Origin of the sequence: Streptomyces sp. NPDC051020, assembly GCF_040683105.1 — a bacterium.
Taxonomy (GTDB): Bacteria; Actinomycetota; Actinomycetes; order Streptomycetales; family Streptomycetaceae; genus Streptomyces.
The window spans coordinates 55,701-106,439 of sequence record NZ_JBFBCG010000019.1 but is presented as its reverse complement, the minus strand read 5'-3'; the positions used below and the strand labels follow the sequence as shown (position 1 = coordinate 106,439).

42 protein-coding genes, 3 tRNA genes and 2 pseudogenes are annotated in these 50,739 nt (G+C 70.1%); 28 read left to right on the top strand and 19 right to left on the bottom strand.

Features of this window, described 5'->3' with window-relative positions; genetic code table 11:
- Positions 1-160 precede the first annotated feature (160 nt).
- The 4 genes from AB0N06_RS13335 to AB0N06_RS13320 form a co-directional block, all read right to left on the bottom strand.
- A complete protein-coding gene (locus AB0N06_RS13335; RefSeq protein ID WP_366134791.1) occupies positions 161-4,915 on the bottom strand; it encodes an aminotransferase class I/II-fold pyridoxal phosphate-dependent enzyme in 4,755 nt (1,584 codons plus the stop codon).
- 198 nt (positions 4,916-5,113) lie between these two features.
- On the bottom strand, positions 5,114-5,452 hold the full coding sequence (locus AB0N06_RS13330; protein ID WP_366134790.1) for a hypothetical protein: 339 nt from the start codon (positions 5,450-5,452) through the stop codon (positions 5,114-5,116).
- Positions 5,449-5,604 (bottom strand): hypothetical protein, encoded by a 156-nt coding sequence (locus AB0N06_RS13325; protein WP_366134797.1) that lies wholly within the window; start codon positions 5,602-5,604, stop codon positions 5,449-5,451. The genes AB0N06_RS13330 and AB0N06_RS13325 overlap by 4 nt, the downstream gene beginning before the upstream one ends.
- Positions 5,605-5,664: 60 nt before the next feature.
- Positions 5,665-5,943 carry a TetR family transcriptional regulator gene (locus AB0N06_RS13320; RefSeq protein WP_366134789.1) on the bottom strand — a complete coding sequence of 93 codons (279 nt, stop codon included), beginning with the start codon at positions 5,941-5,943 and terminating at the stop codon, positions 5,665-5,667.
- 301 nt (positions 5,944-6,244) lie between these two features.
- On the opposite strand from AB0N06_RS13320, the gene AB0N06_RS13315 reads away from it, so the two are divergent.
- From AB0N06_RS13315 to AB0N06_RS13300, 4 genes are all read left to right on the top strand, one after another.
- The gene (locus AB0N06_RS13315; RefSeq protein WP_366134788.1) at positions 6,245-8,533 is read left to right on the top strand and encodes an MMPL family transporter; all 2,289 of its coding nucleotides are present in this window, start codon (positions 6,245-6,247) and stop codon (positions 8,531-8,533) included.
- Positions 8,530-9,540, top strand: coding sequence for a hypothetical protein (locus AB0N06_RS13310; protein WP_366134787.1), 1,011 nt, complete (start codon positions 8,530-8,532; stop codon positions 9,538-9,540). Before AB0N06_RS13315 ends, AB0N06_RS13310 begins: the two co-directional genes overlap by 4 nt.
- Before the next feature lie 287 nt (positions 9,541-9,827).
- Positions 9,828-10,733 (top strand): IclR family transcriptional regulator, encoded by a 906-nt coding sequence (locus tag AB0N06_RS13305; RefSeq protein WP_366134786.1) that lies wholly within the window; start codon positions 9,828-9,830, stop codon positions 10,731-10,733.
- Positions 10,726-11,994, top strand: coding sequence for a beta-ketoacyl-[acyl-carrier-protein] synthase family protein (locus AB0N06_RS13300; RefSeq protein ID WP_366134785.1), 1,269 nt, complete (start codon positions 10,726-10,728; stop codon positions 11,992-11,994). The genes AB0N06_RS13305 and AB0N06_RS13300 overlap by 8 nt, the downstream gene beginning before the upstream one ends.
- 108 nt (positions 11,995-12,102) lie before the next feature.
- Here the strand turns inward: AB0N06_RS13300 and AB0N06_RS13295 are convergent, their stop codons facing one another.
- The 4 genes from AB0N06_RS13295 to AB0N06_RS13280 form a co-directional block, all read right to left on the bottom strand.
- Positions 12,103-12,540 (bottom strand): transcriptional repressor, encoded by a 438-nt coding sequence (locus AB0N06_RS13295; RefSeq protein WP_366134784.1) that lies wholly within the window; start codon positions 12,538-12,540, stop codon positions 12,103-12,105.
- A 65-nt stretch (positions 12,541-12,605) separates the two neighbouring features.
- A complete protein-coding gene (locus AB0N06_RS13290) occupies positions 12,606-13,514 on the bottom strand; it encodes a metal ABC transporter permease (RefSeq protein WP_366134783.1) in 909 nt (302 codons plus the stop codon).
- 2 nt (positions 13,515-13,516) lie between these two features.
- Positions 13,517-14,299, bottom strand: coding sequence for a metal ABC transporter ATP-binding protein (locus AB0N06_RS13285; RefSeq protein WP_366134782.1), 783 nt, complete (start codon positions 14,297-14,299; stop codon positions 13,517-13,519).
- Between the two features lie 38 nt (positions 14,300-14,337).
- Positions 14,338-15,291, bottom strand: coding sequence for a metal ABC transporter substrate-binding protein (locus tag AB0N06_RS13280; RefSeq protein WP_366134781.1), 954 nt, complete (start codon positions 15,289-15,291; stop codon positions 14,338-14,340).
- A 208-nt stretch (positions 15,292-15,499) separates the two neighbouring features.
- Here AB0N06_RS13280 and AB0N06_RS13275 point away from each other — a divergent pair, with 208 nt between their 5' ends.
- From AB0N06_RS13275 to AB0N06_RS13255, 5 genes are all read left to right on the top strand, one after another.
- Positions 15,500-16,882, top strand: coding sequence for a glycine--tRNA ligase (locus AB0N06_RS13275; protein WP_366134780.1), 1,383 nt, complete (start codon positions 15,500-15,502; stop codon positions 16,880-16,882).
- Positions 16,883-17,182: 300 nt separating this feature from the next.
- Positions 17,183-17,413 (top strand): DUF6243 family protein, encoded by a 231-nt coding sequence (locus tag AB0N06_RS13270; RefSeq protein ID WP_366134779.1) that lies wholly within the window; start codon positions 17,183-17,185, stop codon positions 17,411-17,413.
- 118 nt (positions 17,414-17,531) lie between these two features.
- Entirely contained in the window at positions 17,532-18,680 is a 1,149-nt protein-coding gene (gene dusB, locus AB0N06_RS13265; RefSeq protein WP_366134778.1) for a tRNA dihydrouridine synthase DusB, read from the top strand.
- 555 nt (positions 18,681-19,235) lie between these two features.
- Positions 19,236-21,974: a pyruvate, phosphate dikinase gene (ppdK, locus tag AB0N06_RS13260; protein ID WP_366134777.1), complete on the top strand. Its 2,739-nt coding sequence runs from the start codon at positions 19,236-19,238 to the stop codon at positions 21,972-21,974.
- 518 nt (positions 21,975-22,492) lie between these two features.
- Positions 22,493-22,903, top strand: coding sequence for a VOC family protein (locus tag AB0N06_RS13255; RefSeq protein WP_366134796.1), 411 nt, complete (start codon positions 22,493-22,495; stop codon positions 22,901-22,903).
- Positions 22,904-22,924: 21 nt separating this feature from the next.
- Here the strand turns inward: AB0N06_RS13255 and AB0N06_RS13250 are convergent, their stop codons facing one another.
- Positions 22,925-23,854, bottom strand: coding sequence for an oxidoreductase (locus AB0N06_RS13250; protein WP_366134776.1), 930 nt, complete (start codon positions 23,852-23,854; stop codon positions 22,925-22,927).
- A 162-nt stretch (positions 23,855-24,016) separates the two neighbouring features.
- On the opposite strand from AB0N06_RS13250, the gene AB0N06_RS13245 reads away from it, so the two are divergent.
- Positions 24,017-24,802 (top strand): TSUP family transporter, encoded by a 786-nt coding sequence (locus tag AB0N06_RS13245; RefSeq protein WP_037698199.1) that lies wholly within the window; start codon positions 24,017-24,019, stop codon positions 24,800-24,802.
- Positions 24,803-24,842: 40 nt separating this feature from the next.
- On the opposite strand, the gene AB0N06_RS13240 is transcribed toward AB0N06_RS13245, so the two are convergent.
- The 3 genes from AB0N06_RS13240 to AB0N06_RS13230 all read right to left on the bottom strand — a co-directional run bounded on the left by AB0N06_RS13240 (position 24,843) and on the right by AB0N06_RS13230 (position 27,770).
- Complete coding sequence (locus AB0N06_RS13240) at positions 24,843-25,466, bottom strand: class F sortase (RefSeq protein WP_366134775.1); 624 nt, start codon at positions 25,464-25,466, stop codon at positions 24,843-24,845.
- A 127-nt stretch (positions 25,467-25,593) separates the two neighbouring features.
- A complete protein-coding gene (locus AB0N06_RS13235; protein WP_366134798.1) occupies positions 25,594-26,463 on the bottom strand; it encodes a hypothetical protein in 870 nt (289 codons plus the stop codon).
- Between the two features lie 515 nt (positions 26,464-26,978).
- Complete coding sequence (locus AB0N06_RS13230) at positions 26,979-27,770, bottom strand: aminotransferase class IV family protein (protein WP_366134774.1); 792 nt, start codon at positions 27,768-27,770, stop codon at positions 26,979-26,981.
- Between the two features lie 74 nt (positions 27,771-27,844).
- Between AB0N06_RS13230 and AB0N06_RS13225 the strand changes: the two genes are divergently transcribed.
- On the top strand, positions 27,845-28,435 hold the full coding sequence (locus tag AB0N06_RS13225; RefSeq protein WP_366134773.1) for an NAD(P)H-dependent oxidoreductase: 591 nt from the start codon (positions 27,845-27,847) through the stop codon (positions 28,433-28,435).
- 56 nt (positions 28,436-28,491) lie between these two features.
- Here AB0N06_RS13225 and AB0N06_RS13220 read toward each other — a convergent pair whose 3' ends face one another.
- Complete coding sequence (locus tag AB0N06_RS13220; protein ID WP_366134772.1) at positions 28,492-30,141, bottom strand: M4 family metallopeptidase; 1,650 nt, start codon at positions 30,139-30,141, stop codon at positions 28,492-28,494.
- A 183-nt stretch (positions 30,142-30,324) separates the two neighbouring features.
- On the opposite strand from AB0N06_RS13220, the gene cutA reads away from it, so the two are divergent.
- On the top strand, positions 30,325-30,663 hold the full coding sequence (cutA, locus tag AB0N06_RS13215; protein WP_366134771.1) for a divalent-cation tolerance protein CutA: 339 nt from the start codon (positions 30,325-30,327) through the stop codon (positions 30,661-30,663).
- Between the two features lie 2 nt (positions 30,664-30,665).
- Complete coding sequence (locus AB0N06_RS13210) at positions 30,666-31,133, top strand: gamma-glutamylcyclotransferase family protein (RefSeq protein WP_366134770.1); 468 nt, start codon at positions 30,666-30,668, stop codon at positions 31,131-31,133.
- Here the strand turns inward: AB0N06_RS13210 and AB0N06_RS13205 are convergent.
- Both AB0N06_RS13205 and AB0N06_RS13200 read right to left on the bottom strand, forming a co-directional pair.
- Positions 31,093-31,281 (bottom strand): annotated as a pseudogene (locus tag AB0N06_RS13205) (molybdopterin dinucleotide binding domain-containing protein); the annotation flags it as partial. The gene AB0N06_RS13210 and the pseudogene AB0N06_RS13205 overlap by 41 nt on opposite strands.
- A gap of 34 nt (positions 31,282-31,315) precedes the next feature.
- Positions 31,316-32,020, bottom strand: a complete 705-nt coding sequence (locus AB0N06_RS13200; protein WP_366134769.1) for an ElyC/SanA/YdcF family protein — start codon at positions 32,018-32,020, stop codon at positions 31,316-31,318.
- Between the two features lie 282 nt (positions 32,021-32,302).
- Between AB0N06_RS13200 and AB0N06_RS13195 the strand changes: the two genes are divergently transcribed.
- The 7 genes and pseudogenes from AB0N06_RS13195 to AB0N06_RS13165 all read left to right on the top strand — a co-directional run bounded on the left by AB0N06_RS13195 (position 32,303) and on the right by AB0N06_RS13165 (position 40,163).
- Entirely contained in the window at positions 32,303-32,443 is a 141-nt protein-coding gene (locus AB0N06_RS13195; protein ID WP_366134768.1) for a hypothetical protein, read from the top strand.
- Between the two features lie 165 nt (positions 32,444-32,608).
- Positions 32,609-33,421: a Cof-type HAD-IIB family hydrolase gene (locus AB0N06_RS13190; protein ID WP_366134795.1), complete on the top strand. Its 813-nt coding sequence runs from the start codon at positions 32,609-32,611 to the stop codon at positions 33,419-33,421.
- A gap of 66 nt (positions 33,422-33,487) precedes the next feature.
- Positions 33,488-33,694 (top strand): annotated as a pseudogene (locus tag AB0N06_RS13185) (sirohydrochlorin chelatase); the annotation flags it as partial.
- A 143-nt stretch (positions 33,695-33,837) separates the two neighbouring features.
- A complete protein-coding gene (locus tag AB0N06_RS13180; RefSeq protein WP_366134767.1) occupies positions 33,838-35,163 on the top strand; it encodes a deoxyguanosinetriphosphate triphosphohydrolase in 1,326 nt (441 codons plus the stop codon).
- A 409-nt stretch (positions 35,164-35,572) separates the two neighbouring features.
- A complete protein-coding gene (locus tag AB0N06_RS13175; protein ID WP_366134766.1) occupies positions 35,573-36,832 on the top strand; it encodes an FAD-dependent oxidoreductase in 1,260 nt (419 codons plus the stop codon).
- A gap of 114 nt (positions 36,833-36,946) precedes the next feature.
- On the top strand, positions 36,947-38,851 hold the full coding sequence (gene dnaG / locus AB0N06_RS13170) for a DNA primase (protein ID WP_366134765.1): 1,905 nt from the start codon (positions 36,947-36,949) through the stop codon (positions 38,849-38,851).
- A 196-nt stretch (positions 38,852-39,047) separates the two neighbouring features.
- Positions 39,048-40,163 carry an RNA polymerase sigma factor gene (locus AB0N06_RS13165; protein ID WP_366134764.1) on the top strand — a complete coding sequence of 372 codons (1,116 nt, stop codon included), beginning with the start codon at positions 39,048-39,050 and terminating at the stop codon, positions 40,161-40,163.
- Positions 40,164-40,566: 403 nt separating this feature from the next.
- Here AB0N06_RS13165 and AB0N06_RS13160 read toward each other — a convergent pair whose 3' ends face one another.
- The 4 genes from AB0N06_RS13160 to AB0N06_RS13145 form a co-directional block, all read right to left on the bottom strand.
- On the bottom strand, positions 40,567-42,492 hold the full coding sequence (locus tag AB0N06_RS13160; protein WP_366134763.1) for an ABC transporter ATP-binding protein: 1,926 nt from the start codon (positions 42,490-42,492) through the stop codon (positions 40,567-40,569).
- A complete protein-coding gene (locus tag AB0N06_RS13155) occupies positions 42,492-44,225 on the bottom strand; it encodes an ABC transporter ATP-binding protein (protein ID WP_366134762.1) in 1,734 nt (577 codons plus the stop codon). The genes AB0N06_RS13160 and AB0N06_RS13155 overlap by 1 nt, the downstream gene beginning before the upstream one ends.
- Before the next feature lie 169 nt (positions 44,226-44,394).
- A complete protein-coding gene (locus AB0N06_RS13150; RefSeq protein ID WP_366134761.1) occupies positions 44,395-45,840 on the bottom strand; it encodes an FGGY family carbohydrate kinase in 1,446 nt (481 codons plus the stop codon).
- Positions 45,841-45,900: 60 nt separating this feature from the next.
- Positions 45,901-46,206 carry a YtxH domain-containing protein gene (locus AB0N06_RS13145; protein ID WP_366134794.1) on the bottom strand — a complete coding sequence of 102 codons (306 nt, stop codon included), beginning with the start codon at positions 46,204-46,206 and terminating at the stop codon, positions 45,901-45,903.
- A gap of 182 nt (positions 46,207-46,388) precedes the next feature.
- Here AB0N06_RS13145 and AB0N06_RS13140 point away from each other — a divergent pair.
- From AB0N06_RS13140 to AB0N06_RS13105, 8 genes are all read left to right on the top strand, one after another.
- A tRNA-Asn gene (locus AB0N06_RS13140) sits at positions 46,389-46,461 on the top strand.
- A gap of 5 nt (positions 46,462-46,466) precedes the next feature.
- Positions 46,467-46,539: transfer RNA gene (locus AB0N06_RS13135), tRNA-Asn, on the top strand.
- Positions 46,540-46,762: 223 nt separating this feature from the next.
- Positions 46,763-46,836, top strand: a tRNA-Ile gene (locus tag AB0N06_RS13130).
- Positions 46,837-47,065: 229 nt separating this feature from the next.
- Positions 47,066-47,383, top strand: coding sequence for a hypothetical protein (locus AB0N06_RS13125; RefSeq protein ID WP_366134760.1), 318 nt, complete (start codon positions 47,066-47,068; stop codon positions 47,381-47,383).
- A 126-nt stretch (positions 47,384-47,509) separates the two neighbouring features.
- A complete protein-coding gene (locus AB0N06_RS13120; RefSeq protein WP_366134759.1) occupies positions 47,510-47,698 on the top strand; it encodes a hypothetical protein in 189 nt (62 codons plus the stop codon).
- Between the two features lie 184 nt (positions 47,699-47,882).
- A complete protein-coding gene (locus AB0N06_RS13115; protein ID WP_366134758.1) occupies positions 47,883-48,260 on the top strand; it encodes a BlaI/MecI/CopY family transcriptional regulator in 378 nt (125 codons plus the stop codon).
- A gap of 3 nt (positions 48,261-48,263) precedes the next feature.
- Positions 48,264-49,229 carry a M56 family metallopeptidase gene (locus AB0N06_RS13110; RefSeq protein WP_366134757.1) on the top strand — a complete coding sequence of 322 codons (966 nt, stop codon included), beginning with the start codon at positions 48,264-48,266 and terminating at the stop codon, positions 49,227-49,229.
- Positions 49,230-49,278: 49 nt separating this feature from the next.
- Positions 49,279-49,932, top strand: coding sequence for a DedA family protein (locus AB0N06_RS13105; RefSeq protein WP_366134756.1), 654 nt, complete (start codon positions 49,279-49,281; stop codon positions 49,930-49,932).
- Positions 49,933-50,739 lie beyond the last annotated feature (807 nt).

The window sequence follows — 50,739 nt, the reverse complement described above, 5'->3', positions numbered from 1 at the left end:
GTCGCCTTCAGTTGCCGGTCCCGGTGAAGCATCGCGTTGTGTGGTGTGTGACGGGTGGCTGGTCGTTGTTTGGGCACCCGGGTGCCTCGGTCCGACCGCTCCGCGCGCCGACGAGGGCGCCGGCGGTTCAGGATGCCGACGGGGTCAGGATGCCGACGGGTCAGGCCAGCTTCGCCAGCTCCTCGGCCATGACCTTCACCGTGTACTCGATCTGCTCCTCGGTGTGCTCGGAGGTGATGAAGAACCGGAGCCGGGCCAGCCGCTCCTCGACCGCCGGGTGCAGGATCGGGTTGGCGCTGATGCCACGCTGGTAGAGCCGGTCGGCGAGCTTGAGGGCCTTCTCCGAGTCGCCCGTGATGCACGGCACGACCGGCGTGCCCTCGCTGGTACCGACGTCGATCCCGGCCGCCGCGGAGAGCCGCAGGAACAGGGCCGAGCGCTGGTGGAGCCGGTCGAGCCGCTCGGGCTCCTCCTGGATCACCCGCAGCGCGGCCAGGGAGGCGGCGGTGTTCGGCGGGGTGAGGCCGGCGCTGTAGATGAAGCCGGGGAGGGTGTAGCGGAAGTGCTCGATCAGCTCGTGCCGGCCGGCCACGTAACCGCCGCAGCTCGCCAGTGACTTGGACAGGGTGCCCATCCACACGTCGACGTCGTCGGCGTCGACGCCCCAGTGCTGGCCGATGCCGCCACCGGTCTTGCCCAGCACGCCGATGCTGTGGGCCTCGTCCACCATCAACAGCGCCGCGTGCCGCTGCTTGACGGCGATCAGGGCGGGCAGGTCGGCGATGTCGCCGTCCATGCTGTACACGCCCTCGACCACGATCAGCACCCGGCGGTAGCGGTCGCGCACCTGGTGCAGGATCCGGTCCAGGGCGGTGATGTCGTTGTGCGGGAACGGCTGGCGGCTCGCCCCCGACAGACGGCAGCCCTGGATGATGCTGTCGTGCGCGAGCGCGTCGTGCAGGATCAGGTCCTCGGGGCCCACCAGGTGGCCGATGACGGTGACGTTGGTGGCATGGCCGCTGACCAGCGTGACCGCGTCCTGGGCGCCGACGAGGCGGGCGAGGCCCCGGTCGAGTTCCTCGTGCAGCGGACGGTTGCCGGACAGTATGCGGGCGGCCGAGACCGAGCTGCCGTACTGCTTGACCGCCTTGGTCACGGCCTTGACGACGGTCGGGTGGCCCGACAGGCCCAGGTAGTTGTAGCTGGAGAACGAGATCAGCTCGGTGCCCTCGACCCGGGTGACGTCCCGGATCGTTCCCTCGTGCGGAAGGTAGTAGGGGTTGCGGACGCCGAAGCGCTCGTACATGCGTGAGCGTTCGAGCGTGGCGACGACTTCGGGCAGGGCCCTGACATCACCGGTCGCGGTGCGGTCCGGCGCGGGGACGGCCTCGGTGCGGGGCGCGGGCACGGAGGGTACGGCGGGGGCCTCGGTGGCTACCGGCACCGGCACCGGGGCGGGGTTGGCGGCGGCGGTGCCGAGGAGTTCCTGGACCGTCGTGATCAGCTCGCCGACGGTGCTGATCCTCACCACGTCCGAGGCCCGCACCTCGATGTCCGGCCACTGCCTGCGCAGGCCCGCGGCGAGCTCGGCGAGCATGATCGAGTCGAAGCCGAGGTCGGTGGCGAACACGTGCTCCGGCTGCAGGAAGTCCTCGGAGTACGCGCTGACCTTGGCTATCGCGGAGAGCACACGGGACGTCACCACGTCCGCCGGGTCAGCGGTCGCGACCGCCGGGGCGTCGGCCGTGAGGACGTCGGCCGGTGGCACCAGGACGGGGATCGGACGCGCAGCTGCGGTCACGGTCGCCGGCGCACCGTTCGGTACCGGGCCGTCGACCGCGGCGGCGCCGACCGACTGCAGCAGATTGACCTGGGCGTGGAGGAACGAGATAAGGCTGCTCATGCTCGATTCACCGTTCGAGTGGGTGGAGGCGGCGGACGTGTGGTCGATTGTGGCGCCGTACGGCACGGCGGCCGTGGATGCGACGACCACCGGAGCCGGGGCCGTGACGGCGGCCGCGGAGGCCACGGGGGCGGCAGGGGCGACAGGGGCGACAGGGGCAGCCTGGGCGGCAGGGGCCGGGGTGCCGGGGCGCCGGGTGTCGGCGGTCCGCTTCCGGCCCGTCCCCTTGAGGATCGTGAAGGACGAGGTCTCCAGGGGTGACGCCGGAAGCGACAACAGCGGTGGGGCGTCCGCCGGGAAGAGCGGGGCGGGATCCACCGGCACACCCGCCACGGCGAGCCTGCCCAGCGCAGTCAGGAAGGCCCGCGCGCCGTCCGGTCGGCTCGTGGTGAGCGGTACGACGTCCAGCGCCTTGGCGCCGGGGGTGCGCCGAGCCATCCGCAGCAGCGAGTCGCCGCCGTAGATCTGCACCAGGAAACGGGCCCCGGCGTCTGCCACCGACGTGACGGCCTCGCTGAAGCGCACGGGGACGGTGTTGTGCCGGCTCCACAGGTCCCGGATCTCCTGTGGCCGGTCGCACACCCGGCCGCCGACGCCGGAGACGAAGGTACGGGTGGGCGCCACGAGCGGCAGGGCCGCGACGCGATGGGTCACCGCCTCGTCGGCCGCGGCCACCAGCGGCGAGTGGAAGGCGTGCGACACCCGCAGCCGCACCGCGGCCACGCCGCGTTCCGCGCAGTGTTCGCGCAGCCGCTCCACGGCCGCCTCGCCGCCGCTGAACACCACCTGGTGCTCGTGGTTGTAGCAGGCGGGCCAGACCCCGTCCACGTCGGCGGCGAGCTTCTCCGCCTTCTCGTGCGTCGCCTGGACGGCGAGCATCACGCCGGTTCCGGCCGGTACGGCGGCGGCGAGTGCCGCGCCCCGCCGGGCCATGAACCGGACCGTCTCGTCCGCCGCGATCGCGCCGGCCGCGGCCGCCGCCGGGAACTCGCCGACGCTGTGCCCGACGGTGAGGGAAGGGACGACGCCGCAGGCGGCCAGCAGCTCGGTGGTGGCGACTGCGGTGATGCCGAGCGCGGGCTGGCACAGGTCCGTGACCGTGAGCGTCGCCATCGCCTCGGCGTCGTCGGGCCCGTGCTGCCCCCAGAGCAGGTCGGGCAGTCGCGCGGGGAGCTCCGCCGACTCCTCGGCGGTCAGGGCGGTCAGTTCCTCGGCGCGCCGGGCCGACGCCGGGAAGCGCCGGACCAGGTCGGCGAGCATTCCCGGCTGCTGCGCCCCCTGCCCGGGGAAGGCGAAGGCGATCTTCCGCTCCGCCTCGGGCAGCGGCTTGGCCGCGGCGTGGACGCCGGGGGCCAGTTCGCCGATGGCGCCCTCGTCCAGCCGCTGGGCGGCCAGGTCGAGCCGGTCGAGGAGCTCCTGGCGCGTGGCGGCGGCGAACGCCAGTCGGGCGGTGAGCAGCTCGCGGCCGGCCAGGGTGCGGGCCACCGCGGCGGGCGGCGCGGCGGACGCGGTGACGGCGTCCCGGATCTTCCGGGCGTGCCGGGCCAGTTGGGGCATCGAACCGGCGGACAGGAGGAACAGCCACGGCTCGTCCTCCCGTTCGGGCCGCTCCGGGGCGGGATCGGCTCCGGACTCCGGGAGCGGCGCGCCTTCGAGGACGGCGTGGACGTTCGTGCCGCCGAAGCCGAACGAGCTGACCCCCGCCCGGGGCAGCTCGCCCCGCGGCCACTCCTGCGGCGCAGTGGCAAGGCGCAGCCCCGACTCGTCGAGCCGCAGCTCGGGGCTGGCGCGGTGCTCGGCGGGCTGCGGCGGTACGACGCCGTGGTGCAGGGCCAGGGCGGCCCGTACGAGACCCGCCGCGCCGGCCGCGGAGAGGGTGTGGCCGATGAGGGCCTTGGACGAGGAGACGTAGCAGGGCCGGGTCTGGCCCGCCTCGTCGCGCAGCAGGCGCATCGCCTCCATCTCGGTGCGGTCGCCGACCGGCGTGCCGGTGCCGTGGGCCTCCAACAGGTCGATCGCCCCGGGGGCCACTCCGGCGTCCCGGTAGGCGGCGCGCAGCGCGGCCAGCTGCCCTTGGGCCTGCGGCGTCATCGGGCCGCCGCCGCGCCCGTCGTTGGCGGTGCCGACGCCGCTCACGACGGCGTAGACGCGGTCGCCGGCCGCCAGGGCGTCCGCCAGAGGACGGAGCACCAGCACACCGCCGCCCTCGCCGAGCACGAAGCCGTCCGCCCGCTCGTCGAACGGCCGGCACACGCCGTCCCGGGAGAGCGCGCCGGCCCGGGAGAAGCCGATCAGCGCGTTGGGTGTGAGGTTGACGAAGACCCCGCCGACGAGAGCCACCGAGCACCCGCCCGACCGCAGGCTCCGTACCGCCGTGTCCAGTGCCACCAGCGCCGACGAGCAGGCCGCGTCGACGGCGTACGAGGGACCGCCGAGGTCGAACACCTCGCTCACGGCGGCCGGCACCATGTTGCCGATGACACCGGCGATGGAGAACGGTCCCACGGGCATGACCGCCGACCCGGCGGCCTCTTCCAGGCCGGCCAGGAGTTCGGGGTCGTCCTCGCCGACGTGAAACGAGCCGTCCGCGAGGAGCCTGGCGTTGATCCGTGCGAAGGCCGCGTCGCGGTAGTCGATCGAGGACACCCCGGCGAACACGCCGGTCGTCGCGCGGTCGAAGGAGTTCCGCTCCCAGCCGGCGTCCTGCAGGGCCTCCCGGGCGAGGTCGACGAAGAGGCGTTGCTGGGGGTCCATGGCCCTCGCCCGGCGCGGTGGTACGCCGTAGTGGGACGGGGCGAACTGGTCGATGGCGGGGAGGAAGGCCACCCGGTCGGTGTACGTACTGTGCGACTCCCGGAAATCGCCTGGTCTGTGGTACTTGGAGTGATCCCAGCGCGATTCGGGCACCCCTGCGAACTGCGGCTCGGCGTTGATGGTCATCTGCCAGAACTCGTTGAGGTTCCCGGCGCCGGGAAAGCGGCACGACATGCCGACGATGGCTATACCAGTCACAGCTGCTGATACCCCGATCCGATATTGACGGACATGACACGGCGTCAGAAGTGGACGAAATGACAGGTCGTGCGAAGGAGCCCGGGTAATGGGCAACCCACAAGGCCATGGTGATGGAGTGTCTCGATCTGGTTATGCGTCAACTTCTCGCCGTGTGTTCAGAGTTCTGCAAGCGGCAAGGGTGGGCGGCGCGCCTTTTCACTCAGCGGAATGAACATGACTTGAAAGGGCGGATGTCGATCTGCCGTCGCGTGTGTCCCGCGGATGTCCGTACGGTATCGCCGGCCCGGCGACCCGGCCCGCCGCCCCGGCGGCGGATACGGTGCCGGTGGGGCGCAGCCCGGCCTGGTGCGCCAGGTCGAGCGCCGCCTGGTCGAACACGTCGTCACGGGCGTCGATGGTCCGGTCGAATCGCCCGAACGCCTCGAAGCTGATCAGCCCGAAGAGCTGCGCCCGGACGGCGGCCGGCCGGATCGCGGCCGTCGGCGCAATCGCGCGGCCGGACTCCTCGAAGAGTGGTTGGGCGTCGGCGCTCATCCCCTCGTGTCGCCGCCCGCTCCCGGGGAACGAGGCGAGCGCCCCGCCGCGTCGGCCGCCTTCACGACGTCGACCAGGGCGAGAACGGCACGCGAGGCGGGACCGACGGTGTCCGGCGGGGCGTCCTGCCCAAGGACGGGCGAGCCGTAGATCAGGGCGTACTCGTGGGGCTGGGTGAGCGCCCAGCCCCGGATCGCCCGGCAGGCCGCGGTTCAGCTCCGCAGCGGATCCGCCGTCCCGGCTTCCGTGGGCGCGGCCCCGGCGGCGGCGCCGAGGGCGTCGTACGCGTCGACGATGAGGGCCGTGAGGAGATCGTCGCGATTCGGGAAGCAGCGGTGGACGGCCGACGGTGCCATGCCCGGCTCACGGGCCACCGCTCGCAGGGGCAGCCGCGCCGCCCCCTCCGCCGCAAGCTGGCGCCTGGCCTCCTCCTTGATGGCCGCGCCGACCTCGGCGCGGGCCCTTTCTTTGGCTCCTCGGACCACGCTCATGGCCTGAAGTTTGCCCCCTGGTCGCCGATTGGATCACTGGTCCACGATCAGAGCATTGCTCTTGGACCAGTGTTCACTGAATGGCAACACTGATTCATATTCAGATCGGTGCTCTCGAATGGGAGCATCACTCTGACTCGGGTCGGTCCATCGACAGGCGTGTCCTGTAGAGGACGAGCCGTGCTCCTCGACGCAACGCCCAGTACCTCCGCATCCCCCAGTACCGATGAGGCCCGACAGCGCTCGGCAGAGCCCGGACAGGCATCGGACGAACCGTCAGAGAAGAACGAAAGGACCTCCCATGGTGACCACTTCGGTGCCACCCCAAAGCGGTCGGCAGAGCCGGCGCGGCCCGTGGTTCACCCTGCTCGCAGGGCTGCTGTTCCTGATCATCACCGGCGCGGCCGGCGCAGGCGTACTCGAAAACCTCAAGTCCGGCGGGTTCGACGACCCCGCCTCCGACTCCGTGGCCGCCACCTCGGCGCTGGAGCACTCCTTCCCGGAGAGCCAGCCCAACATGGTGGTCATGATCAAGGACACCAAGGGTGGGGTCGACAGCGCCGAAGCGCGCGCCGCCGCCGACCGGGTCACCAAGACGATCGGCGACGCCTCCGGAGCCCGGATCGTGTCCTCGTACTTCGCCACTGCCGACCCGTCGCTGCGCTCCGACGACGCGGGGCTGGTCCTGGTCCGGGTCAACGGTGACGAGAACGAGAGCCTCAAGACCACCAAGAAGCTCCACGAGGACCTGTCCGACCCGGACGGCGACGTGGCGGTTTCTTTCGGCGGCATCAACGCCGTCAACAACGACATGAACACACAGATCGAGAAGGACATCGTCGCCGCGGAGACCATCGCGATCCCGCTGACGCTGCTGCTGCTCGTTCTCGTGTTTCGTGGCCTGATCGCAGCGCTGCTCCCGCTGCTGCTCGCGCTGCTCACCGTGGTCGGCTCGATGGGCATCCTCAACGTTCTCTCCCGGTTCACCGACGTCTCGGTCTTCGGGGTGAACCTCGTCACCGCACTCGGGCTCGGTCTCGCGGTCGACTACAGCCTGCTGATCGTCACCCGCTACCGCGAGGAACGCGCCGCCGGCCGCAGCAACGCCGACGCCCTCCGCGTCACCCGCGCGACCGCGGGCCGCACCGTGTTCGTCAGCGGTGGCGTCGTCGGTGCCGCCCTCGCCACCCTGCTGGTCTTCGACCAGTACTTCCTGCGCTCCTTCGCCTTCGCCGGTATCTCGGTGGTCCTGCTGTCCGTCGGCGGCGCCCTCCTGCTGCTGCCCCCGGCCCTCATCCTGCTCGGCGACAAGATCGACGCCCTGGGCTGGGCCCGGCGGACCGCGCCCCGCCCCGCCGCGAACACCACCTGGGGCCGCATCGCCGGTCTCGCGTTCCGCCGGCCGTTGCTGTTCGCCACGCCCGTCGTCATCCTGCTGATCGGCATGGCACTGCCCTTCGGTCACTCGCAGTTCGGCGTCCCCGACGAGCGGGTGCTGCCGAAGGGCAGCGAGAGCCGGGTCGTGGCCGAGGCGCTGCGCAAGGACTTCGGCACCGGCGACGAGCACGCGCTCAACGTGGTCGCCCGGAACTGGAAGGGCACCGACGCCGACCTCGCGGCGTACGCCACCGCCCTGTCGCGGACGGACGAGGTGACCAAGGTCGTCAGCGCCGCAGGCGTCTTCGAGAAGGGCGCCAAGGCCGCTCCCATGCCGGCGGCCCAGGCGACCCGTTACGACAACGGCACCGCGACCTGGCTCCAGGTCCAGACGGACGTGGCCCCGTACTCCTCCGAGGGTTCCCAACTCGCCCGCGACGTACGGGACATCGCCCCCCCGGCCGGCAACAGCGTGCTCGTCGGCGGCCAGGCGGCCCAGGTCACCGACATCAACCAGTCCATCGCCGACAAGCTGCCGATCGCCCTCGTCCTGATCGTGGTCTTCAGCCTCCTTTTCCTGTTCCTGCTCACCGGCAGCGTGGTCCAGCCGATCAGGGCACTGCTGCTCAACCTGCTCAGCCTGGTCTCGATCCTCGGCGTGACGGTCTGGATCTTCCAGGACGGCAACCTCTCCGACGCCCTCGGCTTCACCCCCTCGCCGCTGGCGGTCTCCATGCCGGTCCTGGTCTTCTGCATCGCCTTCGGACTGTCGATGGACTACGAAGTCTTCCTGATCTCCCGGATCAAGGAGCACTACGAGCGCACCGGCGACCTGGCCACCGCCGTCCGCGACGGCCTCGGCGCGAGCGGGCCGGTGATCACCGCGGCCGCGGCCATCCTCGCGGTCTCCTTCTTCGCGATGCTCACCTCCGGCGTCTCCCTGATCAAGCTTTACGGTGCCGCCACCGGCCTGGCGATCCTCATCGACGCCGTCCTGGTGCGCGGCGCGCTCGTACCGGCGTCGCTCCGGGCCACCGGCCGCATCAGCTGGTGGGCCCCCTCCTGGCTGCGGAGTGTCCACGGCCGCTTCGGCATCCGGGAGTCGGCCGGGGAAGGAGCCCCCGCCACCACCGGCCCGACCACCGGCCCGACCACCGGCGCGGACACCGCCCCGGCCGAGGAGCGGCGTCACAAGGACGGAGTCAGAGCATGACGAGTCCCGAGAAGACGACCACGTCCCTGGACCGGCTGAGCGAGGTCGCCACCCAGGCCTCCCGGGCGGCGAACGCGCACAACACGCAGCCCTGGGAGCTCCGCCACGGCACCGACCACATCGAGGTCGGCTGGCGCGCCGAGGACGCGCTGGGGCCGAGCGACCCGGCCCACCGCGACCTGCGGCTGTCGCTGGGCACGTACGTGGAGAGCCTGCTCATTGCCGCGGCCGAGCAGGGCATCGCCGTCGACTTCGAGCTCGACCTCGACACCGCGGCCCGGCGCGTGGGCCGGCTACGGCAAGCCGAGCGCCCCTACGACACCGGCTTCCGGGCGTCCGACATCGCCGTCCGCCGAGTCTGGCGCGGCGCCTGGGCCCCGCGACAGATCGCCCCGGAGGCGATCGAGGCCGCGCGGGAAACCGCCCGCACGGCGGGCTTCCGGGTGGCCGCGATCAGCACGGCCGCGGCCAGGCCGCTGCTCGTCCGCGCCTACCACTGGTTCTTCGGCGACCCCGGAATCGCCGCCGAACTCATGGCATGGACCCGGCTGAGCCCCCGTCACCCCAAGTACCACCGCGACGGTCTGAACGACGTCATGCTGGTACTGAACCGGGTGGAGCGCTTCCTCATGGGGCTGCTCTTCTCCCCGGCCGTCTACCGGGCGCTGCGCCCGCTGGGGCTGCCGCGCCTTCTCACCCCGCTCTCCTCCGGCGCGACCGCCGGTGACGGCGTCGTCCTGGTGATCCTGGGCAAGGGCGAGGACCTGGCCCAGGAGGTGACGGCCGGACGTCTGGTCACCCGCCTCTGGCTGGACCTCTTCCGGCAGGGGATCTACGTCCACCCCCAGAGCCACGTCATCGACTGCCCGCACACGGTCGGGGACCTGGCCGCCCTGTGCGGGGCCGAGGACGGCGAACGCCCGCTGGTCTTCTTCAGAGTGGGCATCCCCGCGGTCGACCCCTCCCTGCGCCCCCGGCACCCGCGCCGCGACCTGCCGCCGCAGTGACCCGGCGCGGCCGCGTGGCCGGGCTCCGACGCCCCGTCACGCGGCCCGCAGGGCAACCGGGGTGACGGCCGGTCAGGAGACCCCGACCCCTGGCGATCACCCGCTCGTCGGTCGACGGCGCTCGTGCTGTCGCCGCCGACGGGCGGGTGACGTGGCTGTTCGGGCACTGGCTCCCTCTGCGTCATCGAAGCAACCTTTGCAATTACTCCATACCTGTGAGGATCTTGCTCGTCTCACCGGGGGATCGCAGTGCATCAAGGTGCACCAGGCGAAAGCGAGGCCTACGGATGGAAATCCGCAACACCACGGAAAACCGCTCGGTCGTCGAGCGCGCCTTCAGTGTTCTCGGTGTCTTCAGCGGTCGGGACCACTCGCTGTCGGTGAGCGATATCAGCCGCCTCTCCGGCCTTCCTGTGGCGACGGCACACCGCATGGCGACCAAGCTTGTCTCCCTGGGGGTGCTGGAGCGGGGGGAAGGGGGCAGATACACCATCGGGCTGAGGCTGTGGGAACTGGCCGCGCACGCGCCGCGGCACCGCGCGCTGCGCGCCGCGGCGCTGCCGCACATGCTGCGACTCCACGAGAAGACGAAAGCAACAGTGAATCTCTCGGTCCGCGACGGCGCCGAGGGGATCTGGCTGGAGAGTCTCGGCTGGGGCGATCCGGTGCGCGTGGCACCGATGACCGTCGGCGACCGGTTCCCCCTGCACACCACCGCCTCGGGAAACGTCCTGCTCGCCTACGCGAGCCCCGAGGCGCAGGAGGACATCCTGGCCCGCACGCTGACCCGGCACACGGCAGGGGAAGTGCCCGACCCCCTGGTCCTGCGCAGGATCGTCAGTCAGGTCAGGCGCTCGGGCTACGCCGCGGGCGAATTCCGGACGGAGCGGCGCACCTTCGCGGTCGCCGCCCCGCTGCGGGACCGCGGCGGAGCCGTCGTCGCGTCCCTGTCCCTGGTGACGGGTCTCGCCGGGGCCGGCGGACCCCAATGCGTCAGCCCCTTGCTGGCGACGGCCGTCCGCATATCCCGGAAAATCGCCACCGCCCAGGACCGGGAGGGCGGAATTCCGCACCAACGGGCACACGCCCAGGGGGGACGCCCCATTCCGCTCCACACGAAACAGAGCGAGCCGGAGCGGACCCGAGGCCGCGCAATTCCAGTTCAGACGTTGGAGAAAGATTTCTGTGGATAAGAAGAACCGCACTGTAGTGGTCACCGGCATGGGCGCGACCACGCCGCTCGGTGGCGACACCATCGCGACCTGGGACGCGCTGCTCGCCGGGCGCTCCGGCGCCCGACGGCTACCGCACGCATGGGCCGAGGAACTCCCGGTGCGCATCGCCGCCGAGATCGCGGTGGAGCCCGCGGAGATCTTCCCGCCCGCCCAGGCGCGCAGGCTCGACCGCGTCGCCCAGTTCGCCCTCGTCGCCGCCCGCGAGGCGTGGGAGGACGCCGGGTTCAAGGGCCGGGCGGGAGACGACGAGCCGGTCGACCCCGACCGCCTCGGCGTCGTGGTCGCCACCGCGGTCGGCGGGGTGACGTCCATGCTCCAGCAGTACGACATCCTCAAGACGCGGGGAGCCCGGAGGGTCTCCCCGCACACGATCCCGATGATGATGCCCAACAGCCCGTCGGCCCACATCAGCCTCGAAGTCGGTGCCCGCGCCGGGGCCCACGCCCTCGGGAGTGCCTGCGCCTCCGGCGCCGAGGCCATCGGCTACGCCATCACCATGATCCGCAGCGGCCGCGCCGACGTCGTCATCGCCGGTGGCACCGAGGCGCCGGTGCACCCGCTGAACTTCGCCGCCTTCGGCAACATGATGGCGATGTCCACGAACAATGACGATCCGACCGGCGCCTCGCGCCCCTTCGACACCGGGCGCGACGGTTTCGTCCTGGGTGAGGGCGCGGGCCTCGTCGTCCTGGAGTCCGCCGAGCACGCAGCCCGGCGCGGTGCCAGGGTCTACGCCGAGGCCCTCGGCGAAGGCGTCTCCTTCGACAGCCACCACATCACCCAGCCGGAGCCGACGGGCCGCGGAATATCCGCCGCGCTGCGGTCCCTGACGGACTCCACCGGCCTCGAACCGGCCGAGATCGCGCACATCAACGCGCACGCCGCCTCGACCCCGCTCGGCGACATCGCCGAGATCAGGGCGCTGCGTCAGTTCTTCGGCGACCACACCGACCACTTCGCGATATCGGCCACCAAGTCCATGACCGGACACCTGATCGGCGGTGCGGGCGGCGTGGAGACGATCGCCACCGTGCTCGCCCTGCACCACAGGCTCGCCCCGCCGACCATCAACGTCGACGACCCCGACCCGGCGATCGACACGGACGCCGACATCGTCCGCGGCGAGCCCCGCCCCCTGCCCGACGGACGGATCGCGGCGCTCAACAACTCCTTCGGCTTCGGCGGCCACAACGTGGTGCTGGCGTTCCGTACCGTGTGACGCTCCGGCGGCCACCGCCTGACGCACCGGCGGCCGTCACCATGACGCACCGGCGGGCGGCGCTCCTTCGAGCACCGCCCGCCGGTCCCGCGTGCCGCCGGTCCCGCTTCAGCTCCCCGTCGCCGTCGCGCACTCCGCACACGTACCGAAGACCTCCACCGTGTGCGCCACATTCACGAACCCGTGCTGCGAGGCGATCGTCTCCGCCCACTGTTCCACCGCGGGACCCTCGACCTCGACCGCCTTGCCGCAGACCCGGCACACCAGGTGGTGGTGGTGCTCGCCGGTCGAGCAGCGCCGGTAGACGGACTCACCGTCCGTCGTGCGCAGGACGTCCACCTCGCCCGCGTCGGCGAGGGACTGCAGGGTGCGGTAGACGGTGGTCAGCCCGACCGAGTCACCGCGGTGCTTGAGTACGTCGTGCAGCTCCTGGGCGCTGCGGAACTCGTCCACCTCGTCGAGCGCCGCCGCCACCGCGGCCCGCTGCCGGGTCGACCGGCCACGTACCGGGGCTGCGTTCGTTCCACTGATCGGCGCCGTCGCCACAGGTGCCTCCTCATGTCGCCCGTACATGTGTCGGGCCATTGTGCCAGCCCGCCCGTGCGCCGGGGTCAGACCCGGACGCCGTTCGTGGCCGGGCGGGCAGCCGGTACTTCCGGAGTCTCCCCTTCCAGGGTGCACTCCGCCGTGACCGCGTCGCTGCTGCGGGCACGCCTTCTGGCCAGCGGCGTGGCGAGCAGGGTCAGCATGACGAAGACGCCGATGGCCAGCAGCACGATGGTCGCGCCGGGCGGTACGTCCTGGTAGTAGGAGGTCACGGTGCCGGCCAGGGTCACCGCCGTACCGATGACGACGGACAGCACGAACGTCACCTTGAAGGACTTCGAGATCTGCTGCGCCGCGGCGACCGGGACCACCATCAGCGCGCTGACCAGCAGCAGACCGACGACCCGCATCGCCACGGTGACGGTGACCGCAGCCGTGACCGCGATCAGCAGATTGAGTGCGCGCACCGGCAGTCCGGTGACCCGCGCGAACTCCTCGTCCTGACTGACCGCGAACAGCTGTCGCCGCAGCCCCAGCGTCACCAGCAGCACGAAGGCGGCGAGCAGGCAGATCGCGGTGATGTCCTCGGACGAGACCGTGGAGAGGGAGCCGAAGAGGTACGAGGTGAGGTTGGCGTTGGAGCCGGTGTCGGAGAGATTGATCAGCAGCACACCGCCCGCCATACCGCCGTAGAAGAGCATGGCCAGCGCGATGTCGCCGCGCGTGCGTCCGTACCAGCGGACCAGTTCCATGACGATCGAGCCGACGACGGCGACGGCCGTGGCCATCCAGACCGGGCTGGTGGAGAGTAGGAAGCCGAGACCGACACCGGTCATCGCGATGTGGCCGATGCCGTCGCCCATCAGGGCCTGGCGGCGCTGCACGAGGTAGATGCCGACGGAGGGCGCGATGACGCCGACCAGTACGGCGGCGAGCAGAGCCCGCTGCATGAAGGGGGGCTGGAGAAATTCCATGATCAGGTCAGCAGTCCCGTCCGGACGGGCTCGGAAGCCGCATGGGGGTGTACATGGTCGTGGCCGGGCAGCGCGTGCTGGCCGACGGCCTTCGGGGGCGGCCCGTCATGCATCACACAGCCGTCGCGGAGGACGATAGCGCGGTCGATGAGGGGTTCCAGCGGGCCCAGCTCGTGCAGGACGAGCAGCACGGTGGTGCCGGTCGCCACCTGCTCGCGCAGCGTCTCGGCGAGGATCTCCTGGCTGGCCAGGTCGACGCCGGCCATGGGCTCGTCCATGATCAGCAGCTCGGGCTCGGCGGCGAGTGCCCGCGCGATCAGCACCCGCTGATGCTGGCCGCCGGAGAGCGCGCTCACCGAGTCCCCGGCCCGGTCGGCGAGGCCGACGAGCGCGATGGCGCGGTCGACGGCGGCCCGGTCCGCCTTGCGGAGCAGCCCCAGCTTCGTACGGGACAGCCGCCCGGCGGAGACGACCTCGCGGATGGTGGCGGGAACCCCGCTGGCCGCCGTGGTGCGCTGCGGTACGTAGCCGATCCGTGCCCAGCTGCGGAAGCGGCGCAGGGGGGTACCGAACAGCTCGACCGAGCCGCCGGTGAGCGGGACCTGGCCGATGACGGACCGCACGGCCGTGGACTTGCCGGAGCCGTTGGCGCCGAGCAGCGCGGCGACCTCGCCGCGGTGCACGGTGAGGTCGATGCCACGCAGCACGGGGCGCGCGCCGAGGGTCGCGGTGGCTCCGCGCAGGGCTATCACGGGGTCGGGCTGGGTGCTCTCGGGCTCGGACATGAGCGCCTCCGATGCTGCTGTGGCGGGTGTTACGAGGATCACTTCGCGCCGAGCGCCTTCTGGAGGGCGGCGAGGTTGGACTGCATGACCTCGAAGTAGTCAGCGCCCTTGGACTTGTCCGTGATTCCCTCGAGCGGGTCGAGGACGTCGGTCCTCAGGCCGGTGTCCGCCGCGACGGTCTTCGCGGTCTTGTCGCTGGCGAGGGTCTCGAAGAAGACCGTGGTGGCCTTGGTCTTCTTCGCGATGGTGTGGATCTCCTGGATCCGGGCGGGGCTGGGCTCGGCCTCGGGGTCGATGCCGGCGATGCCCTCCTGGACCAGGCCGTAGCGCTCGGCGAGGTAGCCGAAGGCGGAGTGCGTGGTGATGAACGTCTTGGTGGTGGTGTTCTTCAGGCCCGTCTCGTACGCCGTGTTCAGCGCGTCGAGCCTCTTGACCAGAGCGTCCGTGTTCTTGCGGTAGTCCGCGGCGTGGCCGGGGTCGGTCTTCTCCAGGGACGCGCCGACGCCCTTGGCGACCTCGGCGTACTTCACCGGGTCCAGCCAGATGTGCGGGTCGGCCCCCGCGTCCTCGCCCTTGTGCTCGTGGTCGTGCTCGCCGCCGCCGGTCTCGGTGCCGTGGTCCTCCAGCGTGGTCAGCTTCGCCGCGTCGACGCTGTGGGTCGACCCGGACAGCTTGATCGCGTCGTCGACGGCGGGCTGGATACCCTTGAGATAGAGGATGTAGTCGGCGTCGCCGAGTCCGCCGATCTGCCGCGGACTGAGCTCCAGGTCATGCGGCTCGACGCCCGGCTTGGTCAGCGTGCTGACCGAGACATGGGTCCCGCCGATCTCCTCGGCAAGGAACTGCATGGGGTAGAACGACGCCACCACATTCAGCTTGTCGCCGGCCTTGTGGTCGGCGGCGTCCGACGGGGAGCAGGCGGACAGGGCTGTGAGCCCGAGGGCGACTGCTCCGGCGACGGCAGCGGTGGGTATGAGGCGGCGTATGTTCATGACAGTCATTTTCAACAAAAATGGAAACGATTGTCAACAAGCCGGATGGGGTGCCCACTGGGTGAGCCGTCCGCGCACCGATTTGATCCGGAGGGCGTGCCCGCCGGTAATCTGAAGCATTCGCCCGCCCGTCTCCCGACCACCACCCCCCACCGAGGCGCTTCGCGCCACCCCTGTCCAAATTCGTCGTCGTAATGAAGAGAGCACCGTGGCCGCCGACAAGATCGACTCCATCGTCAGCCTGAGCAAGCGCCGTGGCTTCGTTTACCCCTGCAGTGAGATCTACGGTGGCCAGAAGGCCGCCTGGGACTACGGGCCGCTGGGCGTGGAGATGAAGGAGAACCTCAAGCGCCAGTGGTGGCGCTACATGGTCACTTCGCGCGAGGACGTGGTCGGTCTCGACTCGTCGGTCATCCTGGCCCCCGAAGTGTGGGTCGCCTCCGGCCATGTCGCCACGTTCACCGATCCGCTGACCGAGTGCACCTCCTGTCACAAGCGCTACCGCGCCGACCACCTGGAGGAGGCGTACGAGGAGAAGCACGGCAAGCCGCCGGTCAACGGGCTCGCCGACCTCAACTGCCCGAACTGCGGCAACAAGGGCACCTTCACCGAGCCCAAGCAGTTCTCGGGCCTGCTCTCCACGCACCTCGGCCCGACCCAGGACTCCGGCTCGGTCGCCTACCTGCGTCCCGAGACCGCGCAGGGCATCTTCGCCAACTTCGGTCAGGTCCAGCAGACCTCGCGCAAGAAGCCGCCGTTCGGCATCGCGCAGATGGGCAAGTCCTTCCGGAACGAGATCACTCCGGGCAACTTCATCTTCCGGACCCGCGAGTTCGAGCAGATGGAGATGGAGTTCTTCGTCAAGCCCGGCGAGGACGAGGAGTGGCACCAGTACTGGATGGACCAGCGCTGGAACTGGTACACGGACCTCGGTATGCGCGAGGAGAACATGCGCTGGTTCGAGCACCCGAGGGAGAAGCTCTCCCACTACTCCAAGCGCACCGCCGACATCGAGTACCGCTTCCGCTTCGGCGGCAGCGAGTGGGGTGAGCTGGAGGGCGTCGCCAACCGCACGGACTACGACCTCAAGGCGCACTCCAAGGCCTCGGGCACGGACCTGTCGTACTTCGACCAGGAGGCCGGCGACCGCTGGACGCCGTACGTCATCGAGCCCGCAGCCGGTGTCGGCCGCGCCATGCTGGCCTTCCTCCTCGACGCCTACATCGAGGACGAGGCGCCCAACGCCAAGGGCGTCATGGAGAAGCGCACCGTGATGCGCCTCGACCCGCGCCTCGCGCCGGTCAAGGTCGCGGTGCTGCCGCTGTCCCGCAACCCGCAGCTGTCGCCGAAGGCCAAGGGTCTCGCGACCGACCTGCGGAAGAACTGGAACATCGAGTTCGACGACGCGGGCGCCATCGGCCGCCGCTACCGCCGCCAGGACGAGATCGGTACGCCGTTCTGCGTCACTGTCGACTTCGACACCCTCGACGACAACGCGGTCACGGTGCGCGAGCGCGACACCATGAAGCAGGAGCGCGTCTCGCTGGACCAGATCCAGGCGTACCTCGGCGCCCGTCTGCTCGGCTGCTGACGCATCGCTGTTCCACCGCGAAGCCCCCGGTTCCTCGTACGGAACCGGGGGCTTCGTTGCACATGGGGCACCACACGACCATGCGTCAACAGCAGCGGCGCGGCACCGGCCGAAAACAGCACCGACCAAAATTCTGGTGCTGCGCCCGGTCCGGCCGGGGTACGGTTCCCGCATGTCTTCGTTCTTCCAGATCTACGAGTGAGAGCGCGGCGGGCCCGACCGCCCGTCGCCCACCGGATCGATTCCAGGTCGCTCACGACCTCATGTCTCATGACGTCTCACCATGGATGGGAGAACCCCGTGGCCAAGAGCCGCAACAACCTTCTCGGTGTCGGCGGACAGCGCAAGAAGCTGTCCCGCGCCGATCAGCAGGGCGTGGGCCCCGCGCGCAATGCCGACCGCAAGGCGGCGGCCGACCAGAAGCAGGAGCTGCTCCGTAAGATGCGTGAGCGCGCCGGGTCCGAGCAGGCCCCGGCGTCCGCCGATGCCGCGACGTCGACCCACGAGGGCGACTCCGCGAAGCAGAGCTGACGCCTTCTCGGCGCCCGTACGACCGTGGGCCCGGATCACCCCTGGTGATCCGGGCCCACGGTCGCTTCTCGCTCCGGCGCCCACCGAAGCAGCTCCCGCCGTACGCGACAATGGAGCAATGACCACGCTCGTCCCCTCGCTCCCGCAGCTCCGGATCGGCCCGCACGCGGTGCAGCCGCCGGTGGTGCTCGCACCCATGGCCGGTATCACCAACGCCCCGTACCGCACCCTGTGCCGGGAGTTCTCCGGCGGCAAGGGGCTGTTCGTCAGCGAGATGATCACGACGCGGGCGCTGGTCGAGCGCAACGAGAAGACCATGCAGCTCATTCACTTCGACGCGAGCGAGACCCCGCGCTCGATCCAGCTGTACGGAGTGGACCCGGTCACGGTCGGCAAGGCCGTCCGCATGATCGTCGACGAGAACCTCGCCGACCACATCGACCTGAACTTCGGCTGCCCGGTCCCCAAGGTGACCCGCAAGGGCGGCGGCTCCGCGCTCCCGTTCAAGCGGCCGCTGCTGCGCGCGATCCTCAACGAGGCCGTATCCAACGCGGGCGACCTTCCGGTCACCATCAAGATGCGCAAGGGCATCAACGACGACCACCTCACCTATCTCGACGCGGGCCGGATCGCGGTGGAGGAGGGCGTCACGGCCGTCGCCCTGCACGGCAGGACGGCCGCCCAGCACTACGGCGGCACCGCCGACTGGGACGCGATCGCCCGCCTCAAGGAGCACGTCCCGGAGATCCCGGTCCTCGGCAACGGCGACATCTGGTGTGCGGACGACGCCCGCCGGATGATGCGCGAGACCGGCTGTGACGGCGTGGTCGTGGGCCGCGGCTGCCTGGGGCGCCCGTGGCTCTTCGGCGACCTGGTGAGTGCCTTCGAGGGTGCGGAGGCGAGGCAGGCGCCGACGCTCCGGGAGGTCGCGACGGTGATGCTGCGGCACGCGACACTGCTGGGGGAGTGGATCGGCGACGAGACCCGTGGCGTGATCGACTTCCGTAAGCATGTGGCCTGGTATCTCAAGGGCTTCTCGGTCGGCTCGGAGATGCGCAAGAAGTTGGCGATCACCTCGTCGCTGGACGAGCTGGGTGCGCAGCTGCACGAGCTCGACCTGGACCAGGCCTGGCCGGACGGAGCGGACGGGCCGCGCGGGCGTACCTCCGGCAACAACCGTGTGGTGCTGCCGGACGGCTGGCTGAAGGACCCCTACGACTGCTCGGGCGTGAGCGCGGAAGCCGAGCTCGACACCTCGGGCGGCTGAGGCACCGGGTGCCCCTGATTCACTCCCGCTCATCTGAGCGTCAATCCGGAGTGAACTGAGGGTGAACCGAGGGGGGATCGGACGGCATGGGGTGCAGTGGCATGCGATGGGGGGTGCCGCGCCCGCATTCCTTCGCTCCTTGCGGTCGTCGTGTGACCATGCGTGTCCTCGAAGCTGTCCGGATAGTGACATCTGAGCGCCCGGCGGGGCGTGATTCTCGCCACCCCTGAGGGGTGCGTTGCTCAGATGAGCGGGTTTTTGGGAACTGCACTTCTCAAATGGTGGCACTGGGTGCCACCAGGGCTTTACTTTGATCGATCGATGAATCCACTACGTACCGTGTAAATTCTCGCGATCTCGGGAACTTTAAGTAGTGATACGTTCAAGAAGTGAATGAATGATTCGATGCGTGGCTCTGGAACGAAACTTTCGATCTGCTGGCGGACGAGTGGTTAAGGCCGTATGACGCGCAAGTGGACGTACCCAGGCACCTTCGATCTGGGTATGTTCCTCGCCGTCAGGGCAGCCACCCGAGTCCTCTAGGAGTCGAGACCCGTGTCGGAAAACAAAGATCCTCACGTACCCACGCCGGAGCTCCCGGGTCAGAAGTTCGTTTATGACTTCACCGAGGGCAACAAGGATCTGAAGGACTTGCTCGGCGGCAAGGGTGCCAACCTCGCCGAGATGACGAACCTCGGGTTGCCCGTCCCTCCGGGCTTCACGATCACCACCGAGGCATGCAAGGTCTACCTCGAGAGTGGTGAGGAGCCGACGGCGCTCCGCGACGAGGTGAGTGCGCACCTCGCCGCCCTGGAGAAGCGGATGGGCAAGAAGCTCGGCCAGGCCGACGACCCCCTGCTGGTCTCCGTCCGCTCCGGCGCGAAGTTCTCGATGCCCGGCATGATGGACACCGTTCTCAACATCGGCCTCTCCGACGAGTCCGTCGTCGGTCTCGCCGCCCAGGCAGGCGACGAGCGGTTCGCGTGGGACTCGTACCGCCGACTGATCCAGATGTTCGGCAAGACCGTCCTCGGCGTCGACGGCGACCTCTTCGAGGAGGCGCTGGAGGCCGCGAAGGAGGCCAAGGGTGTCACCGTCGACGTGGATCTCGACGCGGCCGACCTGAAGAAGCTGGTCAAGCAGTTCAAGAAGATCGTCACGCGCGACGCCGGGCGTGACTTCCCGCAGGACCCGCGCGAGCAGATGGACCTGGCCATAAAGGCCGTCTTCGACTCGTGGAACACCGACCGTGCCAAGCTCTACCGTCGCCAGGAGCGCATCCCCGGCGACCTCGGCACGGCCGTCAACATCTGTTCGATGGTCTTCGGCAACCTCGGTCCCGACTCCGGTACGGGCGTCGCCTTCACCCGCGACCCGGCCAGCGGCCACGCGGGCGTGTACGGCGACTACCTGCAGAACGCGCAGGGCGAGGACGTCGTCGCGGGTATCCGCAACACCGTGCCGCTCGCCGATCTGGAGTCGATCGACAAGAAGTCGTACGACCAGCTGATGCAGATCATGCAGACGCTCGAAACGCACTACAAGGACCTGTGCGACATCGAGTTCACCATCGAGCGCGGCCAGCTGTGGATGCTCCAGACCCGGGTCGGCAAGCGCACCGCCGGTGCCGCGTTCCGGATCGCGACGCAGCTCGTCGACCAGGGGCTCATCGACGAGGCGGAGGCGCTCCAGCGCGTCAACGGCGCTCAGCTGGCGCAGCTGATGTTCCCGCGCTTCGACGAGGACGCGAAGACGGTGCTGCTCGGCCGTGGCATCGCCGCGTCGCCGGGCGCCGCGGTCGGCAAGGCGGTCTTCGACTCGTACACCGCGGTCAAGTGGTCCCGGTCGGGCGAGAAGGTCATCCTGATCCGCCGCGAGACCAACCCCGACGACCTCGACGGCATGATCGCCGCCGAGGGCATCCTGACCTCGCGCGGCGGCAAGACCTCGCACGCCGCCGTCGTCGCCCGTGGCATGGGCAAGACCTGTGTCTGCGGCGCCGAGGAGATCGAGGTCGACACCAAGCGGCGTCGGCTGACCGTCGGCGGGACCGTCGTCGAGGAGGGCGACATCGTCTCGGTCGACGGCTCCACCGGCAAGGTGTACCTGGGTGAGGTCCCCGTCGTGCCGTCCCCGGTCGTCGAGTACTTCGAGGGCCGGATGCACGCGGGCGCCGACGACGCCGACGAGCTGGTCGCCGCCGTGCACCGGATCATGGCGTACGCGGACCGGGTGCGCCGGCTGCGCGTGCGGGCCAACGCGGACAACGCCGAGGACGCGCTGCGGGCGCGGCGCTTCGGCGCCCAGGGCATCGGCCTGTGCCGCACCGAGCACATGTTCCTCGGCGAGCGCCGCGAGATGGTCGAGAAGCTGATCCTCGCGGACACCGACGAGGAGCGTGAGGCCGCGCTTGCCGCGCTGCTGCCGCTCCAGAAGGCCGACTTCATCGAGCTGTTCGAGTCGATGGACGGGCTGCCCGTCACCGTGCGGCTGCTCGACCCGCCGCTGCACGAGTTCCTGCCCGACATCACCGAGCTGTCGGTACGGGTCGCGCTCGCCGAGTCCCGCAAGGACGCGAACGAGAACGACCTGCGGCTGCTCCAGGCCGTGCACAAGCTGCACGAGCAGAACCCGATGCTCGGTCTGCGTGGCGTCCGGCTCGGTCTGGTCATCCCCGGTCTGTTCGCGATGCAGGTGCGGGCGATCGCCGAGGCGGCCGCCCACCGCAAGAATGCCAAGGGCGACCCGCGCGCCGAGATCATGATTCCGCTTGTCGGCACGGTCCAGGAGCTGGAGATCGTCCGCGAGGAGGCCGACCAGGTCATCGCCGAGGTCGAGGCGGCCACCGGCACCGAGCTGAAGCTGACGATCGGCACGATGATCGAGCTGCCGCGCGCCGCGCTGACCGCCGGTCAGATCGCCGAGGCCGCACAGTTCTTCTCCTTCGGCACGAACGACCTGACCCAGACGGTGTGGGGCTTCTCCCGTGACGACGTGGAGGCCTCGTTCTTCACCGCGTACCTGGAGAAGGGCATCTTCGGGGTGTCGCCGTTCGAGACGATCGACAAGGACGGCGTCGGTTCGCTGGTCCGCAGCGCCGTCGCGGCCGGCCGGGCCACCCGCCCGGACCTGAAGCTCGGTGTCTGCGGCGAGCACGGAGGCGACCCGGAGTCGGTGCACTTCTTCCACGAGGCGGGCCTCGACTACGTCTCCTGCTCGCCGTTCCGGATCCCGGTCGCGCGCCTGGAGGCAGGCCGGGCAGCGGCAGAGGCGAAGGGCAGCGACAGCCGCTGACCTGATCACCCGGACTCCCGGGCTGTCGTCGGCTCACCTCCACCCTCAACGACTCGACGACAGTTCCGGACAACCCTGAAGCGGCGGCACCCTGTGCGGGGTGCCGCCGCTTCGTCATGTCCGGCTCCCGGGCGGAGACAAAAGGAGCGCGCAAGCGCTTTCGGCGATGGCCGCACCCATGGGGTGAGGGCCGGCAGGGGCGTCCCTGTCCGGGTGCGGCTCACCCCCCGTTGGGCACGGAGCCGCACCGTTCACCGACCGCCGCTGCATGAGTGCCCCCCGCGGCCCTCACTCGCTCTTCCGGTCGGCTCAGGCTTCGCGCCCGACGCCATACAGCCTCTCGGTGATCCGTCGGCCGGTCGCTCCGCTCCCTGCCCCGTCCTTCGATACGTTCACGGGTCCGACGGAAGAGCTCCGGCGATTTTTTCGCCGTCGGCGATGAGTTCGGAGTCTGCCCGCCGTCTACCTATCGAAAGCGCTCGAACAGAGCACCGCATATGAGCAGAGAAGAGACGGACATGCCGCAGATGATCTTCGTGAACCTGCCGGTCAAGGACCTTGAGACGACGAAGGGCTTCTTCGCCAAGCTCGGCTTCTCCTGCAACCCGCAGTTCAGTGACGAGACCACCGCGTGTCTCGTCATCAGTGACACGATCTTCGCCATGCTCCTCACCGAGCCCCGCTTCAAGGAGTTCACCAAGAAGGACGTCGCGGACGCGTCGAAGTCCACCGAGGTGATCATCGCGCTGAGCGCCGAGAGCCGCGAGAAGGTTGACGAGCTGGTCGACACGGCGCTCGCCTCCGGTGGTTCGCCCGCCAACGAGCCCATCGACCACGGGTTCATGTACGGCCGGTCCTTCCAGGACCCGGACCACCACATCTGGGAGGTCATGTGGATGGACCCGGCCGCCGTCCAGGGGCAGGGCTGACGCGTCGAAACACCTTGGGCCTCAGGGGGTGAGGCCCGGCCAGGTCACCCCGGTGAGCTGCTCGGACGCCACCCACAGGCGTTCGCTCGCCACATCGTTCCGCGTCCAGCCCGTCCGCCAGGACGGGGCGGGCGCACCCCGCCAGCCCAGCAGCTTCGGGCCGGTGAACGAGTCGGGGCGCACCCCGGGCGCGGTGGCCGCGTACAGCGTCGGCAGCGCACCGGAGGACGCGGGCTGGGCGAGGATCCGGTTGCCGAGTCCGGCCACCCGTTCCGCGGCCCTGCGGTTCTCCATCCTGACGCCTGCCGTCTGCAGATTGGTCGCCGCGTATCCGGGGTGCGCGGCCGCGGCGACGACGTCGGAGCCGGCCGCGGAGAGCCGGCGCGCCAGCTCATGGACGAAGAGCAGATTGGCGGTCTTCGAGCGGGCGTAGGCGATCCAACGCCGGTAGTTCCGCTCGCTGTTGAGATCGCCCATGTCGATGTTGGACAGGGCGTGCATCCCGCTCGACACGCTCACCACCCGGGCGCCCGGGGTGTTGAGGAGCTTCGGCAGCAGTAGACCGGTGAGAGCGAAGTGCCCGAGGTGGTTGACGCCGAACTGGGTCTCGAAACCGTCGGCCGTCTTCCGGTACGGCAAGGCCATCACACCGGCGTTGTTGATCAGCAGATCCAGCCGGTCGGACCGGTACGAAGCAGCGAACTCCCGTACGGAGGAGAGATCGGCCAGATCCAGCGGTGCGAACTCCACCTCCGCGCCCGGCACGGCCGCAAGGAGGCGTGACTCGGCCTCCTTGCCACGGGTCTCGTCACGGCACGCGAGCAGTACCCGCGCACCGCTGCGCGCCAGTTCGCGTGCCGTGACGAGACCGATACCGCTGTTGGCTCCGGTGACCACGGCCGTACGGCCGCTCTGGTCGGGGATGTCGCTCGCGTTCCAGCCCTGGGTCATGGATCAAGCGTACGACCGGAGTCCCACGGCAGGATTCAGCTGCGGAACGGCCCCTTCCTGTGACGGCCGCGGAGCCCCGGAAGCTCAGAGTTGGCTCAACTTTCCGGTAATCCCGCAGAAGCAGTTGGACGGGACATGTATCGCGTCCATAGGGTCGCGAGCATGCCCGACATCACCCTGACCACCCTCGTTGTCCTGTGCCTCGCCGCTGCCGCCGCAGGCTGGATCGACGCCGTGGTGGGCGGCGGCGGGCTGCTCCTGCTGCCCGCGCTGCTGCTCGGTCTGCCGCACGTCCCGGCCGCGCATGTCCTCGGCACCAACAAGGCGGTGGCCATCGTCGGTACCTCGGGCGCCGCCGTGACGTACGTGCGCAAGGCGCCGGTGAAGGTCGGGACGGCGGTGCGGATCGGTCTGATGGCGCTGGCCGGATCGATGACCGGTGCCTTCTTCGCCGCCGGGATCAGCAGTGACGTGCTCCGTCCGGTGATCATGGTGGTGCTGCTGGCGGTGGCGGCGTTCGTGATGCTGCGGCCACAGTTCGGCAAGGAGGCGGGCGGGGGCACGGACCGGAAGGTCACCCGGGCCCGTACCGTCACCGCGATCGTGCTGGTCGGCGGCGGCATCGGCTTCTACGACGGGCTGTTCGGGCCGGGCACCGGCACGTTCCTGGTGCTCGCGCTGACCGCCGTGCTCCACCTCGACCTGGTCACGGCGTCGGCCACCGCCAAGATCGTCAACGTCTGCACCAACGCCGGCGCCCTCGCGATGTTCGCCTACCAGGGCAGTGTGCTGTGGCAACTGGCCGCGCTGATGGCTGTGTTCAACCTGGCGGGTGGGCTGCTCGGTGCGCGGATGGCGCTGCGCAAGGGCAGCGAGTTCGTCCGTGGTGTGCTGCTGGTCGTGGTGTTCTCACTCGTCGCGAAGCTGGCGTTCGACCAGTGGGCCTGATGGCCTCCCCCCACGACAGGGAGTGGATCGGCGACCGGGGTCAGCGCACTCCGGTGAGGTGCGCGTACGCGACCACGTTGCCCTGGTAGCCGGTGTCCCGTGAGAAGCCGCCGCCGCAGGTGATCAGCCGCAGCGCGGCGAACGGCGAGGCGCCGTAAACCCGCCGGTCCGGGAAGTCCTTGTTCTTGTACACCTCGATGGCGTCGAGCGAGAAGACGGCGGTGCTCCCGTCCTGCCGGACCACCTCGACGGTGCTGCCCTTGGTCAGGGTCCCCAGATCGTAGAAGACGGACCGTCCCTTTGCGTTGTCGACATGGCCGGCGACGAGCGCGGTGCCCTTGGCGCCGGGCGGGGTGCCGTCCTTGTACCAGCCGACGACGTTGCGGTTCTCGGCCGGCGGCACGTCGAGGCTGCCGTCGGACCCGAGCCCGAGCCGGGTCATCGGGGCGTCCACCTTGATGCTGGGGATACGGAGACGGACGGGCGTCGAGGGCCGCAACGGGGCGGCGACGGGCGAGCCGGGCTGCACTCCGGGACCGGCGGCGAAGGCCTGGGCGGTGGTCGGCTGCGGCGGCACCAGCACGGTGCCGGCGCCGTGCTGGATCAGCCAGACGCCGACCAGTGCTGCGACGGCGACCAGCCAGCCCTTGGCCTTCTGGAACACGGTCGTCCTCCGGGGAGTCGTCCTCCGGGACGGGGAAGGACGTGAGGAAGGAAGTTGGGTTCCGCCCCGGTGACGCGCGGCCACCGGGACGGAATCGTGGCGGTACGGGGACGTGGGTACGTCCCCGTCAGCTGTCCGCCTGCGTGCCGCTCGCCCGACGACGCAGGAGCCAGGCTCCGCCGACGGCGGACGCGGCGAGAACGCCGGCACCCGCCGCGATCTGGGAGGTGTCCGGGCGGACGCTGCCGCCTACACCAGTTTTGACGTGCCCGGTGGGAGAGAGGGGCACGGTGGAGCCGTCGTAGCCGTTCCCGGTGTCACCGCTTTGACCGTTTCCGGTGTCACCGCCTTGGCCGTTCCCGGTGGTCCCGTTGCCGTTGTCGCGGCCTTGGCCGTTTCCGGTGTCACGACCGGTGTTGCGCTCGGTCCCGTTGCCGTTGTCGCGCCCGCTCCCGTTCCCGGTGGAGTTGCCGGTACCGAAGGGATTCTGGTTCCCGAGGAGGCTCTCGCCCCTGGCTGCCAGGTTGTCGAGGGAAGGCACCGAGTTGCCGCTGCCCGTGTTGTTGCCGGAGCCGTTGTCCTCCACGGTGCCGGCGGGGGAACCCGCGGCGATGTACTTCGCGCTGTTCGCCGCCTTCACCCGCAGCGTGCCCGTGGCCATTCTGCCGTTCTCGCAGGTCACGTCGATGCGGTACGAACCGGCATGGGTCTTCTTCGGCACCGTGAAGGTTGCGACCACCATCTCCTCGCGATTGGTGGACGCCAGCGTGAAGTTCCCCGCTTCCAGGGAGTTCGCATGCCCGGCGGCCTTCGCGTCATTCCCGCAAGCGGTGGTTCTCACCGTGACCATGGTGCCCGGAGCCGCGACCGCCGGGGATATCACCAGTTGACCGACGTCCCCTGCATACGCGGACGGCGCGGCGGTGGACAGGCCGAGCGTGGCCGCGGTGAGTGCTGCGGCTGCGGTGCCGGTCACGAGGCGGGCAGGACTGCGCATGGGGTTCCTCCGAGCAGAGGCGCTGGCGAGTATCTCCTGGTGCAGAGCTAACGGGCGGCGCGCCACCCATGCATGCTGACACCCGGTCAGCTTTCACTCGACCGGTCCGGGCCGGGCTCCCTGTCGAAAGGTAAGCGTGCAGGTCACGGCGGGGATGGGCGGGCGGGCGGTCGGCCTCGCGACACACCGTGCTGATCGGGTGACGAGCTACCGGAATGAGTGGTGTATGTCACATGTATGACCTCGCCGGTCCCGGGCACACGCATGACACCCCCACGGGACGGCCTTCCCCCCCGCCCCGGGCCGCCGCCCTCATCGGACCCACGCCCCTGGGCCCGATGGGGGCGGTCCCGTCCCGTCACCCGGGGGTGAGGGCGGTCCAGGTGACGGCCGGCGGCCGGACACGGGCGCAGAGGGTGCCCCTCGGTGCCGGGGAAATCGCTGCCGGGCCCCCGCAGGTGTGGCCGGGGAGGTCCGAGCCGTCGATGTCGATCTGCACGGGCCCCATGCTTCCCTCAGACGGTGTCCCAGGGCGCAGCCTCGTACGCCGAGCCCACGTGCTTCATGAGTTCCTCGTCGACCACGAAGTCGGTGTCGTCGATCCGTCGGATCGGAGCGATGCCCTGCGCGTTGGTGAGGAATGCCGACCGGTAGTCGCCGATCCCGTCCAGCGTCACCGGGCGCCGTACGGACTCCAGCCCGGCGCCCGGCAGTTCCTGCTCCAGCAGGGCCATGGTGATGCCGGGCAGTGCGGGCGCTTCGGGCCAGACGACCGAAGTGCCGTCCCAGAAGGCGACGTTGGTGATCGCCCCTTCTGTCACCGTCCCGTCCGGTGCGATCAGCAGCGCCTCGTCGAAGCCGGAGCGTGCGGCGAGCTGCCCGTAATAGGTCTGGCCGAACTCGCCGGGGCGCTTGATGTGCGGGACGGTGCGGACATAGGGAACGGACATCAGGCAGTGCGGTTCGGTGGACTTCCGCGCCGGTCCGCGCACGGTGACCATGACGGTCGTCCCGGTGTCGCCGGGCGGCAGGAAGGCGTGCACCCGGGTCGAGGCGTCCCGTATCCCGGCGCCGTCCAGCGCGTGCCGGATCAGCTCGCGCACCCGGCCGCCGTCGAGCCCATGGCCGAAGAGCTCCCGGTTGGCGGCGTCCAGCCGGGCCAGGTGGAGCGCGAGGCCGCGTACCTTCCCGTCCCTGACCTGCATGGCGGTGAAGTGACCGTAGTTGGAGAAGGCGGGGATCCGGAGATCTGCCTCCGTTGCTGCGTGTCCGTTGAACTCGACGTACAGGGGCGCGGTGGTCGTCATGTGTTCCACGGTACGCCGGAGGGGTGAGCGGCGGCGCTTGACCTCAACTATGGTTGACATACGAGTCTCGCCGCATGGAACTCACCACATCACCCCTGAAGGTCGCGGTCATCCTCGCCAGCAACCGCGAGGGCCGCTTCGCCCCGGTCGTCGCCGACTGGTTCCTCTCCCGTACCGCCGCTCACCCGGGCATCGAGACCGACCTGATCGATGTCGCCGAACTCGATCTCCCGTTCGCGCTCACCTACCGCCCGGGACCGGACGTGCAGGCCCGACTGGCGAGAGCGTCGTCCAGGTTGGCCGCCGCCGATGCCTTCGTCGTGGTCACGCCCGAGTACAACCACTCGTACCCCGCCCCGCTGAAGAACCTCATCGACTGGCATCACGCCGAATGGCAGGCCAAGCCCGTCGCCTTCGTCTCGTACGGGGGAGTGTCCGGCGGTCTGCGGGCCGTCGAACATCTTCGCCAGGTCTTCGCCGAGCTGCACGCCGTCTCCCTCCGCGACGCCGTGTCGTTCCACAACGCGGGCGCTCTCTTCGACGACGAGGGCCGGCACAACGACCCCGTGGCTGTCGACGCGGCGGCGAAGACTCTGCTCGACCAGCTGACCTGGTGGGGGAGTGCGCTGCGGGACGCCAAGGCGGTCCGCCCGTACGGAGGCTGATCCCTTCTCGACTGGAGTCAGGTCCCGGAGCGAGTGTGTCCGGGACCTGCTCCCTGTCAGCCGACCGAGACCGCGGACCAGGTCGCGGCCACCGCGTTCTGCTCCGCGCTGCCCGCCCCGTACAAATCCTTCGCCGCGTTGAGCGTCGCCGTGCGGGCGGCGGAGTAGTTGGTCGAGGACGTCATGTAGACCGTCAGCGCCCGGTACCAGATCTTGCCGAGCTTGTCCTTGCCGATGCCGCTCAGCGTCGCCCCGTCGCACGTGGCGCCGTTGTGCTGGACGCCGCCGATCGTCTTCGGGCCGCTGCCCTCGGCCAGCAGATAGGCGAAGTGGTTGGCGACACCGGACGAGTAGTGCACATCCAGATTGCCGACCGAGGAGCTCCAGCAGTCCGCCGATTTGCCGTCCTTGGAGGGCTGGTCCATGAACCGCAGAGCGGCCTTCCCGAAGCCGGGCTTCACGATCTTCTCGCCGATCAGGTAGTCGCCCGGGTCCTGCGCGTTGTTCGCGTGGAACTCGACCAGCGTGCCGAAGATGTCGGAGGTTGCCTCGTTGAGACCGCCCGGCTCACCGGAGTAGGTGAGGTTCGCGGTCTTGGACGTCACGCCGTGCGACATCTCGTGCCCCGCCACGTCCAGCGCGACCAGCGGCCCGAAGGTGGAGCCGTCGCCGTCGCCGTACGTCATGCAGAAGCAACTGTCGTCCCAGAAGGCGTTGTTGTAGTTGTTCCCGTAGTGGACGCGGTTGTACGAGCCCTTGCCGTCCCCGGCGATGCCGTTCCGGCCGTGCACGTTCTTGTAGTAGTCCCAGGTCGTGTCCGTGCCGTACTGGGCATCGACCGCCGCCGACGCGCGGTCGGAGGTGGCGCCGTTGCCCCAATGGTTGTCGGCGTCGGTGAACAGGACCGCAGGGGCCCGGCTCCAGCAGATGGAGAAGATGCAGCCGTCGGTCTTGTTCTGCGCGTCCCCGGTGTACGTGTTGCCGCGCGTCGCGTCCTTGAGCTGGTACGTCGACCCGGACTGGGTCGTCTCCAGCGGGACCGTACCGCCGTAGAGGGACTGGCCGTCTCCGCCGGCCGTCTCCAGGCTGTCCCAGGCGTCGATCTGCCGGCCCGTGCGCGCATCGGTGAGCACGACGCGGGCGACGGGGTTGCCCAGCGAGTCCTTGCCCGCGGCCTCGGTGCGCCAGGCCAGTCTGGGCGTGCCGTGCAGGGCGTCCACGACGAGCTGCGGCTTGGCGGCGACCTTGCGGAGCTTCTCGCCTCGGTGGGCGGAGCGCAGGGCGGCCGCGCCCAGGTCCGCGGCCGTCGGCGCGGAGAGGGACGGGTTCACGGTCGGCACCGCGAGATCCCCGCGTACGGCCCGGTCGGCGCTCCGGTAGGCGCCGTCGGGTGCCAGGTGGACGATGAAGTCGCCACCCAGTATGGGGAGTTGGTGGTAGGTGCGGTCGTAGCGCACATGCTGACTGCCGTCGTTGTCGACGATCACGTCGCGCACCGTCGCGTCCTGGGCGACGGTGAGACCCAGCCCGGCGGCGTGCTCGGCGAGGGCGGCCTCGGCGTGGCGGACGGCTGTGGCGCGGCTCGGGGCGGGGTGGTCGGCCGCGGCTGCGCCCGCGGTGGCGGTGAGGGTGGAGGCCAGCAGGGTCACGGCGGCCGCGGCCATGGCGACCGGGGTGAGGTGCGATGCGTGCCGGATCGTTCTCATCGGACTCCTCGGTGTGCGCGGGGCGATGACGGCTAATCTGAGTACGCATCAGATTTAAGGGTTCATGACATGTCATGTCCATACCGCCTCGGGGGATCGAGGGGAGGACAGCGGGCCGGAGCACCCGGACAATCGACGAAGAAGGAAGCCCGACAGGCCCGAGAAGAACAGAGGAGACCGACGGTGACATCGCCGGCATGGCTGACCGTACTGACCACCACGGACAGCGAGGAGAAGGCCCACGCCCTGGCCCAGGGTGCGGTGGAGGCACGGCTCGCCGCGTGCGCGCAGATCTCCGCGCCCGTCACCTCCGTCTACCGGTGGCAGAACGCCATCGAGACCACCGAGGAGTGGCAGGTGCTGTTCAAGACGACGGCCGAGCGCTACGACGAACTGGAGGAGCACCTCCGGGCGGCGCACGACTACGAGACCCCGGAGATCATCGCCGTGCCGGTGGTACGCGGAAGCGCCGGCTACCTCAACTGGCTGACATCCCAGACCGGCCCGGTCACGGCCCTCTGACCATGCCGCAGACCGCCCCCGAACTGCCCTTCTTCGTCTACGGAACGCTGCTCCCCGGCGAACCCAACCACGACCTGTTCCTCCGCGGCCGGGCGATCGCGGAACAGCCCGCCCTGCTGCCGGGCGCCCTCCTCTACGACGGCCCCGGCTACCCGTACGCGATCGAGGGCCACGGCACCGTGCACGGCACGATGGTGACCGCCGCGCCCACGAGCTACGCCGAGCTGCTCGTACAGCTCGACCGGCTGGAGGAGTACGTCGGTCCCGGACACCCGGGCAACCTGTACGAGAGGGTCGCCCGGGAAGTCCGCCTGCCGGCCGGGAAGCCACCCGGCACCGGAACCGCCCGCGCCTGGGTCTACCTCGCCGCCGCTCCGGTCGCCCGCTCCCTCCGCTCCAACGGCACCCTCATCCCCGGAGGCAGCTGGCTCACCCGCCGGCAGCCTCCATCCGCACCGCGCACACCGTGAACACCGGCATCCGCGACACCGGGTCCAGCGCCGGGTTCGTCAGCGTGCCGGCCCGGCCTTCACCCGCCCGGTGGAACGGCATGAAGACGGTGTCCTGCCGGCTGGCCCCGGTGATCCGGGCGGGCGTCACCGCCCGCCCGCGCCGCGAGGCCTCCACCGGGACCGTGAGGTCGGCCGGTGCCTCACCCCTGAGGGGGTGTCCGGGCTCTCAGCGCCTCCCCGACCCCGGGCTCCTTCGGCCCCAGGAAGCGCGGGTCCGGCTCGAACATCGCGTCCAGCGCCGCCTTCCCCGCCGCGAACACCTCCCGCGTCCCGCCGTAGTACCAGGTCGCATCGTGCTTGGCGTCGACCCCGACGCCGTAGGCATCGATCCCCGCGGCGCGGCACAGCGCGATCGCCCGTCGGATATGGAACCCCTGGCTCACCAGCACGGCCCGGTCGACACCGAAGATCTTCTTGGCCCGCACGCAGGAGTCCCAGGTGTCGAAGCCGGCGAAGTCGCTGACGATCCGCTGGTCCGGCACCCCGTGCGTGACGAGAAACGTCCGCATGGCGTCCGGCTCGTCGTACTCCTTCCGGCTGTTGTCCCCGGTGACGAGCACGACCTTCACCTTGCCGTCCCGGTACAGCTCGACGGCGGCCCGCAGCCGGTTCGCGAGATACGGCGACGGCTTCCCGTCCCACAGCCCGGCCCCGAACACCACGGCGACCTGCTGCGCGGGCGCGTCCGCGGTCGTCCGGACACGGGCGTCGGCCACGGAGTACGTCCACGTGGCGGGTGCCAGCCCCAGCACACAGGCGATCATGACTCCTTGCACGGCCCGGCGCTGTCCACGCCGCGTGCGCGGCCACAGCCGCCCCAGCCATTGCGGCCGCTTCCCTCGCATGGGAGCCCCTCGTCAGTGTCGGTGCGTTACCTGGTCGGACGAGTATCCGGGCGCAAGGGTTCTCCGTCCTGCGGACTTCTTCGCCGGCGAGCCGTCGACGCGCTCCTGGTGAACCACTGACGAGCCGTCGACATCCCGGGCATCGTGGCAGCCATGAACACCCCGAGCGCCCGCACACACTCCGACGACTGGGTGACCATCGCCGCGTACGAGAACGTGAAGGGCTGCCCGCACCCGGCGGCCGCCGCCCGCGCCTGACTGCGTGACCGAGGCATCGACTGGATGCCGTTCCCGCTCAACGACGTGCGGTGCGACCTGGCCTGCGGCCCCGGCCCCGACGGGCACTGGCACGGCTGGATCACCGTCCGCATCCGCGCAACAGCCCTTCTCCCGCTCGGTCTTCACCCGGATCAGCCCTGGTAGCGGCCCAACTCGCCCTCGCCGCCGCGATGGTGGCATGCGGCGGCGGAGCGTGCCGTACGCTCGCCACGCCAGGACTCCGCCCAGTAGTGCCCCTCCCGGCAAGCTTCGCCCCGTCGCACACATGGCCGGTCACGGAAGTAGCATCGTGCGATGCTGCTTCCCCGGATGATCGCCTCCGACCTCGACGGCACTCTCCTGCGGGGCGACGGGACCCTCTCGCCCCGCACCCTCCGCGCCCTGCGCACGGCCGAGAGCGCCGGTGCGGAGGTCGTCCTCGTCACCGCCAGACCGCCCAGGTTCGTCGACCGGCTCGCCGACGCGACCGGGCTGGCGGGGACGGCGGTGTGCAGCAACGGCGCGCTCGTCTACGACATCGCGACGCGTACGGTCGTCTCCTCCCGCGCCCTGTCCGTCGCCGTCGCCCGGCGCGTGGCCACGGCGGTCACCGCCGCCGTGCCGGAGGTGGGATTCGCCCTGGAGACCGGCAGCCAGGTGCTGTACGAACCGGCGTACCGGCTGCGGCTCTCCGAGGACATCGACGCCGAACTGCCCGTACCGTCCCTCGCCGACCTGTGGCTCACCGACGTGCCGGTCACCAAACTCCTCGCCTGGTCCGCCCGGCTCGACGCGGACACCCTGCTGGCCGCCGCCTGCGAAGGGGCGGGCGCGGTGGGCCGCGAGGTGCAGTTCACCCACTCCGGCGGACGCGGACTCCTGGAGATCAGCGCGTCCGGAGTCACCAAGGCGGGCACCCTCGCCGAGCTCTGCGCCGGGCGCGGGATCGACGCCAGGGAGGTCATCGCCTTCGGTGACATGCCCAACGACCTGACCATCCTCGACTGGGCGGGCATCGGCTACGCCATGGGCAACGCCCATCCGGCCGTGCTCGCCGCCGTACCCACGCACACGGTGTCCAACGAGGAGGACGGGGTCGCGCACATTCTGGAGGGCCTCTTCGGGCCGTCGGCCGCTCCGTGAGCCTGAGGCAAAGACCCGTTACCCCTGCGCAACGACCCGGCAACCTGCGCCCTGCACCATCGGTCCATGACGGAGTCGGCATCGGCACAATCCCGTGAGTCCCTGCCTCTCGACAGCACAGCGCAACTGTTGACCCGCATCACTGCACAGCTCGGCACCCAGCTCAGCCAAGTCTCTCTGAACGGAACGCGCAGGCCGCCCATGCACCGCGCCGTCCGGCCCGCACCGGGCACCACCGCCCCCGCGCTCGTCGCCGTCGCCCACGGCAGCCGCGGCTGATCCTGCACCGTTACGACCGGGCGCCGGCCGGCCAGGCACGTTCCGGCGCACGTGAGGCGCATGAATCCGCAGCGAACGGGCCTCTTCCGGCGTCCGCCTGAGCCGTCTTGTCGGTCCGGCCGATTACTGTCGGAGCCATGGACGGTACGCAGGGCACACAGGACCACGGCACCGCGCCCTACGGTGCTGCCGACGCCGAGCGCTGGGACACCGAGCCCGACAAACGGCCCGGTCGCACCGCCTTCCAGCGGGACCGCGCCCGCGTGCTGCACTCCGCGGCGCTGCGCAGACTCGCCGGGAAGACCCAGGTCGTCACGCCCGGCACCCGCAGCCTCGCGTGGGACGCCAGCCCCCGGACCAGACTCACCCACTCGCTGGAGTGTGCCCAGGTCGGCCGGGAGCTCGGGGCCGCACTCGGCTGCGACCCCGACCTGGTCGAGACGGCGTGCCTGGCGCACGACCTGGGGCACCCGCCGTTCGGGCACAACGGCGAGCAGGCGCTCAACGACTTCGCCTCGGACTGCGGGGGCTTCGAGGGCAACGCCCAGTCGCTGCGGCTGCTGACCCGCCTCGAACCGAAGCGGTTCGTGCGCGATGTGCGGACCGGCGAGCTGGCCAGTGTCGGGCTCAATCTGACCCGGGCCGCGCTCGACGCCGCCACCAAGTACCCGTGGCCGCGCGGCGCCCACCCCACCGACCCCGGCTCGCCGAAATTCGGGGTCTACGAGGACGACCTGCCGGTCTTCCGTTGGGCCCGCGAGGGCGCCCCGCAGCACCGCAAGTGCTTCGAGGCCCAGGTGATGGACTGGTCCGACGACGTCGCGTACTCCGTGCACGACTTCGAGGACGGACTGCACGCCGGTCACATCGACCCCAACTGCCTCTTCGCCGAGCCGGAGCGCCGCGAGATCTGGGACGTCGCGATCGGACGGTACGTCCCGGCCGACACCGACCCGCAGGAGCTGGCCGACGCCATCGAGCGGCTCATGGCGCAGGAGTGGTGGCCGCACGGCTACGACGGATCGGCCGTCGCCCAGGCCCGCCTGAAGGACGCGACGAGCCAGCTGATCGGCAGGTTCTGCCTCGCGGCCGAGACCGCCACCCGGCAGGCGTACGGGCACGGCCGCCTGGGACGGTACGCCGCCGAACTCGTCGTCCCCCGCGAGGCGCGCAGCGAATGCGCCGTCCTGAAGGCGGTGGCCGACCGCTATGTGATGCAGCGCTCCGAACAGGAGGCGATCCGTGCCGACCAGCGGATCATCATCGCCGAACTGGCGGCGGCGCTGACCGCGCGCGCCCCGGAGGGCTTGGAACCGCAGTTCCGCGCGCTGTACGAGCACGCGCGCGACGACCGCGCAGCCAAGCGGGTCCTGGTCGACCAGATCGCCGCCCTCACCGATGCCTCGGCCCGTTCCCTGAACACCTCGCTCACCTCGCGGGGGCGGTGGTCGCGGGAGGGCTGAGAGCCCGCCCAGCCGGTTCCCTGTCCCGGGAGCACGCCCGACCCACGGACTCCCTGGCAGACGGCTCCCTCGGGCATGTCCTGCGGCAGTGGGGCGCGGCGATGACGCGCGGCGATGCGGCAGGTGATGTGCTGGGAGCACATACCGCACTGCGCAGGGGAGCCGGGCCGCCGTGAAAGCAGCTGTCGCACAGCACACCCCATGCCACCGGCCCACTCCGGCCCCGTGTACCAGGTGTCGCCGGCTCCGTCCGGGGGTCCCTGCTCCGCGTGGTGCCGGTCCCGGTTGGCAGACCGGCCTGTGACCACTGGGTGTGACCTGATCGGGGTACACCCTCTTTCGCCATCACGCTGCGTGCGGGACGCTCGCAGTTGGCGGCGCCGCGCAGCAAGCACCGAGGAGGCATCAAGTGGTCGACGCACATCGCACGTTCGTCATCGTCGGCGGAGGACTGGCAGGAGCGAAGGCGGCAGAGACACTCCGGTCGGAGGGGTTCAGCGGCCGGGTGATCCTGGTCGGCGATGAGCGTGACCATCCATACGAACGGCCTCCCCTCTCCAAGGGCTATCTGGCCGGCAAGGAGGCACGCGAGAGCGTATTCGTCCACGAGACGGCCTGGTACGCAGGCGCCGATGTGGAGCTGCACCTGGGCACGCCCGTCACCGCCCTCGACCGCGACGCCCGCTCCGTGGAGCTCGGGGACGGCACGGTCATCCACTACGACAAGCTGCTGCTCGCCACCGGCGCCGAACCGCGCCGCCTCGACATTCCCGGTACGGACCTGGCGGGTGTCCACCATCTGCGCCGCCTCGCGCACGCCGACCGGCTGAAGAACGTGCTGTCCGCGCTCGGCCGCGACAACGGCCATCTGGTGATCGCCGGAGCCGGCTGGATCGGCCTGGAGGTCGCGGCGGCGGCCCGCGGATACGGTGCGGAGGTGACCATTGTCGAACCGGAGTCGACCCCGCTGTTCCGGGTCATCGGCCCGGAACTCGGCCAGATCTTCACCGAGCTCCACAGCGACCACGGCGTCCGCTTCCACTTCGGCCGCAAGCTCACCGAGATCATCGGCCAGGACGGGATGGTTCTCGCCGCCCGCACCGACGACGGTGAGGAACACCCCGCCCACGACGTGCTCGCCGCGATCGGCGCCGCCCCGCGCGCCGCCCTCGCCGAGGCCGCCGGTCTCGACATCGCGGCCCGCAGCGACGGCGGCGGCATCGCCGTCGACGCCTCGCTGCGCACCTCCGACCCGCACATCTACGCGGCCGGGGACGTCGCCAACGCGCTGCACCCGCTGCTCGGTACCCGGCTGCGCGTGGAGCACTGGGCGAACGCGCTGAACAGCGGCCCGGCCGCGGCCCGCGCCATGCTCGGCCAGGACGTCAGCTACGACCGGGTGCCGTATTTCTTCTCCGACCAGTACGACCTGGGGCTCGAATACTCGGGCTGGGCGCCGCCGGGCTCGTACGACCAGGTCGTGATCCGCGGGGACGCGGGCAAGCGGGAGTTCATCGCGTTCTGGCTGAAGGATCGAAGGGTGCTGGCCGGGATGAACGTCAATGTGTGGGACGTCACCGAGACCGTGCAGGAGCTGATCAAGGCCGGCCGGCCGGTCGACGCGGACGCGCTCGCGGACCCGTCGGTACCGCTGGAATCCCTGGTCTGAGCCCTTTGCGGAAGCTGCTGTTCCGTGCCGGGCGGGTGTGCTCACGGTCCCACCCGGCGCCCGCGACACCGATCACGGACCCGTCCTGTCCGAGCCCACCCGTAGACTTCACCCGTGGCAGGCAGGATCAATGACGACGATGTGAAGGCGGTCCGGGACGCGGTCCCGATCGACGCCGTCGTTTCCGAGTACCTGCAACTGAGGAACGCGGGCGGAGGCAACCTCAAGGGGCTCTGCCCGTTCCACGACGAGAAGTCCCCCTCCTTCCAGGTCAGCCCGAGCAAGGGTCTCTTCCACTGCTTCGGCTGCCAGGAGGGCGGCGACACGATCGCCTTCGTGATGAAGATCGACCATCTCTCCTTCTCCGAGACGGTCGAGCGCCTCGCCGCCAAGGCGGGCATCACCCTGCGGTACGAGGAGGGCGGCTACAACCCCTCCCACCAGCGTGGCGAGCGCATCCGGCTGGTCGAGGCGCACAAGATCGCCGCCCAGTTCTACGTCGAGCAGCTGGACAGTCCCGAGGCGGAGATCGGCCGGAAGTTCCTTGCCGAGCGCGGCTTCGACCAGGCGGCCGCCGCCCACTTCGGCGTCGGCTACAGCCCGGCCGGCTGGGACCACCTCACCCGCTACCTCCGCGGCAAGGGGTTCAGCGACCGGGAGCTGATCACCTCCGGCCTCTCCCAGGACGGCCGCCGCGGCCCCATCGACCGCTTCCGCGGCCGGTTGATGTGGCCGATCAGCGACACGTCGGGCGAGGTCGTCGGCTTCGGTGCCCGCAAGCTCCGCGACGACGACAACGGCCCCAAGTACCTCAACACCCCCGAGACCGCGATCTACAAGAAGTCGCAGGTGCTGTACGGGATCGACCTCGCGAAGAAGGACATCGCGAAGTCCAGCCGGGCCGTCGTCGTCGAGGGCTACACCGACGTCATGGCCTGCCACCTCGCAGGGATCACCACCGCCATCGCCACCTGCGGCACGGCGTTCGGCGGCGACCACATCAAGATCCTCCGCCGGCTCCTGATGGACAACGGCAGTGCCCGCGTGATCTTCACGTTCGACGGTGACGCGGCGGGTCAGAAGGCCGCCCTGCGCGCCTTCGAGGACGACCAGAAGTTTGCCGCGGAGACGTACATCGCGATCGCCCCGGACAACATGGACCCGTGCGATCTGCGTCTCGTCAAGGGCGATGAGGCCGTCCGCGACCTGGTCGAACCCCGCACGCCGCTCTTCGAGTTCGCGCTCCGCCAGATCGTCGGGCGGTACGACCTGGAGACCCCGGCGGGCCGTGGCGCCGCGCTGGACGAGGCCGCGCCCGTCGTCGCCCGGATCAAGAACAGCTCCTCCCAGCACGAGGTCGCCGTCCAGCTGGCCGGGATGCTCGGCATTCTCGACACCCAGTTCGTCGTCAAGCGCGTCGCCCAGCTCGCCCGCTGGGCCCGCGACCGCGGCGACCGGGGTCCCGCACCCGCACCCTCCCGCGGCGGCCCCCCGCACCAGCAGGTCCAGGCCCCCGCCGGCCCCTCGGGCCCCGCGCTCAACCTCCGCAGCCCCGCCCACCGCACCGAGCGGGAGCTCCTCAAGCTCGCCCTGCAGAAGCCCGCCCTGGTCTCCCCGGCATTCGACGCCTACGGGATCGACGAGTTCACCGCCCCGCCGTACGCCGCGGTGCGCCAGTGCATCGCGGAGGCGGGCGGCGCCGAACAGGGCCTCGCCGACAACCGCGAGTATCTGGTCGGCGTCCTCGACGCCGCCCCCGACGACACCGTGCGCAAGCTGGTCACCGAGCTCGCCGTCGAGGTCTTCCACGGCAAGTCCATCGACGAGGCGTACGCGGGCGAGCATCTGGTCAAGGTCCGGCTGCGCGCCGTGGACCGCCGGATCAACGACGTCCAGGGCAGCCTCACCCGCCTGGGCAGCAATGTCGCCCCGGATCACCTGGCGGCCGCGCAGAACGAGGTCTGGGTGCTGCAGCAGTACGCCCAGTCCCTGCGCAATCACGGTGCCGACGCACTCTGACCGCCCCCCGAAGGCTCCCTCCGGTAACCGACCGGTTACGGAACGGACTCAGAAAGTCCGCGCACGCCCCTCGTGGCAGTGATGTGTCGTCCCCCACACTGGATGGCGGTGCCTGAGTCATCGGAGCGCGGTCCGCCCACTGCACGGTGGGCCCCATCCCCCGCGATCCGGCAGCGATCACCTGGAGGTCGCCCCCGTGCAGACCCGGACCGTGACCACAACCGAGCGTGTCTCGGCCGTCCCCGCGCAGAACCGGGCCATGCATCATCCGGAGGCCGTGGTGGACCCGCCGACACCCGAACCGCCCGAGCTGTCGGACATACCCGCAGCAGTCGGCGTCATGGAGGAGCAGGCGGAGCTGCCCGGACCGCCGGAGCCGCGCGGGCGCCCCGACCCCGGCGGTCCGTCCTCCGACCTCTTCCGTCAGTATCTGCGGGAGATCGGACGCATCCCGCTGCTCACCGCCGCCGACGAGGTGGAACTCGCCCGCCGCGTCGAAGCCGGTCTGTTCGCCGAGGAGCGGCTGGCGGGCACCTTGGACCCGGACTCCCGACTCGCCGTCGATCTGGACCGGTTGGTGGTCATGGGGCGGATGGCGAAGCGCCGTCTGATCGAGGCGAACCTGCGGCTCGTCGTCTCCGTCGCCAAACGCTACATCGGCCGCGGGCTGACGATGCTCGATCTGGTCCAGGAGGGGAACCTCGGGCTGATCAGGGCGGTCGAGAAGTTCGACTACGCCCGGGGCTACAAGTTCTCGACGTACGCGACCTGGTGGATCCGGCAGGCCATGTCCCGCGCCCTCGCCGACCAGGCGCGGACCATAAGGGTTCCGGTCCACGTCGTCGAGCTGATCAACCGCGTCGTACGGGTCCAGCGCCGGATGCTCCAGGAGCGCGGCTATGAGCCGACGCCCGAAGAGGTCGCCGCCCAGCTCGACCTGACACCGGAACGGGTCGGTGAAGTGCTGCGGCTCGCCCAGGAACCCGTCTCGTTGCACGCACCGGTCGGCGAGGAGGACGACGTCGCGCTCGGCGACCTGATCGAGGACGGCGACGCGGCGTCCCCTGTGGAGTCCGCCGCGTTCCTGCTGCTGCGAGAGCACCTCGAAGTGGTGCTCTCCACGCTGAACGAGCGGGAGCGGAAGGTCGTCCAGCTGCGCTACGGGCTGGACGACGGCCGGCCCCGCACGCTTGAGGAGATAGGCCGGATCTTCGGCGTGACGCGCGAGCGCATCCGCCAGATCGAATCCAAGACCCTCAACAAGCTGCGGGACCACGCCTTCGCCGACCAGCTCCGCGGCTACCTCGACTAGGTCCTGTCCGGCCGATCTTCGTGGGCTCGCGACGTCCGGCACGGCACCTCGCCGCGTTGTCTTCAGTCGCCCGAGTACGCCCAGTACGAGGACGATCCTTCGCCTTGCGATGCACCGCACCGGACGCCGCAGGCTGATCCACGAAGATCGACCGGACAGGACCTAGGGCGTGTTTCGAAAGTGGCGTCGTCCGCCCGTACGCCGCCTGGCAGGCGGGACTTTCGAAACACGCCCTGGTGCCCCTCCCGGCAGGCTTTGCCCCGTCGCGCCGGCCTGATCCACACGGAAGACCCCAGGTTCTGTGGTCACACTGCCGGACGCCGCACGGCACGCACGCACCGGGCGCCGGGCGGCCGCCCTTCGGGCGACGACGGCAGTGTGACCACAGGACGTCCGCGAGGGATCAGTCGACCTCGGCGACCGCCTGCGCGAACTGCGCCGCGTACAGCCGGGCGTAGGCCCCCTGCGCCTCCAACAGCTCCTCGTGCGTGCCCTGTTCGACGATCGACCCGTTCTCCATCACCAGGATGACGTCCGCGTCCCGGATGGTGGAGAGCCGGTGCGCGATCACAAAGCTCGTACGGCCGTGCGCCAGCCGGGCCATCGCCTTCTGGATCAGCACCTCGGTTCGCGTGTCGACGGAGCTCGTCGCCTCGTCGAGCACCAGGATCACCGGGTCGGACAGGAACGCCCGTGCGATGGTGATCAGTTGCTTCTCACCCGCGCTGACCCCGGAGCCCTCGTCGTCGATCACCGTGTCGTAACCGTCCGGCAGGGTACGGATGAAGCGGTCGGCGTGGGCCGCCCTCGCCGCTTCCTCGATTTCCTCCCGGGTGACCTCGCGCGAAGCGCCGTACGCGATGTTGTCCGCGATCGAACCGCCGAACAGCCAGGTGTCCTGCAGGACCATGCCGATTCCCGACCGCAGCTCGTCGCGCGACATCTTCGACACGTCGACCCCGTCGAGAGCGATCCGCCCGCCCGTCACCTCGTAGAAGCGCATGAGCAAGTTGACCAGCGTCGTCTTGCCGGCGCCGGTCGGGCCGACGATCGCGACCGTGTGGCCCGGCTCGACATTCAGCGACAGGTCCTCGATGAGCGGCTTGTCGGGGTCGTAGCGGAACGACACCTTCTCCAGCGAGACGCTGCCGAGCAGTTCCGCCGGACGCTCACCCGTGCTGGGGTCGGCGTCCTGCTCCTCGGCATCCAGCAGCTCGAAGATCCGCTCGGCGGACGCGACGCCCGACTGAACCAGGTTCGCCATCGACGCGACCTGCGTCAGCGGCATCGAGAACTGCCGCGAGTACTGGATGAACGCCTGGACGTCACCGATCGACAGCGAACCCGACGCCACCCGCAGACCACCGACGACGGCGATCAGCACATAGTTCAGGTTCGACACGAACATCATCAGCGGCTGCATGATCCCGCTGTTGAACTGCGCTTTGAAGCTCGCCTCGTACAGCGCGTCGTTCTGCTCGGCGAAGTCCCTCGCAGACTCCTCCTGCCGTCCGAAGACCTTCACCAGGGTGTGCCCGGTGTACATCTCCTCGATATGGGCGTTGAGCTTGCCCGTCACCTTCCACTGCTGCACGAACTGCGGCTGCGACCGCTTGCCGACCCTCGTCGCCACGACCACCGACAGTGGGACCGTCACCAGCGCGACCAGCGCCAGCAGCGGCGAGATCCAGAACATCACGACCAGCACGCCGATGATGGTCAGCAGGGAGTTGATGAGCTGGCCCATCGTCTGCTGCAACGTCTGCGAGATGTTGTCGATGTCGTTGGTCGCCCGGCTGAGCACCTCGCCGCGCTTGGCCCGGTCGAAGTAGGACAGCGGCAGCCGGGACAGCTTCGTCTGGATGTCCTCGCGGATCTGGAACACAACCCGGTTGATCACCCGGATCGACAGGCGCGTCGACACCAGCATCAGCAGACCGGCACCGACGTAGATCGCCAGCGCCGCCAGCAGTACGTTCCCCACCGCATCGAAGTCGATGCCCTGCCCGGGGGTGAAGTCGACCCCGGAGAGCATGTCGGCGAGGCCGCTGTTGCTCTTGCGCAGGCCCTCGATGGCCTGCTCCTTGGTCGCTCCCTCGGGCATCTGCCGGCCGATGACGCCGGCGAACACCAGGTCGGTCGCCTTGCCGAGGATCTTCGGCCCGACAACCGAGAGCCCGACGCTCAGCACACCGGCCGCCAGCATCACGTACAGCGTGGCCTTCTCCGTCGCGAAGCGCTTCAGCAACCGCTTCGAGGACCCCTTGAAGTCCATGGACCGGTCGGTCGGCGCCCCGCCCGCCATCATGCGTCCGCCAGGACCGGCCATTACGCGGCCTCCGCTTCCGTCAGCTGGGAGAGCACGATCTCCCGGTAGGTCTCATTGCCGTCCATCAGCTCGTAATGGGTGCCGGACCCGACGACCCGGCCCTCGTCGAGCACAAGGATCCGGTCCGCGTCACGGATGGTGGACACCCGCTGCGCCACTATCACCACGGTCGCCTCGGCCGTCTCCCGGGACAGCGCTTCGCGCAGCGCGGCATCCGTCGCGTAGTCGAGCGCGGAGAACGAGTCGTCGAAGAGATAGATCTCCGGCCGCTGCACCAGCGTTCTCGCGATCGCGAGTCGCTGCCGCTGCCCGCCGGAGACATTGGTGCCGCCCTGCGCGATCGGCGCGTGCAGCCCATGCTCCAGCTCCTCGACGAACTCCTTGGCCTGCGCGACCTCCAGCGCGTGCCACAGCTCCTCGTCGGTCGCGTCCGGGTTTCCGTACCGCAGATTCGTCGCGACTGTCCCGGAGAACAGATACGGCTTCTGCGGAACCAGACTCACCGTCTTCGCCAGCAGCGTCGGCTCCAGCGTCCGTACGTCCGTGCCGTCGACCAGCACCTGGCCGTCCGTCACATCGAGCAGCCGCGGTACGAGACCGAGCAGCGTCGACTTCCCGCTGCCCGTCGACCCGATGATCGCGGTCGTCTCGCCGGGCCGTGCCACCAGATCCACCGACCGCAGCACCGGCTCCTCGGCGCCCGGGTAGCGGAAGTCCACACCCCGCACCTCCAGATGACCGTGGGCGCGCAGCTCCCGCACCGGCTTGACCGGCGGCACGACACTCGAATCGGTCTCCAGGACCTCCTGGATGCGCTCGGCACACACCTCGGCGCGCGGCACCATCATGAACATGAAGGTGGCCATCATCACCGACATGACGATCTGCATCAGGTAGGCGAGGAACGCGGTCAGCGCGCCGATCTGCATCCCGCCGCTGTCGATCCGGTGCGCACCGAACCAGACCACGGCGATCGACGACACGTTCACGACCGTCATCACGGTCGGGAACATCAGCGCCATCAGACGCCCGGTGGAGAGCGCCACATCGGTCAGCTCGGTGTTGGCGCCGCGGAACCGCTTCTCCTCGTACGGGTCCCGCACGAAGGCGCGGATGACCCGGTTGCCGGTGATCTGCTCGCGCAGCACCCGGTTCACGGTGTCGAGCCGCTCCTGCATCGTGCGGAACAGCGGCCGCATCCGCCGCACGATGAGACCCACCGCGATGCCGAGTACCGGCACCACCGCGAGCAGTACCGCCGACAGCGGAACGTCCTGGCCGAGCGCCAGGATGATGCCGCCTACACACATGATCGGCGCCGAGACCATCATGGTGAACGTCATCAGGACCAGCATCTGGACCTGCTGGACGTCATTGGTCGTACGGGTGATCAGCGAGGGCGCGCCGAAGCGCCCGACCTCACGTGCCGAGAACGACTGAACCCGGTCGAAGACCGACGCCCGGACATCCCGGCCGAGCGCGGCCGCGGTGCGCGCACCGTAGAAGACCGCCCCCATGTTGCAGACGACCTGGGCGATGGAGACGCCGAGCATGATGCCGCCGTACTCCAGGATGTAGCCCGTGTCCCCCTCGACGACACCGTTGTCGATGATGTCGGCGTTGAGGGACGGGAGATAGAGGGTGGCGCAGGTCTGCAGCAGCTGGAGCGCCACCAGCAGCCCGATCGGTTTTTTGTACGGGCCGAGGTAGCCCCGCAGGAGTTTTATGAGCACGCGTGTCTCTCGGAGTCGGCATGAGGGCGGGAGTCGACTCATTTTCCGGCAAGGCCCGGCGTGACCGCGAACGTTTTTCCTCAAGGCCAGGTCAAAACGGGACCCGGTCCACCCGCCGGAGACCGAGCCTCCGACCGGGGACCGGCCTACGTCACCGAGAGCGCCCGGCTCAGAGCGCGGAGTCGAACGCCCCGGGGTAGAACTGGTCCCGCGTGGCCGTGTACTGCTGCCGCACCGCCTGGCCGACCGGCAGTTCCTCGCCCGGCTCCAGCACCTGGGCCGCCGCACCCTGCCAGGCCGGGGGAGTCTGCGGATCGAGCGTCCCCTGAGAGACCCCGAGCGCCCAGGCCGCCTGCCGGGCGGCGCCCAGGGCCGCGTACTCGGCCGGCTGCGGCACGACGACCTGTGTACCGAACAGCGCGGGGGCAAGACCCTGCACGGCCGGCAGTTCGGCCGCCGCCCCCAGCAGGAACACCCGACGGACCTCGACCCCACGGCCGCGCAGCACATCGAGCGCGTCGGCCAGCGAGCACAGCATCCCTTCGAACGCCGCCCGCGCCAGATGCTCCGGCTTCATCGACTCGCGCCGCAGCCCGCTCAGCGTGCCCGCTGTGTGCGGCAGATACGGCGTGCGCTCGCCCTCCAGATAGGGCAGGAGGACGAGTCCGGAGGCGCCCGGCGTCGACTTCAGCGCCAGCGCGGACAGCTCCTCCAGACTCTCCAGCCCCAGCATCTCGGCGGAGCCCCGCAGCGCACGCACCGCATTGAGTGTGTGCACGACCGGCAGATGCATCCCGGTGGCATCCGCGAACGACGTGATGATCCCGGTCGGATCGGACAGCGCCTCGTGGTGCACCGCCATGACCGAGCCGGAGGCTCCGAGCGACACGACCGCATCGCCGACCCCGACCCCGAGCCCGAACGCCGCCGCCATCGTCTCGCCGGTCCCGGCCGAGATCAGCAGCCCCTCGGGCGTCGTCCCGGCCACATCGGAGGGACCGAGCACCTCCGGCAGCGCGGCCTGCTGTCCGAGCGCGAGCTCCACCAGATCGGGCCGGTACGCACCGGTCCCGGCCGACCAGTACCCCGTCCCGGACGCGGCACCGCGGTCGGTGGTCCGCCGGCTCGGCCGGCCCAGCAGCTGCCACACCAGCCAGTCGTGCGGCTGCAGCACCGCGGCGACCCGCCGCGCCGAATCCGGCTCGCTCCGCGCCAGCCACCGCAGCTTCGACACCGGCTGCGCGGCCTGCGGGACAGCCCCGACCGCCTCGGCCCAGGCCTGTCGCCCGCCGAGCCCGTCGATCAGATCGGCCGCGGCGACCTGCGCCCGCTTGTCGTTGCCGAGCAGCGCCGGACGGACGAGATTGCCCTGCTGGTCCAGCGGCACCAGACCGTGCTGCTGCGCGGAGACCCCGATGGCCTGCACGCCTTCGAGCAGCCCGCCAGTGGCTGCCTCACCGAGTGAGAGCAGCCACGCCTGCGGGTCCACCTCGGTGGCCTTCGCCTCGACGGGATGTGCGGCGTATCCCTGCCGGAGTACGGCACCTGTGTCCGCATCGCAGACGACGATGTGCGTGAAGGCCGAAGAACTGTCCAAGCCGGCGACTATGCCCATGGGGAGATTCTGCCGCACCGCCGGACCATTCCCGTACGGGAGGAGGGCCGGCCGGCCCGGTTACGTGTTGCTGGTGCCCCAGTCGTCCTCGATGCCCTGCCCCTGGCCCCGCTCCCGCAGCGACCGCATCCGCTCGACCACCGAGGCGGGCATTTTTTCCCCTACTTTGTCGCTCACTGCGTGGTACGCCTTGCCGGCGAACTCGCGGCCGGTCTGCGCCGCGGACTCGGCGCTGTTGCGCACGGCCGGATTCTGGGCGAACTGGCGTGCGGACTTCTTCATCTGCTCGTAGCGCTCGCGTCCGGCCCGTGTGCCGAGTACGTATCCGAGGGCCAGTCCGGCGATGAACGTGAGCCGGTACCGCATGGCTGCCACCCTTCTCCTGCTCCGTGCGACGTGTGCTGCCCGCCTACCCGTCGGCGCCCGAGATCACCCCGGGCGATACCGATTGGCAAAGCACCCCCCTGCTTGCGCTAATGTATGTGTCGCAGCGAGCGCGCGCCGCCCGGCAGTAGCCAGGCAGGTAAGGTTCGGTGCAAACGCAGCAATCCCCTGTAGCTCAATTGGCAGAGCAGCCGGCTGTTAACCGGCAGGTTACTGGTTCGAGTCCAGTCGGGGGAGCGCGATCCCCTGTAGCTCAATTGGCAGAGCATTCGGCTGTTAACCGGAGGGTTACTGGTTCGAGTCCAGTCGGGGGAGCGAAACGGAAGAGGACCCTTCGGGGTCCTCTTTCGCGTGCCGGGCCGGAGCCGGAGCCGACTCCGGCCCGGACTCTTTCGCGTCTGATTTCCGCCGTTCGGCACCGGGCTGCGGCCGACTCTGTCTTCATGGTCATGCGAAGCCGACCATCCGGAGCGAGAGATCGTATGACCGGCTATGCTGCGGCAGACGGCGCGCACACTTGTACGCGCCACGCCGAAAAGGGGCGGTAGCTCAGCCGGTTAGAGCAGCGGACTCATAATCCGTCGGCCGTGGGTTCGAGTCCCACCCGCCCCACGTTCACTGTTCCTGGCGGAAACGTTTGACCTGGAACAACGCAGAGGCCCCCGCGTCCGCGGGGGCCTCTGCGTGTCCCTCGTGATCGCTCGCTCGCCCCATGCTCGGCCGAAATGTCGACGGAGTCAGTGAGGCGCGCCGGTGGCTTCCCTCGAACAGCGCGTCGCACTGCTCCCTCTGCCATGATCAAGCGAGCGTACGGCGCGGGGCCGGCGCGCAGGGAGGGATCATGAAGCTCTACATCGCCATACCTGCCGTTCTGCTGGCGTTGCTCTTCGCCGCCTCCGGCATAGCGGGGATTACACGTGGCTGGGTGCTCCCCACGAACCGGCGGGCGGTCCACCGCCCTCGCCTCAACGGCTGGGGCCAGTTGGTGGCTGCCGTCGCCCTGTGCTGGCAACAGGTCTCCTTCTGGGTGATCAGCGACATCGAAATCAGGCAGTGGGGAACCCTGTTCGGCAGCGCGCTTCTGCTGACCGGCCTCATCCTGATGGGAGTGAGCCAAAGGCGCACGGGGCGTAATCGACAGGGCAGCGGCACGCCCTAGCCGTGGAAGTGGTTGCGCTTGATCACGGCCTTGCGGGACCTCGCTCCGGCTGGAGGCCAAGCGCGTCCCTCTCCGGCCGCACGCATCGTGGCGCCGGGACCGGCCGCTTCGGCACACAGGGACCCCATGCCCTCCCGCCCGTGGGCCGCCGCACCGCATACCGCGGCGCCGGACCTGAATCCGCTCGACACCACGTCCCTGCTCACCGGCCTCGGCGCGCTCGGCGTCTTCGCGGTGCTCTTCACCGAAACCGGGCTGCTGATCAGCTTCTTCCTTCTCTTCGGCCTGCTGGCCACGAACGTGCTCAGCGCGTAGGACCTGTCCGCGCGCCCCACCGCTACCGCACCGCGGGACGACGAACTGCCCGCCCGCGGCTGAACCGCGCGCACCGCCCAGCAGGCACCGGCTCGACCTCATACTTGCCTTGGCGCCGGCATCTCCTACGTCTCGTAGTAGTTTGGGTGTTCAGTTCAATCCGTGTGCGGAAGGAGTAATAAGGGTGAGCGATCAGCGGGCGGCAGGCCGGCGGGCGCGCGGAGCGTTGGAGAGCGAGGTGCTGGCGGCCCTGTGGGCGGTTGGCGAGCCGGTGGCGGCAGGCACGGTACGTGAGCAGCTGCACGGCGATCCTGCCTACACCACGGTGCTGACGATCCTCACCCGCCTGCACGACAAGGGTCAGGTGACCCGCGAGCGAGCGGGGCGCGCCTATCTCTATGCGGCGGTGCGCGACGAGGCGGCGCACACCGCGGCCGGGATGCGGGCGCTGCTGGAAAAGGGCAGTGACCGGGCCGCGGTGCTTGCCCGGTTCGTCTCCGAGCTGGAGGCGGAGGACGAGCAGGTGCTGGAGCAGCTCCTGCACGGACACCAGGAGGATTGACGGTTGCGGATCGACGTGTACGTGCCGCTGCTGCTGAGCATGCTGTTCGGCGTGGCGGCGCCGTGGGCCGTCCGGAGGCTGCCTCCCCGCGCCGCCACGTGGCTACTGACCTGTACCGCGGCGGTGGCGGCGGCCACCTGGGCAACGGCGCTGGCACTGCTGGCCCTCACCCTCGTGGGCCAGATCCCGCTGGTGGCCTCCGAAGGTCCGTGGTCTGCTGGGGTGCTGGCGGCGAACGATCCGGTGCACCGCTCGGTGGCGCTGGTCTGCGGGCTGGTGCTGCTGGCGTCCGTGGCGGGGCTGGCGGTGGCGTCCTGGCGGCGGGTGCGCGTGCTTGTCGACGGATGGCGGGAATGCCGGGAGCTTCCGGCGGCGGGGGATCTGGCCGTCATCGACGACCCGGTGCCGACGGCGTTCGCCCTGCCGGGGATGCCGGGCAGGGTCGTGGTCTCCTCCGGCATGCTTCGGGCGCTGTCCGCCGATGAACGACGCGCCCTGCTCGCGCACGAACGAGCGCATCTGCGCCATCGCCACCACCTGTTCCTGCTCGTGCTCCAATTGGCGGCGGCCGTGCATCCTTTGTTGCGTCCGTTGGCCAGGGAGGGGGCCTTCACGGTGGAACGGTGGGCGGACGAGGAGGCAGCCGCCGAGGTCGCGGACCGCACTCTGGTGGCCCATGCCGTCGCCCGCGCGGCACTGGCCGCGAAAAGGGCACCGCGGCGCGCCCTCCCGGCTACCGGCGGCCCGGTTCCGCGGCGCGTGCAAGCCCTGCTGACCCCGCCCACGCCCTTCCGGCGGGGGCCGGTGTTGGTCTGTGCCGCGTTGACGCTGGTCTGCTGCGCGGGCCTGGCCGAGGCCGCCCACGACACCGAGCAGCTCTTCGAGAACGCCATGCACACCAGCGCGGTCGAGTCGCAACATGCGGGTGAACCCATAGCGCCCACCCGGCCGAACTACTACATGTTGTAGAGTGGCCGCCGGGGTGCGCCCCTCACGTTCCGCGAAGGAGAGCGAAGGCATGCACATGATCACCGATTGGTTGGCCGGGCTGTCCGGCCCGGTGATCTATGCCGTCGTCGCAGCCCTGGTCTTCTGTGAGGACGCCCTCTTCTTCGGCTTTGTCCTTCCCGGGGAAACCGCCGTGGTGCTGGGCGGGGTCCTGGCCAGTCAGCACCACGTCTCCGTGTATTGGCTCGCCCTGGCCGTGGTGCTCGCGGCGATCGCCGGAGACTCGGTGGGTTACGAGGTTGGCCACCATTTCGGGCCTCGAATCCTGACCACCCGCCCGCTGCGCCGACACCAGGGCCGGATCGCCGACGCCCAGGAACTGATCCGCCGCCGAGGGCCCGCCGCGGTCTTCCTCGGCCGCTTCATCGCCTTCTTCCGTGCGATGATGCCCGCCCTGGCCGGCGGCTCGCACATGCGCTACCGCACATTCCTGCTCTTCAACGCCCTGGGCGGCCTCGTCTGGGGCGTCGGCTTCACCCTGCTCGGCTACTTCGCCGGCTCCGCCTATACCCAGGTCGAGCACACCGTCGGCCGGGCCCTCGCACTCGTGCTGGCCGCCGTCGTGATCGCCGTCCTGGCGGCCTGGCATCTGCGTCGGCGCCGAGCCCACCAGGAGTCCGGCACCTCCGGCCAATCGGCGGGTGGCCTGCGCGACGCCCCCTGAGACCTGTCGGGTGACCTTCGATCGATGGTCAGCCGGTGGGGGGCGAGGTTGCCACCCTTGCCGCAGCCCGGCTCCGCCGGGGCCGACACTGGGCATTTCGGCTCCAGGGCCGTGGTCGCACCCCCTGCCCGGCCCGAAGGTGAGGCAGAGGGTGCGGAGTTTCCGGTACGGCGAGGTTCCGGGGCCCCACGGTCTTGCCGCCGGGGATGCCGAAGCCGTAACCGGGCTGAGAGGCCGCGCACATAGGTGGGGTGGGGGAAGGAGCGGGGCGAGGGGCAAGTCTGGCAAGGCGGAGGAGGGAAACGACGCGGAGGGGGCTCCTCCCATGCCTTTCGGGCTATGGGGGAGTCGTCGACCGACGACAACGCCGCGAGGCGCCGCCCATCACCACCGCGGACACACCGCGCTCAAGGGCCAACCACCCGCCAGCCGCGTCCCCAACCTCACGGGTCAGTACACCTAGGGAACGTGGAGAAGGCGGCCGTGCTTCTCCCTCGGGCGCGGGGGCATCGCCTTGGCGCCGGACCGGGATCAAGTGGTTCTGCGTCGGTCCGGCGGGTCGCGACCCAGCCGGAGCCGGCGCCGAGGTGGCCGTGCGGGCCGCCCGCCCGGTCCCGTATTCATGCCGATTCCTCGATACGGGTTTCCGGCGCCCGGCGCGCCCCGATGCAGGTGTGCTGCGGTGAAGTCCGGTCGTGCGGTGACGTGTTGCCCGCCCGAACCGGATCGGTGATGTCGATGCGGCGATACGGTCCGGGAGTCCAGGGCGTGCGCCGGACGGGATGCAGTCGGATCCCCATGAGTTCT

Coding starts and splice junctions, on each gene's coding strand:
- AB0N06_RS13330 (WP_366134790.1), bottom strand. CDS start 5,452: ATGAGCGCCGACGCCCAACCACTCTTCGAGGAGTCCGGCCGCGCGATT.
- AB0N06_RS13320 (WP_366134789.1), bottom strand. CDS start 5,943: ATGAGCGTGGTCCGAGGAGCCAAAGAAAGGGCCCGCGCCGAGGTCGGC.
- AB0N06_RS13315 (WP_366134788.1), top strand. CDS start 6,245: ATGGTGACCACTTCGGTGCCACCCCAAAGCGGTCGGCAGAGCCGGCGC.
- AB0N06_RS13310 (WP_366134787.1), top strand. CDS start 8,530: ATGACGAGTCCCGAGAAGACGACCACGTCCCTGGACCGGCTGAGCGAG.
- AB0N06_RS13305 (WP_366134786.1), top strand. CDS start 9,828: ATGGAAATCCGCAACACCACGGAAAACCGCTCGGTCGTCGAGCGCGCC.
- AB0N06_RS13290 (WP_366134783.1), bottom strand. CDS start 13,514: ATGGAATTTCTCCAGCCCCCCTTCATGCAGCGGGCTCTGCTCGCCGCC.
- AB0N06_RS13285 (WP_366134782.1), bottom strand. CDS start 14,299: ATGTCCGAGCCCGAGAGCACCCAGCCCGACCCCGTGATAGCCCTGCGC.
- AB0N06_RS13280 (WP_366134781.1), bottom strand. CDS start 15,291: ATGAACATACGCCGCCTCATACCCACCGCTGCCGTCGCCGGAGCAGTC.
- dusB (WP_366134778.1), top strand. CDS start 17,532: ATGACCACGCTCGTCCCCTCGCTCCCGCAGCTCCGGATCGGCCCGCAC.
- AB0N06_RS13255 (WP_366134796.1), top strand. CDS start 22,493: ATGCCGCAGATGATCTTCGTGAACCTGCCGGTCAAGGACCTTGAGACG.
- AB0N06_RS13250 (WP_366134776.1), bottom strand. CDS start 23,854: ATGACCCAGGGCTGGAACGCGAGCGACATCCCCGACCAGAGCGGCCGT.
- AB0N06_RS13245 (WP_037698199.1), top strand. CDS start 24,017: ATGCCCGACATCACCCTGACCACCCTCGTTGTCCTGTGCCTCGCCGCT.
- AB0N06_RS13235 (WP_366134798.1), bottom strand. CDS start 26,463: ATGCGCAGTCCTGCCCGCCTCGTGACCGGCACCGCAGCCGCAGCACTC.
- AB0N06_RS13230 (WP_366134774.1), bottom strand. CDS start 27,770: ATGACGACCACCGCGCCCCTGTACGTCGAGTTCAACGGACACGCAGCA.
- AB0N06_RS13225 (WP_366134773.1), top strand. CDS start 27,845: ATGGAACTCACCACATCACCCCTGAAGGTCGCGGTCATCCTCGCCAGC.
- AB0N06_RS13220 (WP_366134772.1), bottom strand. CDS start 30,141: ATGAGAACGATCCGGCACGCATCGCACCTCACCCCGGTCGCCATGGCC.
- AB0N06_RS13210 (WP_366134770.1), top strand. CDS start 30,666: ATGCCGCAGACCGCCCCCGAACTGCCCTTCTTCGTCTACGGAACGCTG.
- AB0N06_RS13200 (WP_366134769.1), bottom strand. CDS start 32,020: ATGCGAGGGAAGCGGCCGCAATGGCTGGGGCGGCTGTGGCCGCGCACG.
- AB0N06_RS13195 (WP_366134768.1), top strand. CDS start 32,303: ATGCCGTTCCCGCTCAACGACGTGCGGTGCGACCTGGCCTGCGGCCCC.
- AB0N06_RS13190 (WP_366134795.1), top strand. CDS start 32,609: ATGATCGCCTCCGACCTCGACGGCACTCTCCTGCGGGGCGACGGGACC.
- AB0N06_RS13180 (WP_366134767.1), top strand. CDS start 33,838: ATGGACGGTACGCAGGGCACACAGGACCACGGCACCGCGCCCTACGGT.
- AB0N06_RS13160 (WP_366134763.1), bottom strand. CDS start 42,492: ATGGCCGGTCCTGGCGGACGCATGATGGCGGGCGGGGCGCCGACCGAC.
- AB0N06_RS13150 (WP_366134761.1), bottom strand. CDS start 45,840: ATGGGCATAGTCGCCGGCTTGGACAGTTCTTCGGCCTTCACGCACATC.
- AB0N06_RS13145 (WP_366134794.1), bottom strand. CDS start 46,206: ATGCGGTACCGGCTCACGTTCATCGCCGGACTGGCCCTCGGATACGTA.
- AB0N06_RS13125 (WP_366134760.1), top strand. CDS start 47,066: ATGAAGCTCTACATCGCCATACCTGCCGTTCTGCTGGCGTTGCTCTTC.
- AB0N06_RS13120 (WP_366134759.1), top strand. CDS start 47,510: ATGCCCTCCCGCCCGTGGGCCGCCGCACCGCATACCGCGGCGCCGGAC.
- AB0N06_RS13105 (WP_366134756.1), top strand. CDS start 49,279: ATGCACATGATCACCGATTGGTTGGCCGGGCTGTCCGGCCCGGTGATC.